The organism is Streptomyces halobius (assembly GCF_023277745.1).
GTDB classification, from domain to species: domain Bacteria; phylum Actinomycetota; class Actinomycetes; order Streptomycetales; family Streptomycetaceae; genus Streptomyces; species Streptomyces halobius.
Map to the genome: position 1 here is coordinate 9,136,804 of NZ_CP086322.1, position 54,378 is coordinate 9,191,181.

At 69.3% G+C, this 54,378-nt stretch carries 64 protein-coding genes (2 of these 64 cut by a window edge); 31 read left to right on the forward strand and 33 right to left on the reverse strand.

Going from position 1 to position 54,378, the window contains the following annotated elements:
• The 3 genes from K9S39_RS41280 to K9S39_RS41290 form a co-directional block, all read left to right on the forward strand.
• On the forward strand, positions 1–1,527 hold the 3' portion of the coding sequence (locus K9S39_RS41280; protein WP_248868422.1) for a DUF2637 domain-containing protein. 105 nt of this gene lie to the left of the window's left edge; 1,527 of the gene's 1,632 nt are visible here — the last part of the coding sequence; its start codon lies beyond the left edge, outside the window; it ends in the stop codon at positions 1,525–1,527.
• A 55-nt stretch (positions 1,528–1,582) separates the two neighbouring features.
• Positions 1,583–1,807: a hypothetical protein gene (locus K9S39_RS41285; protein WP_248868423.1), complete on the forward strand. Its 225-nt coding sequence runs from the start codon at positions 1,583–1,585 to the stop codon at positions 1,805–1,807.
• A 78-nt stretch (positions 1,808–1,885) separates the two neighbouring features.
• Complete coding sequence (locus K9S39_RS41290; RefSeq protein ID WP_248868424.1) at positions 1,886–2,590, forward strand: hypothetical protein; 705 nt, start codon at positions 1,886–1,888, stop codon at positions 2,588–2,590.
• Positions 2,591–2,846: 256 nt separating this feature from the next.
• On the opposite strand, the gene K9S39_RS42250 is transcribed toward K9S39_RS41290, so the two are convergent.
• Positions 2,847–2,981 (reverse strand): hypothetical protein, encoded by a 135-nt coding sequence (locus K9S39_RS42250; protein ID WP_283113372.1) that lies wholly within the window; start codon positions 2,979–2,981, stop codon positions 2,847–2,849.
• 95 nt (positions 2,982–3,076) lie between these two features.
• On the opposite strand from K9S39_RS42250, the gene K9S39_RS41295 reads away from it, so the two are divergent.
• The gene (locus tag K9S39_RS41295) at positions 3,077–3,424 is read left to right on the forward strand and encodes a phage holin family protein (RefSeq protein ID WP_248868425.1); all 348 of its coding nucleotides are present in this window, start codon (positions 3,077–3,079) and stop codon (positions 3,422–3,424) included.
• A 318-nt stretch (positions 3,425–3,742) separates the two neighbouring features.
• Here K9S39_RS41295 and K9S39_RS41300 read toward each other — a convergent pair whose 3' ends face one another.
• Positions 3,743–4,306, reverse strand: a complete 564-nt coding sequence (locus K9S39_RS41300) for a GNAT family N-acetyltransferase (RefSeq protein WP_248868426.1) — start codon at positions 4,304–4,306, stop codon at positions 3,743–3,745.
• Positions 4,307–4,456: 150 nt separating this feature from the next.
• On the opposite strand from K9S39_RS41300, the gene K9S39_RS41305 reads away from it, so the two are divergent.
• Entirely contained in the window at positions 4,457–5,623 is a 1,167-nt protein-coding gene (locus K9S39_RS41305) for an IS630 family transposase (protein ID WP_248868427.1), read from the forward strand.
• Positions 5,624–5,655: 32 nt separating this feature from the next.
• On the opposite strand, the gene K9S39_RS42255 is transcribed toward K9S39_RS41305, so the two are convergent.
• The 8 genes from K9S39_RS42255 to K9S39_RS42260 form a co-directional block, all read right to left on the reverse strand.
• The gene (locus K9S39_RS42255) at positions 5,656–5,784 is read right to left on the reverse strand and encodes a hypothetical protein (RefSeq protein ID WP_283113375.1); all 129 of its coding nucleotides are present in this window, start codon (positions 5,782–5,784) and stop codon (positions 5,656–5,658) included.
• A gap of 165 nt (positions 5,785–5,949) precedes the next feature.
• Positions 5,950–6,678: a prepilin peptidase gene (locus K9S39_RS41310; RefSeq protein WP_248868428.1), complete on the reverse strand. Its 729-nt coding sequence runs from the start codon at positions 6,676–6,678 to the stop codon at positions 5,950–5,952.
• A gap of 226 nt (positions 6,679–6,904) precedes the next feature.
• The gene (locus K9S39_RS41315; RefSeq protein ID WP_248868429.1) at positions 6,905–7,510 is read right to left on the reverse strand and encodes a hypothetical protein; all 606 of its coding nucleotides are present in this window, start codon (positions 7,508–7,510) and stop codon (positions 6,905–6,907) included.
• 558 nt (positions 7,511–8,068) lie between these two features.
• Positions 8,069–9,073, reverse strand: a complete 1,005-nt coding sequence (locus K9S39_RS41320) for an NAD(P)H-dependent glycerol-3-phosphate dehydrogenase (RefSeq protein ID WP_248868430.1) — start codon at positions 9,071–9,073, stop codon at positions 8,069–8,071.
• A 15-nt stretch (positions 9,074–9,088) separates the two neighbouring features.
• Positions 9,089–9,859 carry a class I SAM-dependent methyltransferase gene (locus K9S39_RS41325; RefSeq protein WP_248868431.1) on the reverse strand — a complete coding sequence of 257 codons (771 nt, stop codon included), beginning with the start codon at positions 9,857–9,859 and terminating at the stop codon, positions 9,089–9,091.
• Positions 9,852–11,000, reverse strand: coding sequence for a YcaO-like family protein (locus K9S39_RS41330; protein ID WP_248868432.1), 1,149 nt, complete (start codon positions 10,998–11,000; stop codon positions 9,852–9,854). The genes K9S39_RS41325 and K9S39_RS41330 overlap by 8 nt, the downstream gene beginning before the upstream one ends.
• Complete coding sequence (locus K9S39_RS41335) at positions 10,997–12,181, reverse strand: TfuA-like protein (protein ID WP_248868433.1); 1,185 nt, start codon at positions 12,179–12,181, stop codon at positions 10,997–10,999. The genes K9S39_RS41330 and K9S39_RS41335 overlap by 4 nt, the downstream gene beginning before the upstream one ends.
• Positions 12,182–12,221: 40 nt before the next feature.
• On the reverse strand, positions 12,222–12,356 hold the full coding sequence (locus K9S39_RS42260) for a hypothetical protein (protein WP_283113376.1): 135 nt from the start codon (positions 12,354–12,356) through the stop codon (positions 12,222–12,224).
• 393 nt (positions 12,357–12,749) lie between these two features.
• On the opposite strand from K9S39_RS42260, the gene K9S39_RS41340 reads away from it, so the two are divergent.
• A complete protein-coding gene (locus K9S39_RS41340; protein ID WP_248868434.1) occupies positions 12,750–12,926 on the forward strand; it encodes a hypothetical protein in 177 nt (58 codons plus the stop codon).
• A gap of 53 nt (positions 12,927–12,979) precedes the next feature.
• Here K9S39_RS41340 and K9S39_RS41345 read toward each other — a convergent pair whose 3' ends face one another.
• Positions 12,980–13,219, reverse strand: a complete 240-nt coding sequence (locus K9S39_RS41345; RefSeq protein WP_248868435.1) for a hypothetical protein — start codon at positions 13,217–13,219, stop codon at positions 12,980–12,982.
• 197 nt (positions 13,220–13,416) lie between these two features.
• Between K9S39_RS41345 and K9S39_RS41350 the strand changes: the two genes are divergently transcribed.
• Positions 13,417–14,691, forward strand: coding sequence for a tetratricopeptide repeat protein (locus tag K9S39_RS41350; RefSeq protein ID WP_248868436.1), 1,275 nt, complete (start codon positions 13,417–13,419; stop codon positions 14,689–14,691).
• On the forward strand, positions 14,688–15,224 hold the full coding sequence (locus K9S39_RS41355) for a GNAT family N-acetyltransferase (protein WP_248868437.1): 537 nt from the start codon (positions 14,688–14,690) through the stop codon (positions 15,222–15,224). The genes K9S39_RS41350 and K9S39_RS41355 overlap by 4 nt, the downstream gene beginning before the upstream one ends.
• Positions 15,225–15,331: 107 nt before the next feature.
• Here K9S39_RS41355 and K9S39_RS41360 read toward each other — a convergent pair whose 3' ends face one another.
• Complete coding sequence (locus K9S39_RS41360; protein ID WP_248868438.1) at positions 15,332–15,646, reverse strand: hypothetical protein; 315 nt, start codon at positions 15,644–15,646, stop codon at positions 15,332–15,334.
• Positions 15,647–16,446: 800 nt separating this feature from the next.
• Entirely contained in the window at positions 16,447–17,625 is a 1,179-nt protein-coding gene (locus tag K9S39_RS41365) for a helix-turn-helix domain-containing protein (protein ID WP_248868439.1), read from the reverse strand.
• Between the two features lie 159 nt (positions 17,626–17,784).
• Here K9S39_RS41365 and K9S39_RS41370 point away from each other — a divergent pair, with 159 nt between their 5' ends.
• From K9S39_RS41370 to K9S39_RS41395, 6 genes are all read left to right on the forward strand, one after another.
• Positions 17,785–17,946, forward strand: a complete 162-nt coding sequence (locus K9S39_RS41370) for a hypothetical protein (RefSeq protein ID WP_248868440.1) — start codon at positions 17,785–17,787, stop codon at positions 17,944–17,946.
• Positions 17,943–18,125, forward strand: coding sequence for a hypothetical protein (locus K9S39_RS41375; protein ID WP_248868441.1), 183 nt, complete (start codon positions 17,943–17,945; stop codon positions 18,123–18,125). The genes K9S39_RS41370 and K9S39_RS41375 overlap by 4 nt, the downstream gene beginning before the upstream one ends.
• A 135-nt stretch (positions 18,126–18,260) precedes the next feature.
• Positions 18,261–19,061, forward strand: coding sequence for a proline hydroxylase (locus tag K9S39_RS41380; protein WP_248868442.1), 801 nt, complete (start codon positions 18,261–18,263; stop codon positions 19,059–19,061).
• An 8-nt stretch (positions 19,062–19,069) separates the two neighbouring features.
• Positions 19,070–20,023 carry a threonine/serine dehydratase gene (locus K9S39_RS41385; protein ID WP_248868443.1) on the forward strand — a complete coding sequence of 318 codons (954 nt, stop codon included), beginning with the start codon at positions 19,070–19,072 and terminating at the stop codon, positions 20,021–20,023.
• Between the two features lie 108 nt (positions 20,024–20,131).
• Complete coding sequence (locus K9S39_RS41390; protein WP_248868444.1) at positions 20,132–20,635, forward strand: glycine-rich domain-containing protein; 504 nt, start codon at positions 20,132–20,134, stop codon at positions 20,633–20,635.
• A 548-nt stretch (positions 20,636–21,183) separates the two neighbouring features.
• On the forward strand, positions 21,184–22,266 hold the full coding sequence (locus K9S39_RS41395) for a hypothetical protein (RefSeq protein WP_248868445.1): 1,083 nt from the start codon (positions 21,184–21,186) through the stop codon (positions 22,264–22,266).
• Positions 22,267–22,317: 51 nt separating this feature from the next.
• On the opposite strand, the gene K9S39_RS41400 is transcribed toward K9S39_RS41395, so the two are convergent.
• Positions 22,318–23,379: a phosphotransferase gene (locus K9S39_RS41400; RefSeq protein WP_248868446.1), complete on the reverse strand. Its 1,062-nt coding sequence runs from the start codon at positions 23,377–23,379 to the stop codon at positions 22,318–22,320.
• A 101-nt stretch (positions 23,380–23,480) separates the two neighbouring features.
• Between K9S39_RS41400 and K9S39_RS41405 the strand changes: the two genes are divergently transcribed.
• Positions 23,481–23,921 (forward strand): GNAT family N-acetyltransferase, encoded by a 441-nt coding sequence (locus K9S39_RS41405; protein ID WP_248868447.1) that lies wholly within the window; start codon positions 23,481–23,483, stop codon positions 23,919–23,921.
• Positions 23,914–24,858 carry a phosphotransferase gene (locus K9S39_RS41410; RefSeq protein ID WP_248868448.1) on the forward strand — a complete coding sequence of 315 codons (945 nt, stop codon included), beginning with the start codon at positions 23,914–23,916 and terminating at the stop codon, positions 24,856–24,858. Before K9S39_RS41405 ends, K9S39_RS41410 begins: the two co-directional genes overlap by 8 nt.
• 559 nt (positions 24,859–25,417) lie before the next feature.
• On the opposite strand, the gene K9S39_RS41415 is transcribed toward K9S39_RS41410, so the two are convergent.
• Positions 25,418–25,879 (reverse strand): NUDIX hydrolase, encoded by a 462-nt coding sequence (locus K9S39_RS41415; RefSeq protein WP_248868449.1) that lies wholly within the window; start codon positions 25,877–25,879, stop codon positions 25,418–25,420.
• A 221-nt stretch (positions 25,880–26,100) separates the two neighbouring features.
• On the opposite strand from K9S39_RS41415, the gene K9S39_RS41420 reads away from it, so the two are divergent.
• The 3 genes from K9S39_RS41420 (at position 26,101) to K9S39_RS41430 (ending at position 27,180) form a co-directional block, all read left to right on the forward strand.
• Positions 26,101–26,430: a chaplin family protein gene (locus K9S39_RS41420; protein ID WP_248868450.1), complete on the forward strand. Its 330-nt coding sequence runs from the start codon at positions 26,101–26,103 to the stop codon at positions 26,428–26,430.
• A gap of 137 nt (positions 26,431–26,567) precedes the next feature.
• Positions 26,568–26,810, forward strand: a complete 243-nt coding sequence (locus K9S39_RS41425; protein WP_248868451.1) for a hypothetical protein — start codon at positions 26,568–26,570, stop codon at positions 26,808–26,810.
• A 19-nt stretch (positions 26,811–26,829) separates the two neighbouring features.
• Positions 26,830–27,180 (forward strand): hypothetical protein, encoded by a 351-nt coding sequence (locus K9S39_RS41430; RefSeq protein ID WP_248868452.1) that lies wholly within the window; start codon positions 26,830–26,832, stop codon positions 27,178–27,180.
• A 15-nt stretch (positions 27,181–27,195) separates the two neighbouring features.
• Here K9S39_RS41430 and K9S39_RS41435 read toward each other — a convergent pair.
• The 16 genes from K9S39_RS41435 to K9S39_RS41510 form a co-directional block, all read right to left on the reverse strand.
• Positions 27,196–28,076, reverse strand: a protein-coding gene (locus tag K9S39_RS41435; protein WP_248868454.1) for an IS5 family transposase whose coding sequence is annotated in 2 segments (ribosomal slippage) — positions 27,196–27,716 and positions 27,716–28,076 — 882 coding nt in all. Because the reading frame shifts where the segments join, the coding sequence is not laid out codon by codon here.
• A gap of 150 nt (positions 28,077–28,226) precedes the next feature.
• The gene (locus tag K9S39_RS41440; protein WP_248868456.1) at positions 28,227–29,507 is read right to left on the reverse strand and encodes an IS701 family transposase; all 1,281 of its coding nucleotides are present in this window, start codon (positions 29,505–29,507) and stop codon (positions 28,227–28,229) included.
• A 524-nt stretch (positions 29,508–30,031) separates the two neighbouring features.
• Entirely contained in the window at positions 30,032–30,196 is a 165-nt protein-coding gene (locus K9S39_RS41445; protein ID WP_248868459.1) for a hypothetical protein, read from the reverse strand.
• Between the two features lie 102 nt (positions 30,197–30,298).
• Positions 30,299–31,153: a slipin family protein gene (locus K9S39_RS41450; protein WP_248868460.1), complete on the reverse strand. Its 855-nt coding sequence runs from the start codon at positions 31,151–31,153 to the stop codon at positions 30,299–30,301.
• A gap of 74 nt (positions 31,154–31,227) precedes the next feature.
• Complete coding sequence (locus K9S39_RS41455) at positions 31,228–31,500, reverse strand: hypothetical protein (protein WP_248868462.1); 273 nt, start codon at positions 31,498–31,500, stop codon at positions 31,228–31,230.
• A gap of 5 nt (positions 31,501–31,505) precedes the next feature.
• Positions 31,506–32,084: a DUF5994 family protein gene (locus tag K9S39_RS41460; RefSeq protein WP_248868463.1), complete on the reverse strand. Its 579-nt coding sequence runs from the start codon at positions 32,082–32,084 to the stop codon at positions 31,506–31,508.
• A gap of 582 nt (positions 32,085–32,666) precedes the next feature.
• Positions 32,667–33,638 carry a C40 family peptidase gene (locus K9S39_RS41465; protein ID WP_248868465.1) on the reverse strand — a complete coding sequence of 324 codons (972 nt, stop codon included), beginning with the start codon at positions 33,636–33,638 and terminating at the stop codon, positions 32,667–32,669.
• Positions 33,635–35,449 carry a hypothetical protein gene (locus tag K9S39_RS41470; RefSeq protein WP_248868467.1) on the reverse strand — a complete coding sequence of 605 codons (1,815 nt, stop codon included), beginning with the start codon at positions 35,447–35,449 and terminating at the stop codon, positions 33,635–33,637. Before K9S39_RS41470 ends, K9S39_RS41465 begins: the two co-directional genes overlap by 4 nt.
• The gene (locus K9S39_RS41475) at positions 35,389–36,069 is read right to left on the reverse strand and encodes a hypothetical protein (protein ID WP_248868469.1); all 681 of its coding nucleotides are present in this window, start codon (positions 36,067–36,069) and stop codon (positions 35,389–35,391) included. The genes K9S39_RS41470 and K9S39_RS41475 overlap by 61 nt, the downstream gene beginning before the upstream one ends.
• A 28-nt stretch (positions 36,070–36,097) precedes the next feature.
• A complete protein-coding gene (locus K9S39_RS41480; protein ID WP_248868471.1) occupies positions 36,098–38,632 on the reverse strand; it encodes an ATP-binding protein in 2,535 nt (844 codons plus the stop codon).
• Complete coding sequence (locus K9S39_RS41485) at positions 38,632–39,243, reverse strand: hypothetical protein (RefSeq protein ID WP_248868472.1); 612 nt, start codon at positions 39,241–39,243, stop codon at positions 38,632–38,634. Before K9S39_RS41485 ends, K9S39_RS41480 begins: the two co-directional genes overlap by 1 nt.
• Positions 39,240–39,557 carry a hypothetical protein gene (locus K9S39_RS41490; RefSeq protein ID WP_248868473.1) on the reverse strand — a complete coding sequence of 106 codons (318 nt, stop codon included), beginning with the start codon at positions 39,555–39,557 and terminating at the stop codon, positions 39,240–39,242. Before K9S39_RS41490 ends, K9S39_RS41485 begins: the two co-directional genes overlap by 4 nt.
• Positions 39,558–39,572: 15 nt before the next feature.
• Complete coding sequence (locus K9S39_RS41495) at positions 39,573–40,622, reverse strand: conjugal transfer protein (protein WP_248868474.1); 1,050 nt, start codon at positions 40,620–40,622, stop codon at positions 39,573–39,575.
• Positions 40,622–40,900, reverse strand: coding sequence for a hypothetical protein (locus K9S39_RS41500; RefSeq protein ID WP_248868475.1), 279 nt, complete (start codon positions 40,898–40,900; stop codon positions 40,622–40,624). The genes K9S39_RS41495 and K9S39_RS41500 overlap by 1 nt, the downstream gene beginning before the upstream one ends.
• Before the next feature lie 24 nt (positions 40,901–40,924).
• A complete protein-coding gene (locus tag K9S39_RS41505) occupies positions 40,925–41,809 on the reverse strand; it encodes a hypothetical protein (RefSeq protein ID WP_248868476.1) in 885 nt (294 codons plus the stop codon).
• A gap of 673 nt (positions 41,810–42,482) precedes the next feature.
• Positions 42,483–43,757, reverse strand: coding sequence for an alpha/beta hydrolase (locus K9S39_RS41510; protein ID WP_248868478.1), 1,275 nt, complete (start codon positions 43,755–43,757; stop codon positions 42,483–42,485).
• Positions 43,758–43,811: 54 nt separating this feature from the next.
• On the opposite strand from K9S39_RS41510, the gene K9S39_RS41515 reads away from it, so the two are divergent.
• Positions 43,812–44,339: a helix-turn-helix domain-containing protein gene (locus K9S39_RS41515; RefSeq protein WP_248868479.1), complete on the forward strand. Its 528-nt coding sequence runs from the start codon at positions 43,812–43,814 to the stop codon at positions 44,337–44,339.
• 303 nt (positions 44,340–44,642) lie between these two features.
• Here the strand turns inward: K9S39_RS41515 and K9S39_RS41520 are convergent, their stop codons facing one another.
• Entirely contained in the window at positions 44,643–45,392 is a 750-nt protein-coding gene (locus K9S39_RS41520) for an ABC transporter permease (RefSeq protein ID WP_248868480.1), read from the reverse strand.
• An 11-nt stretch (positions 45,393–45,403) separates the two neighbouring features.
• Positions 45,404–46,336: an ABC transporter ATP-binding protein gene (locus tag K9S39_RS41525; RefSeq protein ID WP_248868481.1), complete on the reverse strand. Its 933-nt coding sequence runs from the start codon at positions 46,334–46,336 to the stop codon at positions 45,404–45,406.
• A 340-nt stretch (positions 46,337–46,676) separates the two neighbouring features.
• On the opposite strand from K9S39_RS41525, the gene K9S39_RS41530 reads away from it, so the two are divergent.
• The 11 genes from K9S39_RS41530 to K9S39_RS41580 form a co-directional block, all read left to right on the forward strand.
• On the forward strand, positions 46,677–46,856 hold the full coding sequence (locus K9S39_RS41530) for a hypothetical protein (protein WP_248868482.1): 180 nt from the start codon (positions 46,677–46,679) through the stop codon (positions 46,854–46,856).
• Between the two features lie 69 nt (positions 46,857–46,925).
• Positions 46,926–47,381, forward strand: a complete 456-nt coding sequence (locus K9S39_RS41535; RefSeq protein WP_248868483.1) for a hypothetical protein — start codon at positions 46,926–46,928, stop codon at positions 47,379–47,381.
• Between the two features lie 104 nt (positions 47,382–47,485).
• Entirely contained in the window at positions 47,486–47,665 is a 180-nt protein-coding gene (locus K9S39_RS41540; RefSeq protein ID WP_248868484.1) for a hypothetical protein, read from the forward strand.
• A gap of 115 nt (positions 47,666–47,780) precedes the next feature.
• Positions 47,781–48,617, forward strand: coding sequence for a hypothetical protein (locus tag K9S39_RS41545; protein ID WP_248868485.1), 837 nt, complete (start codon positions 47,781–47,783; stop codon positions 48,615–48,617).
• On the forward strand, positions 48,614–49,630 hold the full coding sequence (locus K9S39_RS41550) for an alpha/beta hydrolase (RefSeq protein ID WP_283113393.1): 1,017 nt from the start codon (positions 48,614–48,616) through the stop codon (positions 49,628–49,630). Before K9S39_RS41545 ends, K9S39_RS41550 begins: the two co-directional genes overlap by 4 nt.
• A complete protein-coding gene (locus K9S39_RS41555) occupies positions 49,627–50,172 on the forward strand; it encodes a hypothetical protein (protein ID WP_248868486.1) in 546 nt (181 codons plus the stop codon). Before K9S39_RS41550 ends, K9S39_RS41555 begins: the two co-directional genes overlap by 4 nt.
• A complete protein-coding gene (locus tag K9S39_RS41560) occupies positions 50,169–50,897 on the forward strand; it encodes a class I SAM-dependent methyltransferase (protein WP_248868487.1) in 729 nt (242 codons plus the stop codon). The genes K9S39_RS41555 and K9S39_RS41560 overlap by 4 nt, the downstream gene beginning before the upstream one ends.
• 24 nt (positions 50,898–50,921) lie before the next feature.
• A complete protein-coding gene (locus K9S39_RS41565; RefSeq protein WP_248868489.1) occupies positions 50,922–51,101 on the forward strand; it encodes a hypothetical protein in 180 nt (59 codons plus the stop codon).
• Positions 51,098–52,816 carry an ABC transporter ATP-binding protein gene (locus K9S39_RS41570; protein WP_248868490.1) on the forward strand — a complete coding sequence of 573 codons (1,719 nt, stop codon included), beginning with the start codon at positions 51,098–51,100 and terminating at the stop codon, positions 52,814–52,816. The genes K9S39_RS41565 and K9S39_RS41570 overlap by 4 nt, the downstream gene beginning before the upstream one ends.
• Positions 52,813–54,267 (forward strand): phytoene desaturase family protein, encoded by a 1,455-nt coding sequence (locus K9S39_RS41575; RefSeq protein ID WP_248868491.1) that lies wholly within the window; start codon positions 52,813–52,815, stop codon positions 54,265–54,267. The genes K9S39_RS41570 and K9S39_RS41575 overlap by 4 nt, the downstream gene beginning before the upstream one ends.
• Positions 54,267–54,378, forward strand: partial view of a hypothetical protein gene (locus K9S39_RS41580; RefSeq protein ID WP_248868492.1) — the 5' end (the start) only. It continues 314 nt past the right edge of the window; the window shows 112 of its 426 coding nt (coding positions 1–112); the start codon lies at positions 54,267–54,269; the stop codon falls past the right edge of the window. Before K9S39_RS41575 ends, K9S39_RS41580 begins: the two co-directional genes overlap by 1 nt.

Below are 54,378 nucleotides of genomic sequence, written 5' to 3' on the forward strand. Positions count from 1 at the left end.
GGCTCCTACGCAGCCGTGCGCGAGCTCGCGGAGAGGAAAGGCTTCGGCGCGTTCTCGGTCGTCTTCCCTATCGGTATCGACGCCGGGATCGTGGTGCTGCTGGCGTTGGATCTGCTGCTGACTTGGATTCGTATCCCGTTTCCGCTGCTGCGCCAGACCGCGTGGCTGCTGACGACTGCCACGGTCGCCTTCAACGGCGCCTCCGCCTGGCCCGACGCGCTGGGCGTCGGGATGCACGCAGTGATCCCCGTGCTGTTCGTCGTCGCAGTCGAGGCCGCCCGGCACGCGATCGGCCGGATCGCCGACATCACGGCGGACAAGCACATGGAGGGTGTGCGCATCACGCGCTGGCTGCTGTCGCCCGTCCCGACGTTCCTGTTGTGGCGGCGGATGAAGCTGTGGGAGCTGCGGTCGTACGACGCGGTGATCAAACTGGAGCAGGAACGGCTGGTGTACCAGGCACGGCTGCGTTCGCGATTCGGGCGGGGTTGGCGTCGTAAGGCTCCTGTGGAGTCCTTGATGCCGCTGCGGCTCGCCCGGTACGGCGTACCGCTGGTGGAGACTGCGCCGGCTGGCCTCGCTGCGGCGGGCAACGAGGCTCCGATCGAGGCCCTGGCGGCCCCGGCTTCCGCCGAGCTGGTGTCGGCCGATGGCCCCCAGTACTCGCCCGGCGCATCGGAAGACACCACTGAACTGTCCGGTCGCCGGGGCGAGGAGACCAGCACAGTGGCCGCAGGCGTCAGCGCGCGGGAGGTGCCCGAGCGGGCCGCTGATCTCGCCGACGCCTTCCGCGCCTACCTCGCGCAGTACGGCGCTTCCCCCAACTCTCGGCAATTCGCCCTGTATCTCGTCGACGTCGGCATCACCGACCCGGAGACAGGGGGCCCGCTCCCGGAAGCCATGCTCCGTCCCGCCCTGCAAGAGCTGCGCCGGCAACGCCCCGCCCTGGCGGGTGATGCCATGGACGTGGTCGATCCCAAGCCTGAGCAGTGGCAGGGGGCTGGTACCGGCCAGCCGTACAGCAGCGTTGCCGAGCACGAGTCGGCCAGCCCCGCGCCGACCGCTACGGCCCCGCTTCCGGAACCGGTGGCCACAGCATCGGCCACCGGCGGGCAGGGTGCGCATCATCCGGTTTCCTCGGCCACCGGACAGGGCGCGACCGGCCAGACGGACGTTGCGGCTTCAGCCCGACCGTCGACGATCCCGCCCGCGCGCGTGCCCGACGCCGTCGGCCAGCCTGAACTGTGGGAGACCGCCTCTCAGAACACCGGTGAGGCCACAGCGCGCAAGCCGCAACCACAGCAGCAAGAGCTCGACCCCGAGGAGCAGAGGATCGAGCAGGTGGTGCAGTGGCTGATCGAGGCGGAGGCCACCGGCAAGCGCCTGTCTGGTGCAGAGGTTGCTCGTCGGCTGCAAGTAGCCCCGCGAACGGGCCAGCGCGTGGTCGCCGCGGCCAAGGAGGTCAAGGAGGCTCGCGAGCGACAGCAGGGCCGGTCGCACCTGAGGTCGGTCACCCACCGCACATGACCGGTCGGCCGCGTCGACGCGCCACGGCATCCGTGCAGCTGTTCCCGTCAGGAGCGTGGTCGTCACCGGCGAGGACAGCCGCGCCACGTGGACGCTCCCGGCCCCGCTGGACGCACCGCCCGTCGTCACCGCGCTCGTCGAGGGGGACGGGCTGCTCCTGGCGGTACTTGAGGACGCGACCCCGCAGGCGGTGACGGTGCGGGTGTGGACGCTCGTGCCGCGCCGGGCCCCGGCCGGGCCGGGCATCGCCGTCCACCTGACTGCCGCACCGCGGCAGTAGATTGGTGGGGCCGCTGGTTGTGGGCCGGGCGCTGAACTGACATCCCACAAAGGGGCCTGGTATGGCGTCTGTCTGCGCATGCGGCGATTACTTCGAGGTCACGACGACGGGGAACTCTGCCTCAAGCCGGGCGTTCAAGGGCTGCGCGACGTCGTGTACGTCAAAGAGCCCGGGAACCACCAGTTCGTCAAAGACGACTACCCCTGGCTGGCGCGCATCAAGGTGCGCGTGCAGGCGGCCGGGGGTGGTGCGGCCGGTGCGTCAGCCGCTGCCGGTCAGCTGGTGACGCGGCCGGGCGGAGCGGGCGGTGGCTATAGCGAGGCCGTGATCGACGCGGCCACGCTCGGTGCGGTGGAGTCCGTCGTCGTTGGCGCGGGCGGTGAGGCCGGCGGGACGTCGTCCGACGGCGGCGCCGGCGGGAACAGCTCCTTCGGCGGGTTCGTCGTCGCGAACGGCGGCGCGGGTGGGACCGCGGTCATGACGTCCGGGACGTCTCTGCAGTGCTGCTCCGGTATCCCTGCCCCGCTCGCCGGAAGCGGCGACTGGGCGAGCGGCGGCGGCGGCGGAGGCGGATGCATCCGCCTTAGCGGGACTGACGGCCTGGCGGGCGAGGGCGGTGAATCCCACCTTGGGCACGGAGGCTTCCAGCGGGCGTCCAACGGCGGCGGTGGCGCCCCCCGAGGCTACGGCGGCGGCGCGGCCGAAGGCTACGCCCGGGACGACTCCAGTACCCCTGGAACCGAGGGCGCGAGCGGCATCGTCATCATCGAACTCTACGGCTGAGGACACCGTCCGGACAATTGGCGCTTTCCACGCACATCCTGGTGGCGCCCGGCGGCGACTGCCACAAGGTCCGCCGCGGCGTCCAGCAGCTGCTGAGCCGCCCCCGCGCCCGCCGTGGGTCAAGGCTGACGGTACTGTCGACAAGAGCAAGATGCCCGATATCCTGCCTGACCGGACGGGAAGCTGTCGCGGCCGTCCATCCAGACGGCGATGCCGCCTCCCTTCTCCAGAAGCTTCGCCTGACGGGTCCGGTCCTTCACGAGGAGCTGCCACGTGCCCAGGGGTTGTAGCGCAGGACCAGGTCCAGCTTGATCCAGGTGTCCAGCTCGCCGATCCGATGAATCAGGCCGTTGTCGTCGGGGCGGCCACGGACCTCGATTCGGTACCCCAATAGAACCCCCTAACCACCCATGGGTGGAACATGGCGATTTGTTCTGCTCGGTTACGGTTGTGCTGATCGATGTGTCTGATGAAATGTGAGTTGTCATGCCGAAGCGCCGCCGCTGGCTGTCGCATCTTGTGTGGACAGAGTTCCTGGCGCCCTGGATCTTCCCGATCAACCTTGATGGCACGAGGGAATGGAAGTGGTGGAACCCCAGGGGCTTCCTGCTGCTCGTTTGCAGCCCCGTAGCTGTGCTCTGGGCCCTTGGTCCGAATAACGACGCCACATGGTGGGCTCGAATTTTGACCGCTCTTGCGGGTGTGGTCGGCGCAGCTGTTCTCGTGCTCGCGTTCATCGGATACCGCAGGCTTGCCGCACCGCCCGCGGCCACAAATGACTCTGATCCGCACAGCCCTTCCGAGAGGGATCGACTTTTCAGCGGGCCGCAGTGACGCACGCCACCATGCGACCATTGCGTAGCCGCTTAGTGGTCAACGCTCGAACTCCTTCGGGGGTTGACCACAGAGCAGGACTTGTGGTGAGACCGGTCCGGGTGTCTTGGTTGCAGAGCGAGGCTGCTGCCAGGGTAGGACCGCCGTGTCAGCGCCGCCGCTACTGCTGCCGGTCCAGTCGCTGATCGCGCAGTAAGGGGTGTCGTTGACGGTAACCAACAGTCCGTGGCGGGCCTCGGGTTCAACCTGGTACGGCTCCTGCCGTCCACCTACCGGTTCCGGTGGGGCGTGGATGCAGAACGGCCGTTCACACCGTGGCTACTGCTGCTTCCACTGCTCTTTGGTGATCTCGTACCGTACGCCTCCGTGCTCGGAGCCCTCGATCATCTCCATGTCGGAGGGAGTGGGGATGGTGTCCGCGAGCGTCATTTCGAGCTTTTCCATGATGTTGCGCGAACCGTGGTTCACGGACATCGTCTCAGCCCAGACCATGCGCACACCGAGCTCCGTGAACGCCTTGCCCAGCAAGGCCCGCGAGCCCTCGGTGGCATAACCCTTGCCCCAAGCCGCCTGCCGCAGCCGGTAGCCGAGTTCGACTTCGTCCAGCGGGCCCTCCGGCGCGGGACGCAGGATGAACCAGCCGATGAACGCGCCGCCGTCCTTCTCGTGCGCGGCGAATAGTCCGAGGTCGCCGCCCCACTTCTCGTAGCCGTCGAGGATGTTCGGCAGGTAGCGCTCGCGGACGACCTCCGGCGCGGTCGGATTGCCGCCGGTCAGGTAGCGCATCACCGCCGGGTCGCTGTCCAGCTCGATCAGCAGGTCCGCGTCATCGGCAGTGAAGCGGCGCAGGGCCAGGCGCTCGGTCTCCAGGTAGGTGTCCACGAGTCGATCATGCCTGAAGCAAGTCGGGCAGCCCAACGGTTTTCCTCGGCAACTCGGGGGCTTTGCCATGACTTCGCAGGATATAGAGACGGGTGCGCCCTGGTGCCGGCCCGTTCCCCGTTGCCTCGAAGGATCGGTCGCTTTCCTCCCATGCCCCTCGCCTCCGCCGCGCCCGTCATGCTGACCGCCTCCGAGCGCCACCGGCTGAAGAAGATGGCTTACGGCCACAAGACCCCGCATCAGGCCCGGCAGCGGGCAACCATCGTGCTGTTGGCGGCCCGAGGGCGTCCCAACGCCCGAATAGCCGTGCAGACGCGGCTGCACGTGGACACGGTGCGCACCTGGCGGGGCCGCTTCGCCGCTGGAGGACTGCCTGCCCTGGCTGACCGCAAGCGGTCGGGCCGGCCGGTCTCGTTCACCGCGCTGCAGGTTGCCGAGGTCAAGGCGCTGGCCTGTCAGTTGCCCGCCAGGACCGGCGCGCCGCTGTCGCGCTGGTCGTGTCCGGAGCTGGCACGGGAGGTGGTCGCCCAGTCCATCGCCGGGTCGATCTCCAGTTCCACCGTGCGGCGCTGGCTCAAACAAGACGCGCTCAGGCCCTGGCAGTTCCAGTCCTGGATCTCCGTGCGCGACCCCGCCTTCCGGCCCAAGGCCGCACGCGTGCTGGATCTGTACGCCCGCACCTTCGATGACGTCCCGCTGGGCGAGGACGAGTACGTGATCTCTGCGGATGAGAAGACTTCCATCCAGGCGCGTTGCCGCTGCCACCCGACACTGGCACCCGGGCAGGCCCGGGCGATGCGCGTTAACCACGAGTACGACCGCGGCGGCGCGGTGGCCTACCTGGCCGCCTACGACGTCCATCGCGCCCGTGTCTTTGGTCGCTGCGAACCCAGAACGGGCATCAGGCCCTTTATGAACCTGGTCACCCAGGTCATGACCACCGAGCCCTACGCCAGTGCCAGATGCGTCTTCTGGATCGTCGACAACGGCTCCTCCCACCGAGGGAAGAAGGCCATAGATCGCCTGACCAGGGCGTTTCCGAACACTGTTATGGTCCACACCCCCGTGCACGCCTCCTGGACGAACCAGGTCGAGATCTTCTTCTCCATCGTCCAGCGCAAGGTCGTCTCGCCCAACGACTTCACGGACCTCAGCGAGGTCCGGGACCGGCTCCGAGCATTCGAAGACCGCTACAACGCCACGGCACAACCATTCCAGTGGAGGTTTACCACCTCCGACCTGGACGATCTGCTGACCAGGCTCGACCGACACACACTCGATCGGCAGGAAGAATCCTCCGCCCGTCTCACCGCATGATCAACCCCCGAAGGACTTCGAGCGCCGACCACTTAGTAGGTCTCGAAGCGGGGGCGGATGGCCATGCGGAGCCTGGCGTTGGCGCTGCCGGTGACCAGCTCGATGCCGATCTGCGACCGGCCGGCGGGCAGCGGCCACAGCGCCGGGGCCTTGTCCAGCAAGGCCGCCGACCCTCCCTGCCCAGCGGTCCCGAGTCCGGGGCTGGCTGAACCGCCTGCGCGGTCCCTGAACGGCCATAGGCCATGACCGATGGCCGATCGGCCGCCGTCCAGCCATCACCCTGGACGACCTTCTGCACCATCCCCTTGTGCTCGGCCGGTTGCGCGTCAGGTGCTGGTGATGAGGGCGGCGGCCAGCGTGCCGATGATGAGGAACGGGCCGAAGGCCAGCGTGCTTTTGCGGGTGCCGCATCGGGCAACGAGCAAGTAGGCCGCCACGGCGGCCGCGAGCAGGAAACTCACCACGAGCCCCAGGAACGCCGCCTGCCAGCTGTGCCATCCCAGGAGGGCGCTGAGCGAAACAGCTAGCTTTGTGTCACCCATGCCCATGCCGCCCAGGGCAAGCAGGGTGAACAGCACGCCAGCTGCGGCCGCGGCGGCCAGAGCGCGCACGAGACTGCCGTGCTCGTGGTGTGCTGCGGCGACGGTGAGCAGCGTGAGGGTGCCGATGGCGGCTGGCAGGGTCAGGGCATTCGGTAGGCGTTGGACGGCGCTGTCGATCAGGAGCAGGGCGGAGCCGAGGAGCGCCAGCCAGTACTGGGCGGCGGCGTACCAGCCGGCCGCCCCGCCGACGGCGACTGCGGCGAATGCTGCCGCGGTTGTCACCTCCGGAAGCCACGCGGCGCCCAGAGGCGTACGGCAGGCTGGGCACCGGCCGTCCGGCGGCAGCAACCGCAGGGCCTGCAGGCCCCCGGCCGGGGGTGGCAGTGGGGAGCAGGCGGGGCAGGTGACGGACGGCGGGTGCCCGGCGGGAACGGCGAGGGCGACGACGACCGGGCGCAGGGCGGAGCCGGCCACAAGACCCAGCAGCGGCGCCAGGAGCTGATGAAGCGCCATGTTGTGTGGCCTGCCTGTTCAGCTGGTTCCGCTTTGTGGCCTGCTTTGTCTTTAGGCGCGGCATGTGCTGGGCCAGAGTCCTGCGTCTTGGTGTCGGTAGCGCAGACCGTGATCAGGGAAGCTTTGCCCTTGCAGGACTTCCCACCGCCGATGACGGTGCCGTCATCGGCCGCTGCCGGGCTGGCACCCAGGAGGCTGACGACGGCCACGATGGGCACAGAGCGCTTCAACACTTGCGCGCCTGCGGATCGATCTTGAGGATCATCCACTGGTCCCCCCACTTTTCGGCTGAGACAACGGCTACGTCCCGGCGCAGGTTGGCCTTTCCGAGGGGCTCTTCCTTGCCGGTTTTCGCGTCGATCTGCTTCCACTGTGAGATGTCGACGCAGTCGGTGATCGTCGCGGCTGGGACCTTCTTGTCCACAGCGAGCGCGGTGACCTTGGGGTGGATCTGGGGTTTGCCCTTGACCACGACACCGGACTTCTTGAGGCTCGCGACGTCCCCTTCGGCGCGGGAGAGCGCGTCGGCGGTGGCGTACTTCTTGAGATCGGTGCCGGAGATGCTTGCCTGGCTGTACGCCTTGGTCTGCGCTGCCCAGAACTTGCTGTAGGTGGCGAGCACTTCCTTCTTCGCGGCGGCCTGCGGATCGGCGCTCGCCGTCGGAGAGGGTTTTTCACTCGCCGACTTGGTGGGCGTGGGCTTGGCGTCCGTACTGCTGGGCTCGTTGCTGCACGCGGTGACTGTCAGTGCCGCACATCCGGCGATAAACAGCGCACGCATGCTGTTCTTGAGCTGACCGCGGTAGCGGCCCCTGATTCGCGTTGTCGCCATCAGTGCTCCCTCCCCAAGGGTGCGATCTCCAGGACTTTTTGGAGACGCTGTAGCTTTGCGTCGTTGTTCTCGATCCCTCACCGCAGGGGCGGTATTACGCCATCGGAGTGGCTGGACCTGGCACACTACCGCCCGCTTAGCAAACTGTGCAGTCTGGTTTCGCAGAGAGGTATCGCATATGCCACATAGCGTTGCGAATTGATCTCCGACTCCCGTCGCACCCGACGCTGCGATGGCGGTGAAGCCCCTGCAAGCGTCTATGACGCCCGGTCTGCGATCTTCCCTTCGAAGGTTGCCAGTGCCGTACCCAGGTCAGTGACCTCTACTGTCACTGTCCCGGGCTTCGTCCCCTTCGGAAGGGCGAAACGGAAATGGTGGGTCGCTGCCCTTTGCGGTGCGATAAAGGCCGTTTCGCTAGCGCTGGGGAGAAGACCTTGAACGAGGTCGGCTTCCTGGAGCTGGTCGCCGTAGTAGACACGTACGGTCGTCGATGTGGTCGACGTCGGCCAGAGCGTGGCGGTAGGGGCGGAAGCGAGCTCGAAGGGGCTGACTCCCGGCTCAGCGAAGCTCGGGTTTCGCCGTGCGCGACATGAGTTCCTTGACGGCCTCTTGGGGTGCCTTCCTACCGTGGACGATGTCGACAACGGTCTGGGTGATTGGCATGTCGACGCAGTGGCGCCGTGCGAGATCGAGGACAGACTCACAGGACGTGACGCCTTCGGCTGTCTGTTTCGTGAGCGCAGCCGTTTCGGGCACCGTCAGGCCGCGGCCGAGGTTGACGCCGAAGGTGTGGTTGCGGGACAGCGGCGACGAGCAGGTGGCGACGAGGTCGCCCATGCCGGCAAGCCCGGCCAGGGTCAGTGCCTCGGCTCCCATGGCTTGGCCGAGGCGGGTGGTCTCGGCAAGGCCCCGGGTGATGAGCGCGGCTTTGGTGTTGTCGCCGAGTCCCTGGCCGTCGGCGATGCCCACAGCCAGGGCAATGACGTTCTTGACCGCGCCGCCGAGTTCGCAGCCGATGACGTCGGTGTTGGTGTACGGGCGGAAGTACGGTGTGCGGCAGGCCGCTTGAAGGCGTTCGGCGACGGCCAGGTTCTTGCAGGCCACTACACTCGCCGCCGGCTGACGACGGACAATCTCGCCCGCCAGGTTCGGGCCGGAGACGACCGCGATCCGTTCCGGCCCGGCGTCCGCCACGTCCGCGATCACCTCGCTCATCAGCTTGGCCGTGCCCAGCTCGACGCCCTTCATCAGGGAGACGAGAACACTCTCCGGGGGTAGCAGGGGCGCCCAGTCGGCAAGGTTGGCACGCAGGGTCTGCGCCGTCACGGCCAGGAAAGCCACCTCCGTGTCCTTGGCGGCCTCCGCAGGGTCAGCCGTCGCGGTGATGCCCGGCGGCAGGGCAAGGCCGGGGAAGTAGTCCGGGTTGGTGCTGCTTTCATTGATCGCCTTGGCCAGCTCGGGGCGCCGGGCCCACAGAGTCACTCTGCACCCGGCGTCGGCCAGGATCATCGCCGCGGCCGTCCCCCACGATCCCGCACCGAATACGCCGACTTGAGCCGTCATCGTCGCCCCAATCCCTCAGTCTGTGGTGCGTCGTAAGGTAACAACCGAGAAGTGACGACTGCTCATATCAGGGGTCCGGCGCTGTGCCTCGTCGAGCATGCCCTGCGCGTGGTCATCTCCGAAGTCCCTGCGTAGCTCGGCCTCATGTTCGGCCCGCAGCTCGTACAGCCGCAGCCACATCCGCCCTACGCCGGGCCGGTGCTCCTCCGCTTCCAGCTCCAGGCCCTGATAGGTCCACGGTCGGCTGCTGAGCGGAGCCTGGCCGCTGAAGGTGATGACGGCTCGGGCACCGGGGGTGAGGATGCGGTGGACCTCGTCGATCGCCGCCCGCGCGTCGGGAGCGAACCCGTATGCGTCCACGCAGATCACGCCGTCGGCGCTGCTGTTGGGTAGCCCGGTGGAAGCCAGCGTGCCGACGCGGAAGTCGGCACGCCCCTTTGGAACGAAGTGGTCGGCCCTGGTGGCAGCGAGACGCACGGCCACGGAGGAGACGTCGATTCCGGTCAACCGGGCGGCCAGAGCGCGGGCCAGCCACAGGCCCTCGCCGCCGGTGCCACACCCCAGGTCAACCAGATGCTGCCCCGGGTGCAGCCGCAGCTGCCGGACGGCGGTGGCGAGCAGCTGCCAGTCGCACGAGCTGGAGGCGTTGACCTCGGGCGGATAGTCCTCACCCATGGCGAGGGCGTAGAGGCGGGCGGATAGGGGACTGGAGGCCCGAGCAGTGTGGAAGGCGTCGTAGACCTCTGCGAGCCGCTGCTCCTCCGGCGACAGGGTGGGCTCATCCATGGCGCTTCCCGGGCCTGGGGATCGAGCGGGTGATGCGCATCTCCAGGCCGGGGGCGGCCACCTTCACGGCCGCGTAAGCATCGGACTGGCACAGGTCTATGGCGACGGGTTCGTAGCCAGTGACGGAGGCGACCCGGGCAGCCACGGCTGCGGTTTCCGCCTGGAAGTCGCGCTCTGTGGGCCCGTAGCGGGTGGTCACGGTGGCCCATTCGCCGGTGTTCGGCCCGGCGTGCTCGGGGCGCGGTGGGCGGGCGGAGAAGGCGTGCTCGTGGGATTCCAGGTCGTCTCGCGTGCCGACGATGCAGGTCAGCCTCGACTGAGCGGCTTCCGTGAGCGCCCGGGAGAGGGCGATGTGCGGGTCGCGGTGGCACCCGGAGCCGGCGAAAAGGATCGGGTAGTCCTCCGACCAGATGTAGACGGCGCACACCGGGATCTCGTACGCGCTGTCCACCAGCGCGATCTCCAGGAACATGCGGGCGTCCAGGAACCGGTCGATGAGGTCTCGGCAGTAGCGGTCCTCGACGCTGCCGGGGTTGATCAGGGTGCGGTGCGCGCCTCCGCTGGCGTAGTCGCGGTGGAGGACATCGCGCTCGATGACCTCGCACAGGGCGTGCACAGTGGCCTCGCTGGCGGTGTTTCCGCAGGCCAGTCCGTTGCTGGTGACGTGGAAAACATTGGGCGCCACCACGTCGCGCCGCAGGTGGCGCCGTACGAGGTCTGCCGGGACCAAAACGCTCCGGCCGCTCGTGAGCCCCGTTCCCAGCGCCCAGTCCAAGGGGATGTCCGGCAGGCTGTCGTGATCCAGCTTCACCGGCAGGGCGCTCATCGGGTACGGGATGCCGAGGTCGCGATGTGTGCCCCGCGCGGCCACGGGGAGAGGCTGCTCGGCGTGCCACAGCTCCGCGCTCTCCAGGACAGCCGAGATTTTCGCTAGGAGGTCGGTGGCCCCCTTGCCCTGCGAGGTGACGAGGGTGTGGGCGCTCGGGCGGATGGCCGTCCAAACCGGGATGTCGAGGTAGTCGAGGCCGGTAATCCGGGCCACCCGTGTGATCCCCAGCCGCGCCATCTGCCCGATCAGGATCAGCCACGTCTCCTCCGGCGTCCTGGCGCGCACCGTGCCGTCGAGCGCAATCGGGGTCACTGCACTGTCTCCGTTTCCTTCAAGAAGCCCAGAACGAACCACTTGGCTGTGTCGACGGCATCTCTGGCGCCCTGGAAGCCCCGGGCCCACGCCTCGTTCTCCAAGGCGTCGTCGGGCAGTTGCCAAGCTCGGGTGAGGAGCCGTCGGGCCACGGAGTCTTTGATCGCCTCGACGAAGAAGCCCGGTTGGGCCTGGACGGTCATGTCGTTCAGCGCGGCGTACTGGGCCACTGCGGCACGGTCGTGCGGGGTTTCGTGGGCCAGCAGGCGGTCTGCCGTGCGGGGGTCGGTCAGGTCGATCTCGGACCGGTAGGCCGCGCAGGCGAGCAGGTGCGGCAGTTCGTCGCCCGCTCCCGACTCCTTGAGGTGCGTCGACCACACGGCCTTGAAGTGCGGGTCGAAGATCTGCTGGTAGGCGACGCGGTGGCGGGTGGAGAGTGTCCGGCCGTCGATGGTCTGGGTGGCGAAGGCGTTGGCCCACTGTCGGGAGCAGCGGGTGCGCCAGTCCACGTCCGTCACCGGCGTGACGGGGGTGCCGTCGAGCGACAGCGCGGTCTGAAGCGCCTTGAGGGCGTCTGCGCGCTTGAGGTCGCCGAAGTGGGGGTTTGCTGCGAGGCGTTCTTTGAGCCAGGCGACAAAGCTGGTGGCGCCGCACCGGCGGCTGTAGATCCTCAGAGCGGTCAGGGAGCGGTGCGCGTAGTAGACGTCTCGTAAGCCTGTAAGCATCCTGTCGGCTGTCGGGGTGTCGATGACCTGTGCCCTCACGCCTTTGTGCAGCACATGGCGGACGTTGACGAGCGGCCAGGTGTAGGACCGCGCATCGGTGTCGGCTGATTGGGCGACGGCTACCTCGTCGTCGCCCTCGATGGCGCCTGTGGCATAGGCGTGGAAGATCGCGCCGACGCCGACCATGCCGCACGGGGTGAGGTCGGCTGCGCGCAGGGCTCCGATGCTGGCGGCGCCGATGACGCGGATGCCTCGGCTCATGGCCCGGATGATCTCTTTGTGCCGGAGGGCGGGGGTGTGGTGGTACAGGCCGTCGATGATGACGACGGTGTCACCCTCCCGGATCTGGGGATCGAACAGGTCTCCGTGCTTGATCGGCGGCCTTACGGTGAACCGCTCGTGTGACAGGGCGGGATCGTCCGGGCTCAGCGTCGGCCCGGTGAAAGCGTGAATCACGCCAGCCTCCTTGGGAAGGGCGGAACCGCAGGGGTGCCGGTCAGAAGGTGAAGCACTCCTCCTGCTCGACGTCCTCGCTCTTGACGACCTTCGACGGGTCAATCAGGTCCACGACGTCGGTCTCCTCAATCGACAGACCGATTGCCTGCGCGAGAACCTGAGACTTCGCTCCCATTTCTCTTCCTTTCAGACGTAGTGACGGTGCCTAACCCCCCGCGGCCGAGCCGCACAACGGCGGGCGCGGTCGCGGAAGTCCTTAGCCTGCGGACAGCTGGCTGACGCTGTTCTCGACCGGCGGCCGGTACGGGCGGGAGATGGCGTACAGGGCCCCGGCGGAAGACCAACGCCGGGGCTCCAGGCCCGCGCGGGCCGAATGTCGTGAGTACAACCGCGCGGGCCTCCCGCCTCCCTCGGGGGTGGGAGGCAGGAGCTGGCGCCGTCCCGGGTCGGTGACCGGGCGTGGGAGGGGGCACGACCCGGGCGGAGTGGAGACCGGTGGCGGTGCGGCCTTCACGGGGGCACCGCACCGCACCGCCACCGGGGTCTACGTGGGCACCCGGTCTACCGGGTGCGTACGGACGCCGTACCGGTCTGTGTGCGGCTCACGGCCAGCCACGGAGCTGGCGAACTCTTCAGACTCGGCGTCCAGCCGCTGGACGGCGTGCACTTCCATCAGGCGCGGGCCGACGACGACCGCGGGCGGGGCAGCGCCGACGAGACCAAGCACGGTCAGCGCGCCAGCTAGGCCGTCTCGTGCCCGCTCAGCCGGTCGCGGCGATGGTGCGGCGTGCGTGCCGCTCATCGCGCCGCCTCGATCTCCGCGGCGGTGGCCAGCCGCAGCGCACCCGGCTCCGCCTGCCACGCCTCGCCGTCCGTGCCGATCGGCACCACCAGCGTGGCGGCCCGGCCGAGGAGTTCTGCCGGGTACGCCTCCGGGTCCGCGACCCTGCCGACGGCATCCGCCACCACGTCGTACACGTATGTGCCGGGCGGATAGGTGGTGGTGTCCTTCTGCTCCTGTGGTGCGCGCGTGGTCATAGCTGCCACCTCGGTAGTTGCCTACGACGCCCCGCCGTGTCCCTCGGGGGATGAAAACGGCGGGGCCGTACGACCACCTAACGCCGCGTCACCGTGCCGGGCGTAGGGGATCGGTGCCGCCATCGCGATGTATCCCCCCGGGGAAATTGACCAGCCGTTTACCTGACGGTCGGGGATCGCGGCGCTACGGTGCGTGGATGGACACCACGCAAAACTTGGCGCTGGTGGAGTGGATGGACCGGAACGGCCACAGCGCTAACAGCCTTGCTAAAGCGCTGAATTCGGCCCGTGAACGCCTCACGGGGGCCCCCGGACGGTTCGATGACAAGAGCGTCCGGGACTGGCGATCAGGACGCGTCCGCTGGCCCAACGCGCTCACCCGTCGGGCCTTCGAGGACGTGACGGGTCTTCCTGCTACCGCCTTAGGGTTCGTGCCACGGAGCCGGACACCGTCCACCCCGGCCCCACCGCAGGAGGATGCCGACATGCACCGCCGCGCCGCGCTGGGCGGCATCGCCGCAGCAGCCACAACCATCATTCCCGGCACCCCCCGCCGCATCGGCATGAGTGACGTCGACCGCCTACAGAAGCGGTTCGCCGAGCTCATCGTCAGCGACCACCGCCACGGCGGACAACGCGGCATCGAGCAGCGCGCCGCCGCCCTCGCCGACGAGGCCCTGAACCTCCAGAACTCCGGCAGTGCCACGCAGCGTGTACGCGCCCACCTGTACGGGGCCGCCGCCGCCTTCCGGTCCTCCGCGATGTGGGCTGCGATTGACGGCCGCCGGTACGAGGACGCGAAGGCGCACATGCGCGAGGCGCAGGCCCTCGCCGAGCTCTCCCGAGACCAGACGATCAAGTTCCGCATTTGGTCGCACGCGGGCACCCTTTACCGGCACATGGGCCGACCGGCTGACGCGCTCGCCGCGAACGACGTTGCGCGCCACTTGCACATCACGCGACGTGATCCCCTGTTCGCCTCCCTCGGTCTGGCCCGGCAGGGAGCCATCCATGGAGCGGCCCAGGACCGCACCGGCGCCCGCCGTGCTTTCGAGCAGGCGCAGGACGCCATGGGGCGCGCCGCCCCCACCGACTACCGGCCGGTGTGGATGCTCGCCTTCTACGACCAGGCCGAGTTGGACTCCTTGGCCCTCTCGGCATACCTGGCACTCGGCGATCACTCCACCGCCGAGTACCACGCCCGCCGCTGCCTGTCCGCCTTCCGACCCCACATGGTCCGATCCCGCGCCATCGCCACGACCCGGCTCGCGCACGCCCAGCTCGCCCAGCGCGACGCCGACGCCGCCACGCACACCGCGATGTCGGTTCCGGCTGACGCCGCCACCCAACACGCCCGCGTGTCCCGCATGCTGCAAGAGTTCGGGGCAGCGCTCCGCGCCACCGCGCCGACCAGCCCGATCGTGCACACCTGGACCGAGCACACCCGCGACGCCTGGAGGACCACGGCATGACCACGGCACCCGCCATCGAACTCCGCGCCTTCACCGCCCTCGCCGCCGTCCGCAGCGACCTCATCGACGTGTACGCCGAGGTGCGCGCCCCGCTGCTGCACCTGCCGAACTACGCGGTCACGGCGTTCGGTGAGCGTCTGGACAGGCACGCGACCGAGCCGGGGTTCGTGGCGGTCCTTGCCTACGCGGACGGGCGCCCTGTCGGATACGCCTACGGCAACACGATCGAGCATGGTGACCGGTACTGGCAGCGCACTACCCCGGCGCCGGCAAGCGAGTACACCGAGCGTCCGGCCGTCGCCCTCAAGGAGATCGGCGTACGGGCCGCATGGCGGGGCACCGGCACCGCACGGCGCATCCACGACGCACTCCTCGCCGAGCGCGAAGAGCCGTACGTCACGCTCATGGTTAACGCGGCGGCTGGTAATGGGAAGGTACATCGGCTCTACGAGTCGTGGGGGTACGAGGACATCGGGCACAGCCAGCCATCACCCGCATCGCCATTCCTCACGGTGATGATTCGCGCCAGCTGAACCGCACCACCAGGCGGCCCGCTCGTACTACTTGCTCCAGCGCGACTGCGAACGGCAGCTCTCCGCCCGCTGACGAGAGGAGTCAGCAGGCGAGGGCGGCTCGCAGTTCATCCTCGATCTCGTCCAGGTCGGTGAGCATTCGGGTGGCGGCCTGCGCCCTCCTGGCACTCCTTCAGCACGCGGCCGTAGACCGCGTCGTCGACCCGGACGGGCGACAGCGAGCGCAGCAGCGAGGGACGGCCGGCGGCCTTCTCCCGTACGACCAGCAGCGTGCGGGTGCCGTCGGTGACCGCACGCGGCTCCAGGGCGGGGTGGTCCAGCGGGCGGATGCGGTCGCTGCCACGGCCCCATCCCTCTTCCTCTCCGCGCCATTCCCACGGCCCTGAACCGTTGGTCCGCAGCCCGATCGAGCACGTCAACATCCCTCTTCTCCCTTCTCAGTGGGTGACACGCGACGGGGCCCGCGCGGCAGCCCCTTGGCCTCGGCAGTCGGCGCCACCTGCGTCAACGCCGAGGGCTTCAGCTCCCAGTTCCCGTCCTCCGTGCGCACGCCCGCCCCCAGCTTGTGCATGCCCTCGGGCAACTCACGCTTCGGCGCATGCGAGACCTTGGGCTTGCTCTCGCTGCCGGGATGCAGCTTCGCGGGAGGAGCGCTGGCGCACCCTGTCACTAACCCCGCCACCGCAGTGCCGAGAACGATCCATCCGGCTTTCCTCACCGCTGCCCCCTCGCGTGCGACCAACACGGCGCTGCGCCCTGCTGGGGCGCTGACTCTGCCAGTTCACGGGCTCCATGATCAGGGGCGCAGGAGAAGGGGCCGGAATCCGACGGGTGGCCTTCCTGGGCAGGGGCGGTCCGGGTGTTGACAGCGGCGGCGAGCGGGAAGCGGCAGTGATTGCCGAGGCAGACGTGGATAAGCCGCCGCGGTTGTCGGAGGTGCCGGCCGCCTCGTACGCGGACCCCGTCCACTCCTCCAAGACCCGCGGTTCGTCGGGACGGAGGTGGCCATCACCGCCGTGCACTGGCAGGTGACGGCGGTACTGATCCATCGGCGGGCGGCGCCGCTTGTTGTACGCGGCGAGCGGGTCGTGGGCGTCCACGAGTGGGACGGCACGCGACGGCTGGTTCGGGGGCCTGGGGCGGCGGTGCCGCGCCGAGACTGCGTGCCGGATCGCATCGCGACGACACGGGAGGAACGCGCCACCGGCTGGTGGCGCCCTTGTCAGACTGCCGCGCCGGTGCGCTGTGCGAAGCGGCGGAGGCCGGGGATCTCACCGTTCATGGTCAGCAGCTCCGAGGTGACGGCCCGGACCTTCGGACGGCTGGCTTCTTCCGGCGCGTACTGCTCCATGGCTCGCAGAGCGTAGAACGCCCGTTCCGGCTCTCCGACATCCCGCCGCACTCGGGCGACGTCCATGCACATGCGGCCCCGGCGTTCCGCGTTCGGCAGACGGCGAGCGTCGATCTTGCTCGCGTAGTTCAGGGCCTGGTCAGCTTCGCCGAGGGCCTGGTGGACCGAGACGCGAAACACCCTGGTCTGATCGAGGCCGAAGACGCCGGGGATGTAAAGCTTCTGTGCCGTGGTCTCTCGGCGGGAGGCGGTCTCTTCGGCCTCGCCCATGAAGTCCATGGCTGGCGAACGCCATCCGGCCTGTGCCGCGCTGTAGCCGGCGGTCAGCAGGAGGGTGCCTTCCATGGCCAGCTGGTCGGGAGCTGCCCCTAGTCGTCCCGCTGCCTGCTGCAGGTGGTCAATGGCCGCTTCGTACTCGCCGCCGCGCCTCATGGTGATGGCCATGGCGTGGGCTGCCTCGCCCATGACGACGGGGTTTCCCGCTTTCTCGGCCTGCGCGCGGGCCCGGTCCGAGGCGATCCAGGAATAGCCCTGGTAGTTCTTGATTGCCAACTGCGCCAGCAGCACGTATGAACGGGCGGCGACGTCGTGCGCCATGGATGCCAGGGACCGCGAGATGAGAGCGGGAAGAGCCCGGCCCAGCTCGGCGTACTGGGCGTCGTGGAAGAGGCTGCGGGAGGCGGTGAGCGCGGCAGCGAGGGATTCACGAGACACCGGGCGGGCTTCTGGGAGCCGGAACAAGGACCGCTCCACCACGTCCTTTGAATCGGCTGCGGCGGAGGACGGCAGGACGGCAGCAGCCCCCGCCCCCAGGGTCAGGGTCAGCAACTTCCGACGGCGCACATCGTCCCCTTCGAGCCCAACGTCTTCTCTGGACAGCGCCAGCAGATCACACAATGCGGCGAGCGTCGCGTCGTCCGGCCTGACCTTGCCGTTTTCGACCCGCGAGACCCACGACGCGGAGTAGCCGACCCTTTCGCCGACCTCGGCCTGCGATAGCCGTTTGATGAGTCGTGCACGTCTCAGCATCTCGCCCAGGGTCTCGGTCATGCACACAGTGTGCCGATGCGCGCACAACTTTTGCAGACCGGCGGCAGGCCATGTCCCGTTCGTTTTCAGGGGAGTTGAGTGAGCCTCACGGCCGCGCCAGCACGGCACGACTACAGGCGCGGCAGCCCCTCGACCACGCCCCCTGTCCAAGGCGCCGACATGACGACGAGCAACACGCAGGAGATTCCCACGCTGATCCGCTGGACGGCGGCAGCCAGCCCCCTCTACGAGTACGTGTCGGCTGCCGCGAAGGACCTCGCTGAGCTGGGCATGCACATCGCCTACACCTGGGACGCCGGCCCGGCCCCGGAGATGAAGTGAGCGGCCGGCCCGCCCGCGAGCCGCGGGAATGGCCGCCGTACGTCGCCCTCCTGATCGCTGCCCTCGCATACCCGGCCACGGTCATCAGCGACGCCACGACGGACCGTGCCGCCCCGGCGCCGGTCAGCGTCCCGGACACGGAGGCCGCCGTGGCGGCTCCGGAGCCCCACCCGGAGTGAATCAGGCCCCGGCTGCCAGCCGCGTGGAACCGGGGCGGCGCCTCACGAGAGGAGACGCCCCTCCCGGCCGCCCGCCCGGCCTGTGTGCACCGGGAGGGAGGCCATCGCCCGGCACCAACCATCAGGAGGAGACCCTTGACCACCACAACCACCGATCCCCTGTTCGTCCTCGAAGACGCCCCCGCCGTCACCGATCGTCACATCGCAGCTCTGGCAGCCGGGACGCTGGCGGCCGTGCGCATACCGGACCTCCTGACCGCTGAGGAGTGCGCCGACGTCCTCACCTCTGCCGAAGGGCTCCCGGTCAGCTCCTATGACCCGCACCGCGTGCCAGTGCGGATCGCCAGGTTTGGACCCGCACTGAACGACTACCGCACCGCTGACGGCAGCCTGGACACGAAGCGGTACTGGGAGGCCGCGGACGAGGCCCGCGCCGCCTGGACGGCCGCCGCGCTCCGGCCGGACCCGATCGCCATCTCCCTGGCCCGGCTCGGAACCGCCTGGGGCGCAGCCATCGCTCCGGCCACCATCGGCGGCCGTCCGGTGTTCGGCGGCACGCTGAGGGAGATCAATGGCGGCGCGCTGATCCATTACGACGAAGTGGTACGCGAATATCCGGCCGGTGTCTTCGACCAGAAGATCACTGCCCAGCTGGCTTTCAACCTGTGGGTTGCGGTACCGGAGTTGGGCGGTGTGACGTCGATCTGGCGGCGTCGTTGGCAGCCCGGGGACGAACAGCACCGCGACTCCTACGGCTACACCCCCGCCGCGACCCGCGATGCGCACGAGGTCCGCCACGCGCCGCAGCTCGGTGACGGGCTGCTGTTCAACCCGGCCAACATGCACGCGGTCTCACCCAACCCGGCAAGCCGGCGCGTGGCGTTCGCGTACTTCCTCGCCCTGACCCACACCGGCAACCTCATCTACTGGAGCTGACACCCCAGATGACCGACCGCATCGACTACAAGGACGTTACTGCTGCCGCCGAGCGGATCAGCGGCCACGTCCGCCCCCTGGCCCTCGCCCCCGTCGACCCCGACGCCTTCGGCGGCGCGTCGGGGTGGATGGGGATGGAGTTCATGCAGCACACCGGGTCGTTCAAGGCCCGCGGCGCGCTGAACTTCACCGCCGCCCACATCGAGGACAGCACCATGCCGGACGCCGGTGTCGTGATTGCCTCCGGCGGTAACGCCGGGCTCGCCTGCGCCTGGGCCGCCGACCGTCACCAGGTGCCGGCGACTGTGTTCCTGCCGCAGACAGCCCCGGCGGTGAAGGTCGACCGGCTCCGCGCCTTCGGAGCCGAGGTGCGGCTGACTGGCAGCGAGTATCACCACGCCGCTGAGGCCGCCGCCCTGCATGCGGCCCAGACCGGGGCGCTGGCCTCCCACGCCTACGACCATCCGCTGATCGCCGCAGGCGCCGGCACGCTCCTGGAGGACATCTACACCCATCAGGGCGGCCCGCTGGTGGACACCATCGTCGTCGCGGTCGGCGGCGGTGGCCTGTTCACCGGCGTCGCCGCTGCTGCCGCGCACCACGGTGTGCGGGTCGTGGCGGTCGAGCCGCAGAACTGCCGCGCGCTGAACGCCGCGATCCACTCCGGGGACCTGGTGGACGTCGATGTCGACTCGATCGCCGCCGATTCGCTGGGGGCGCGCCGTACCTCCCGCATGGCCCTGACCGCCGCCACGTCCGGCGATGTCCGCTCGGTGCTGGTGCCGGATGAGGCGATCGTGGCCGCCCGGCGCGCACTGTGGGAGCACCGGCGCCTGGCCGTGGAGCACGGCGCCGCAACCGCCCTCGCGGCCCTGACCACCGGCGCCTACCGGCCGCAGCCCGACGAGAAGGTGTGCGTGGTGCTGTGCGGAGCGAACACCGACCCCAGCACGCTCGCCTGAGTCTCAATCCCGGCCCAAGGGCCCCATGCTCCGCCCCCCGGCTGCTGTCCAGGAAGACCGGCCGGGGAGCGGATCGCCACCACATCACCCAGCGAAAGGGAGTACACGGTGACCATCACAGAAGAGCACACGACCGGGCGGGAGGTGAACAGTGCGCGGGATCTCATCACCCCGGACGAGTTCGCCGGCGTCGTCGCGACGGTGCAGGCCAACAACCCCGACATGGAGCACGACGTCGCGGAGCGCATCACCGAGGAGGCGCTGAAGTTCGTGGCCACGGCGGCGGGATTTCCCGGTGAGCCCCTGCGGCTGTCCCGCGTGGTCGATGAGGGCTGGCACGCCCTCATACTGCACACGGGCGTATACGCGCGGCTGTGCCGGTCGCTGCACAGGTTCATACACCACATCCCCGAGCGCCCGGACGCCACCCGCCACGACCCGTCAGCGCTGCATCGAACGATGCACCGCATCACCGATGCCGGGTTCGCCGTCGACGTCACGCTGTGGCTTCCACCGACCGACGAGACGATCCCCGTGGCGGCCACCTGTGAGCACTCGGAGCCGCCGCCCGCCGGGTGCGGTGCCGACTGCTCCAACACCGGCCCGAACTGAGCCGCTTCACGTCTGAGTGGGCCCCCGTCGTTGCTCTCGCGGCGGCGGGGGTTCGCCGCTACGGTGGCGCCTAGGAGGTGGGCAATGGAGCGATCCGCCGACGGAGCCCGCTGGTTCTTGCCGTTCATGTACGAGCTGCCGAAGTCCCGTTGGCCGCGGCGGGTACCGGCTTGCCGTGTGCACCCGGGCATAGCGCCGGTGCGGGTGCTGGGCGGCGTCTGGTACTGCCCCGGATGCGCCCGCAGTCCTCGCACATCATCCTGACCAGCACTTGGTCGAGCTGCTGGCCGAGTTGACGTTGCAGGGCGCCTTTGAGCTTGTCGCGCTCGGTCCGTAGCTATGAGATCTCCTAGCGGGCCAATTCCAGGTTGGTCTTCAGACCGTCCGCGCTGGCTACCTGGCCGAGGCGCTCTCCCGGCGCCTGGGCCACCGGATCACCCGCGAAGAACTTGGACTTGGTTCACCGACCGGCGGCGAAGATGACAGCATCGGTCTGACGCTGGACTTCGGTCCCATCGAGACGCTCATTGCCATTCGGGGAGGCCGATGTGAACCGCCGCCGATTCCTCGCCGCCTCCGCCTACTCCATGGCCGCTTCGGCCCTCCCGCTGGAGAGCGTCCAGGAAGCCGCCGCCCGCACCCGCACCGTCAAAGGCGGCGCCGTCGCCGGTCACGCCGACGTCGCAGCCGTGCGCGACATGGTCCGCCTCTTCATGGACATGGACGGGCGCCACGGCGGCCAGCACGGCCGCGCCGCATTCGTGCAGTACCTGATCACTGATGTCCGCGACCTGTGCCGCGCCCGCTTCAGCAGCGAACAGGCCCGCGCCGAGGCGCTTTCCGTCGCCTCGGCCGCAGCCCATCTATGCGGCTGGAAAGCCTACGATTCGGGCGAACAAGGGCTCGCACAGCGGTACTACATGCAGACCCTGGGGCTCGCCCGGGAGTCCGGAACCCCAGGCCAGGACGGGTTCGTGATCCGGACCATGTCGCAGCAGGGCATGAAGCTGCACCGGCCCGAACACTGTCTGGCCCTCGCCGAGACCGGCTGGGATCGCGCCAAGGGCCGGGTCGACTCGCAGGTCGAGGCGCTGTTCGCCGTCACCCACGCGCACGCGCTCTCCAAGACCGGCCAGCGCCAGGCCGCGCTGGCCGATGTCGACCGTGCCCACGCCGCGCTCGCGGCCGGCGCCGACGACGAGGCGCCGTTCTGGGCGCTGGTGTGGGGACCGCCCGCGGCCACCGTGCACTCCCGTACGGCGAAGGTCTTTGAGACGCTTGGCGACCGCCGCAACGCCGCGAGGCAGTACGCGATCGCGGCGGCCAGCCGACCTGGGACGACCTACGCGCGGATCATCGCCCTCGACCTGGTCGCCCAGGCCGAGCAGCAGGCCAAGCAGGACAGCATCGAGCAGGCGTGCGCCACCTGGCGCCGGGCGATTGACACCATGGCTGGGGTGAAGTCCACCCGCACGCTCAAGGCCGTCCGCTCTCTGCGCTCCGACCTCCGCCCGTACCGGGCCCGCGGGGTGCGGGTCGCGTCCGACCTCGACGAGCGAGCCCGCGTCTTCCTCGCCCACCATGTTGACACGAGTTGTGTGAGAGACCTGAAGGAGCCCCGCTCGTTCTAACTGCTCCAGCGCGACCGCGAACGGCAGCTCTCCGCCCGCTGACGAGAGGAGTCAGCAGGCGAGGGCGGCCCGCAGTTCATCCTCGATCGCGTCCAGGTCGGTGAGCATCCGGGTGGCGGCCTGCGCCCGCAGGTCCCAGAACCGGGCGTAGATGGACCGGCCGGGCAGCTGCTTGTCCCCGTACAGCGCGTCCACCCCGAACCAGGAGGTCAGGTTGTGCAGCAGCGCCATCCGCGCGCAGTACACCAGCTCCCCGCGGGCCTCGGCGGGCACCTCCTGGGCGTACGCCAGCACTCCCGCCACCGCGGTGGCCCACCAGTCCGGCGACTCCACGACCGTGAACGGCTCGAACATGACCCGGCCCAGCTCCCATGTCGGGAACGCGACCCGCGCCTGGAGGTCGATGATGGCCGCCAGGTCCTCCTTGGCATCCCACAGCAGGTTGGCGCCGGTCGCATCAAAGTGGACCACTTGCTCGCGCGGGGCGGCCGGCAGCCCCGCCTGCACCGCGGCCAGGTCCCGCAACTGGGCGATGCGCTCAGCGACCTGCTCGCGCCGCCGCAGGTCATCCTCGGACAGCTCCGGAACCGCGTCGATCAGCTCCAGCAACCGCTCGCCCCGCGCGGTCAAGTCCTCAGCCGATGTCTCCCACCAGTGGTTCTTGTTCGGCTTGTAGGAGCTCACGGGGCATGTCTCCAAAGCGGTGTGGAGCCGGCCGAGCGCCGTGCCGATCTGGCGGCTGTGCGTCGCGGTGTACGGCGTCTCCAGCGAGGCGGCATCCACCCAGTCCCACACCGACAGAGCCACCCCGCCGTGGCGAGCGATGAGGGCGCCGTCGCGGTCGGGGTGCACGGCCGGGAACGGGCTACCCGCGCCCCGGCCGAGCTCCATCAGCGCGATGCGCCCCTCCATCACACCCAAGTCGGCGCGGGCCGGATACGCCTTGACGAACACCCGGCCCCGCCCCGTGTCCGCCACCGCGTTATCCGTCTCGGTGCCCAGCGGGACGATCTCCACCCGCGCGTCCATCAGCCCGTACCGCTCCGCTAGGACGGCAGCGATCTGCTCGGCGGAAACCTCGCCCGGCGAGGGCGACGAAGACAGGTCAGGCACAGGCGCCCCCGGCACCGAAGCAACGTCACACAAGGCCCGCCAGCCTATCCGCCCCACCGCCCCAGGCGGCCCCATTTCCCACCCAACGCAAGGATCCGCCTATGGACGTTGGCCCGGCCAACCCCGACGATGCCGTCGCCCTCGCCCTCGCCGAACTGACCAACCAGGATCTCGCCGGACCGTGGTTTGCCGAGTTGCACGCCCACATCGCCGACGGACTGACCACCGGCACCACTCTCGCCGCGTACGTCGTTGACAACCCCGCCGGCGGGCTGGCCGCCTGCGCTCTCGGCTCCATCCACCAGGGGCTGCCCGGCCCCGGCTACAACGGCCGCACCGGCCACATCCACCTGGTCGTCACCGCCCCCGCCTTCCGCCACCGCGGCTACGCCACCGCTGTCACGACCGCAAGCTGCAATGCAGCGTCGCGGCCGGCGACCGGCAGTGGGTTATGGACGCCCGAGCGGTGGCCCATGCCCTCGCCTACCGCGCGACCACGGGTTCCGGGACGGAACCCCCGAAGGGAGAAGTTTGATGGATAACCCGCACTGGCAGTTCGTGAAGAAGCGTACCGCCGACCCCGGCGGCGCGGTGTACGTCAACACCGACGGCACCCGCTACCGGCGCACCGGAGGGCCGGCACTCGCCGCGGAGGCCGCCTTCCAGCGACAGCTCGCCGAACACGGCTACCCGGTCCCGCGCATCCTGGACGACGGCGTCACCGACGACGGCCACGTCTACGTCGTGGAAGAGTCGCTGGGCGAGCGTTCGCTACACGACGTGGCCCTGGAGAGCCTGGATGGCACACGTGCACTGCCCGACACGGTGGTTGATCTGGCAGCCGAGGTCGGGGGCCGGCTGCTGCGGGCCCAGGCCACGCACGCGGTAGCCGCCGACCCCCAGGCGCTGCGCAGGTGGGTGCGAACCGCGGGGTGGACGGACAACGTCTTCGCCGAGAACCCCGACTTCAACAGCGATCGGGTGCAGGCGGCCCTGGACCAGGCGGTCACCCAGCTCACCGGCGTCCCACTGGTCCGCGGACATCTCGACTACGGCCTGCCCAACGTGCTTCCAGCCGGCGTCATCGACTGGCAGCACCACGGCCTGGTGCCACACGGCTACGACGTCGTCCTGGCCCTGGAGATCGTTCCGTTCAAAGGCGGCACGAAAGGCTACGCGGCCACTGACCAACAGCGACACCGCTACCTGGAGGCGCTGAACGAGGTGGCCCGCGCCACCACCGGACACCCCCTCAGCCAGCTCCTGGGCCCCTACCTCCTGGTCAAAGCGCTCTTCTTCCTCGCACTGATGAAGCCCACCGACCACGCACGCACCGACAAGCACCTGAAGTGGCACTACCGCCGGCACCTATTCATGGAGGTCCTGGAGCAGTATGAGCGCACCGGAGCAGTCGACCCCGCCCGCTTCCCCACCCTGGACGACTTCACCGCTCGGCACGACGCTGCCGGCCATCCGTGACCGCGACTACCTATGCCCCGCCGCCACCCCAGCGCTTCCAGCAGCGGGCAGTCTGTGAGACTGGGTGGGCCCGGCGGCTGGGTTCTGCGTCCGGCCGATGCTGCCGCCGCCGGGCCCTCGTCGGCGTGTCGGGCCCCGGGCACGAGTAGCCTTCTGAAGAGGCGCTGAGGCTCGGCGACGAATTCCCGGGAAGCCGGAGACATGAACTTCCGCCGGCAGGACGAAGTCGAACGCGTGTAGGTTCCGGTCAGTGTTGTCGGCCGGTGATGGCCTGACCTCCGGCTTTGGCTGGTTGTCTCGACGTTTTGTCGGTGGTTTTGTCCAACCGATCTGTCGAATTCCTCGGGGTGGGGAAGTTATCTCGGGTCCCAGAACGTCGTCAGGCGTGTAGACCAAACTAGTTTGAGTGTCTGTGCAGGTCAGAGGGCCTTTCTGCTAACTTCCATCCATGCCAGACGAACGGGATCCCGTACGGAGAGCTGATCGCCCTCTGTTCCGTCTCCGTTAGTTCGGAGAAGTGAGCCGGATGGCGGTCAAGCGGGCCAGGTTGATGGTGGCGTCAGTGCTGGATGAGGCCGCCGACCGAGACGGGAGGGACGTGGCCGGTTGCCGGAAGGGTCCGCGCCAGAGCGAGGCCGATGTCGACCAGCGACGACCGGCGCAGGCCAGCCACGTCGGGGATCGGAGTCCAGACGGACTCGGGGGTTTCGCCGCTCGGCTCAGGCCGGAGTTGGCCGCCGGTGATGCGGACCCGGTAGAAGATGCCGACATTCTGGTGCTCTGGTCCCCCGGGGACGGTGCGTTCGGCGGCGGGGATCACCCTTGAGTCCACGCCCAGCAGGCGTTCGACCATCGCGTCGCAACCGGTCTCCTCGGCAACCTCCCGGATCACCGCGTGGAACGGATCCTCCCCGTGCTCGACCCTGCCGCCCGGGAAAGTCCAGTTGTTTGAGACGTGATGGGCGAGCAGGACCCGCCCGTCCTCGATGCACACGGCGTACGCCGCCAGCCGAAAACTCATGCCCGTACCTCCCACCGGACGCTATCCCAACGTGCAAGATCCGCGTATCGCTAGGGCGTGTCCGACGGATTGGGCGATCGCGCCATTGGGCAAGGAGCTAGCCACCGGAGGCCACCGCTCGCTGCGCCGTGTCGTCGTCGGTGATTCAGTCGTTGCAGTGGACAAATGGGACAGTTTGCCATTCGTGGCTGTCGCCGGGCGGATGGATTGGAGGGTGGCGTATGGGTGCGGCGACGCGGGCCAGGTCGGTGCGGCGGCAGGCGGTGCTGGTCGGTGCGGGATTGGGCGCGGTGGCGTTGTCGGCGGTACCGGCGCACGCGGTCATCGGTGTCGGCAACCCCGCGTTCAGCAACACCTGCGCCAAGGCGGGAGGCCCGCGGGCAGCCGGTGCGACGGCATCCAGCAAGGGGACCTTGACGGGCAACGCCGGGCATCTGCCGGTCGGGCTGCCCCGCAACCACTGCGGCAACAGCGGCCTCACCTGCATGATCAGCAGCGACGAAACCATTACCGCGGACAGCAGCGACGTGGGCGTATTGTCTCTCGGGTGATGCTCGTGCTGTGGCGCGCTATGTCCACCGGCGGGCGTGAGTAGTGATGACACCGGTGCTTGCGGACCTGGCGGCGGACGGCCTGCCAGTGGAGGAGTGACTGGCGGCGACTGGTCGCTCCGCCGCGCTCCAGGACCTTGTCGACGGCGCCCCGGGGCGAGCCCGCCGATTCGTCCGCGGATCCCGCCCTCGCCGCGCTCCTCCGCGTCGTCGACGACCTCGCCGCCAGCACGCACCAGGTCGGGGAGCTGATGCTCGAAGTCGCCCCCGCGTACCTGTTCGACACAGCGGCGGCCGACGTCCTCGCCCCGCTGTGCGACGCGATCGGCGAGGAACTCCAGCACGGCCTAGGGCCTGTCCGACGGATCATGTTCGGGTAGGGCTCGGTAGGTTGGCCGCATGTCTTCTGCACTTATTGTTGGTTACGACCCGCAAGCGATACCTGGCGTCGACGGAGAGGCTCTTCGCGCGGCGCTCGATGCGGAGCTGGCCCGGTTCGGTGAGCACGGCATCGACGCGGCCATGACGCTGATCGTGTTCGACGAATCGGCCGAGTCTACCCTCGTCGCATCGTTGACCAAGCAGTCGTGGGATGTCGTGGTCGTCGGCGGCGGGATCCGCAAGACCGAGCCGCTGCTTCCGCTCTTCGAACAGATCGTGAACTTGATCCGGCGCCATGCGCCCCAGGCCGCCATTGCGTTCAACACCAGTGTCGGGGACAGCGTCGAGTCGGCACAGCGGTGGCTCTGAATCCCGGCCGCCTGATCACGTCCTGAGCCACAGTCGGATCGCGGCAACGGTGACGGTGCCGTGGAAGACGTAGGCGCGCTTGTCGAACCTCGTGGCCACGGCCCGGGAGTTCTTGAGGGCATTGATCGTCCGCTCCACTTCGTTCCTGCGCTTGTAGATCGTCTTGTCGAAGCCGGCGGGCCGTCCGCCCTTGCTGCCGCGGCGTTGGCGGTTCGCCCGCTGGTTCTTCGGCTCGGGGATGGTGTGCTTGATCTGCCGTCGCCGCAGGTAGCGGCGGTTACGCCGGGAGGAATAGGCCTTGTCGCCGCCGAGGCGGTCCGGTCGGGTGCGGGGGCGTCCGCCGCTGAGCCGACCGACACGGATACGTTCCATTACGGGGATGAGTTGCGGGGCGTCGCCCCACTGGCCCGGAGTGATCAGCAAGGCCAGAGGGCGGCGTCCGCCTTCCCCTGCGAGGTGAATCTTGCAGGTGAGACCGCCCCGGGAGCGTCCGAGTCCCTCATCGGGGCGGTGCTGCCGGGGCGTGCGTCTTTTCCCGGCACCCGCGGGGATCTCTTGCGTGCTCCCGCGGCGTGCTGGTGGGCCCGGCAGGTGGTGGAGTCCACGCTCACCATCGACCAGTCGATGCGGCCCTCGGCATCCGCGTCGGCCAGGACGGCCGCGTAGATCTTGTCCCACGTGCTGTCCGCCGACCAACGTCTGTGCCGCTCATATACCGTCTTCCACTTCCCGAAACGGGCAGGCAGGTCCCGCCACGGCACCCCAGTCCGGTTCCGGTACAGAATCCCGTTGATGACCCTTCGGTGACTGACCCAACGGCCACCGCGCTGCCCGGACTTCGGCAGATGCGGCTTCAACCGGGCCCACTCTCCGTTCGTAAGATCTCCCCGCCCCATGAACATGCCAACGGACCGGAGCGTGAGAAGTCACATGATCCGTCGGACAGGCCCTAGTAGGACTCCGTTAGGTCTGTCTCGATCTTGGTGTCATGTGTGTCCTGGTGGGCAGGCGTTGTTGGCAGGTGGTGCAGATGCCGGTCCAGCACCTCAAGACGTCCTGGAGGGCGTCGAGTACTTGGTAGAGGGTGAGACCGGCGTGGGCCCTTTTGGGGCCAGGCGCTGTTCGGTGAGGAAGGCGTGGGCGGCGGTGACGAGGGTGACGTGGTGGTGCCAGCCGGGCCAGGAACGGCCTTCGAAGTGGTCCAGGCCCAGGCCGTGCTTGAGTTCGCGGTAGTCGTGCTCGATGCGCCAGCGGACCTTGGCCAGGCGGACCAGGTCAGCGATGGGTGTGTGCGCCGGTAGGCTGGACAGCCAGTAATTTGTGGGTTCCTCGCTGTCTTCGGGCCATTCGATCAGCAGCCAGCAGTCGGGCAGGATTCCGTCCCACCAGCCCTGTTCGGCTGAGGCGGCGGCTCGGATGGGGCGTTCGACTGCCTTGCCGGCCGGGCGTACACGCACGGCGGCGAAGCGGGAACGTAACTCCCCTCGCGAGCCTTGCCGCCACGTCACGGGGGTGAAGGCATCCGGCCCAAGGCCTGAGGCGAGAGCTGCCACGGACGGTGCGGGTTCCCGGTATCGGGGCTGGGGCCGGCAGCCGACGGTCCCGTTGCGGCGTGGGGTCACGGGTTTCGCGTCGAAGGGGTGGGCGGTCACATCAGCGCGGACGGCCAGCACGTAGGCGAGTTGGCGGTCGGACAGAGCCGCCCGCAGGTGCGCGTTGGTGCCGTAGGCGGCGTCGGCCACCACGACTGGTGGTGTCATGCCCCAGGTGGCGAGCGTGTCGAGCATGTCCAGAGCCAGGCGCCATTTCTCGCGGTGTGTGACCTCGGGCGGGATGCGGGTCCTGGCCCGCCGATCGGTGTCCCAAGCCCACTCCTTGGGCAGGAACAGGCGCCATTGCAGCGGGCAGGAGGCGGTGTCGGTTGCGGCATGGACGCTGACCGCGACCTGGCAGTTCGCCCGTTTCCCCAACGCTCCGCAGTACTGCGGAGCCACCCCGACCGACATCCGGCCGTCCTTGGGCACCGACACGTCGTCGATCACCCAGGCGGTCGGGCCGATCAGTGGCAGCATCCGCTCGGCGATCCGCCGCTGCACCGGCACGGGATCCCACGTGGACTGGTTCACGAACTGCTGCAGGTTCTGCTCGTTGCCGTCCGGCAGCCGCAAAGCCATGGCCTGGACGGACTTGCGGCGACCCTCCAGCATCAGACCCCGCAGATAGCAGTCGCCCTTGGCCCGCTGGTCCTTGCGCGGTACTGAGGCGAACACATCCTCCACGAACAACGCCAACTTCGCCCGAACCCGGTTCACTTCAAGTGCATCCACACACCCAACATGCTCCTGATCTAGCACAACAGGAAGACCTAACGGAGTCCTACTAGGCATCGGCAGGAAGCCCTAGTTCGGAGAAGGTGTGTGAGGCACGTCCGCACTCCGGTACGTGCCTCATGACTCTCCGAGGGTTCGTCAGGCACGTTGGTCACCTGCGAGACGGCCCGCGTGCGGGCAACCTCGTCACGGCCGTAACGACGAGGTCGCGTCCCCTGACGGAATCGACGGACTCGGGTCAGCCAGGGACGTGCAGTACCGCCCACTCAGCTCCCAGTAGCTGCCTCTTCTCGACCAGCCCCGAGCCGAGCGGCACGTACGGGACGAGCGAAATGGTTCGGTCGAACCGTTTCGTGGACATGCTGGTGCGCGTCGAACAGCAGCCCAGGAAACGTCTCAACCGAAACAGTTCCTGCTGGGCGCCCGGCCGGGTGTTTCGATCGAAACACCTACGGGCCAGCGTGTGTCACGTGCCTGCACCGCTGATCGGCGGTCTGACCTGTGCGTACAGCCTGCGAACCCTAGACAAGCAGGCCGTACGGGGCGAGGCCTGCATCGACGACGTAGTCGAACTCCCGGCGCTGGGATACCCGGATGGGCCGCCGCCCCATCCGGGCCGAGCATCCGCGCGCCCGCACGTCACCGTCCGGGTTCTCGTTGCCCGCCAGACGCTCGACGTCTTCCAACTCCCACCGTCCGAAACTGGCCTGCCTTCTGCTCGCGCGCCGCCTGTTCGAACTCGTCCACCGTCCAGCCGCACCGGCTGGCCGGTGGCGACGGGGATCGGCTCAGGCCGGGTGCGGGACCGCGCCGGGCCTGTTGTTCGGTGCCGGCTTGCGGCCGGGCTTGGCGAAGTCGACCGGGGTCGGTTCCGCTGCGGCGGCCGCGGATTCCCTGCTGAGGAAGGAGCCCAGTTCGCCGATGGTGCTCATCAGCGGGGCCGGGAAGACGACCGTGGTGTTCTTGTCGACGCCGATCTCCACCAGGCTCTGCAGGTTGCGGAGTTGCAGGGCCAGGGGGTGGGCCATCATGGTGTCCGAGGCGTCCCCGAGCGCCGCCGCGGCGAGCGATTCCCCTTCCGCGTTGATGATCTTTGCGCGCTTGTCCCGCTCGGCCTCGGCCTGGCCGGCCATCGCGCGCTTCATACTGTCGGGCAGCTGGATGTCCTTGAGCTCGACCAGGGTGACTTCCACGCCCCACTCGGCGGTGGCGACGTCGAGGATCTCGCGGATGTCGAGGTTGATGCGGTCGGTCCCCGACAGCGTCTCGTCCAGGGTGTGCTGGCCGACGACCTTGCGCAGGGTGGTCTGGGCGATCTGGTTGGTCGCGGCGTGGACGTTCTCGATGGCGACGACCGATTTCACGGCGTCCACGACGCGGAAGTACGCGACGGCCGATACATCGACGCTGACGTTGTCGCGGGTGATGATGCCCTGCGACTGGATCGGCATCGTGACGATGCGCAGCGACACCCGGTGCAGGACGTCGACGACCGGAATGATGGTCCGCAGACCGGGAGCTCGGGTGCCGGCCAGGCGCCCGAGCCGGAAGAGGACTCCTTTCTCGTACTGCTTGACGATCTTGAGGGCCATGGCCAGTGCCAGCAGGGCGAGAAGGCCGATGAGAGTGATCAGAAGCTGCATGTGCCGTTCCTCTCGATGAGGACCCTGCGGATACCAGCGGGTCCTGAGCGGGGTTCCTGGAGGTGTGCGTCGGTTCAGTGTCCGTGTGCCCGACGGATCCGGCGCCGCGGGCGCAGACGTCCGCGGCCCCCGTCCCGGTGGTCGCGGCGGGCGGGCACGGCGGGCGGTTCGGACCGGCCCGGGATCGGTTGTTTGGTACTGCTGCGAGCGCCTCGGTCGCCGGGCAGGAACCGGCTGTAGCGGTGGAGCGCGATCCGCTCGGCGTGCTGTGCGTTGAGCCGCTGGATCACGTGTGCTGCTCCGATGATCAGGATCAGCAGGACGCCGATGGTCAGGGCCGTGGCCATGATGGTCACATCCCCACGACGAGGCGGCAGGGCTGGGCCGGAACGGCCGTGTGGGTCGAGGACGCGCCGCCCTCGTACTCCCATGTCTCCTCGGGGTCTTGTGCCCGGTCGGCTGCCGAGTCGCCGTGGCGGGCTTCCTCCGCCGCCATGAGTGCGCTCGCGGTCAGCTGCGGGCCGGTGCCGTCGGTGGCGGCGGCCATGAGCCGTGCTACCGCAGCGGTGCCGGTGTCCGGGGGGATCACCAGCAGATCCCAGCGGCCGACGCTGTACGACAGCAGCAAGATCTTGTGGGGATCCTGCGCGGCCTTGAACCAACCCACCTTCACTACATGTCCGTTGACAGGCACCTTGCGTGGGAGGACCGGCCAGTGCTGGGGGTTGACGGCGATGCGGGTGATCCGTCCCCACAGGGGGGCCCGCATGTCGAACAGGGCGGGTAGTTCGCGCAGCAGGTCGCGGGAGCGGGGCCACCAGGCACCGTCCAGGAGCCCACGGGTCGTGCCCGTGGCTTTCAGCGTGAGGCGAGTGGTCGGAGCTGCGAGAAGCTCGTGCTGCGGCAGGGGATGGTCAATGGTCGCGGACATGGCGCGGACCCGTCTTCAGATCGCGGTCCGCGGACAGCGGCCTGGTGTCTTTGCTCACCGAGAACGACATCAGCGCGGCAGCCGGTGTGCGAAATGCTCTCGATACCTCCAGGTTACTCCTCGGTGGGCCCCAACGGACCGCGCGGAGAGACCAGTTCCAATACGCCCCTGCTCCTTCGTACTCACGCTCCCATCACTGGCCTGGAGATTCACGGAACAGCGAGCAGAGCCATTTTCAAGGAGCCACAACGTCCACGGGGATCCGGTCGAGACCGGCCTCGACCAACCGCCCGTCGGCCCGCCGGTACGTCGCCCGCACCGTCCGACTATCTGTCGCGTGCTTTCGTCTGAACCGGTCCCCATGGTCGCCCCTTCGTGTCCGAAGTCTTCGGCACCAGGACACTGGCCACCACCAGCGGTAGCCTGAGCAGGAAACCGGGCAAACCAAACGACAAGACTGGACCGCGGAGCGTCAGCATGACGCTTGCCCCGTACCGAGTAGAGACTCAGCCGAGCCGGTGGACGACAAGTTGATGACAAATCACTTGGACAACGACATCTCTATTCGGAACCTACAAGAATCTATGCAACGCGGCGGATGTCCCAGGCGTACTGTTCCCAGTACCCCGACAGGCTGATGATCTCGACGCGTTTCCCGGGCCGTGGGGCGTCGATCATGCGGTTTCCGCCGGCGTAGATCCCGACGTGTCCCCAGCCATCCTTGTTGAAGATGATGAGGTCGCCGGGCTGCATCTGGTCGCGCGGGACGGACTTCCCGACGTGGCGCTGTTCCTGTGAGGTGCGCGGCAAGACGACCTTGTGGCCGGTTCCTTGGTAGACCGCGTACGACGTCAGCCCGCTGCAGTCGAACCCTCCGCCGGACGGCCCGTTGATGGTGCCGCCGCCCCATACGTAGGGGACGCCGAGCTGGGTGTACGCGGCCTTGACGATCGCGTTGGAGGTAACGTCAGCGTTCGAGTCGATCCCGTTGGGCTGCGCGGCCGCGTACGTCTTGGCCTGGGCGAGCACCTTCTTCACGTACCAGTCCGCGTGGTTGTAGGAGTAGATCGCCTTGTATATCCCCTTGCTGGTGCCGGACTTGGCGCCGTTGGCGCACAACATCCGCGCCGCCGCATACACCGCGTCGGTCGGATCCCACGGGCTGGGCGGGTTGGCGCCGCCGGGCGGGACCGGGTACGCGTAGCCCTTGAATGTGGTCGGTAGGAACTGCATCGGCCCGACCGCGCCCGCGTACGAGCGCATGGTAGGGTGGCGGGCGTGGTCGGTCTCGACCTTGCCGATCGCGGCGAGCACCGTCCAGTCCAGCCCACGGCACGCAGCTGGCGCCGCCTTTCGATAGAGCGCCAGCATGTCCGGCGGTATGTCGCCCACCGCACCGCCCTGCGCCGAGATCTGGGACCCGGCCGCTTCCTCCTCTTCCTGGTGGCCGGCCGCGCCGTTCGCCACAGCAGCAATGAATAGAACCAGGACCCCGATCAGCGCGACCGCCCCTGCACCGAATCCGACACCGACCGCGATAACAGGCTTCTTCACGAGCGCCTCCTTGGCTGCCTGGGGCGGGGCGGCACGGGACGGCGAGGCGGCGCGGGCGGCGGGACCGGTTGGTTGGCCGCGGCACCACGGGCACGGATGCGGTGCAACCGCTGTTGCAGACTCGCCTGCTGGCTGGACGCCGGCGGTGTCAGCGGCCGCTGCGGCACCATCTGCGGCCGACGGCTGCGGCGCGGCGCAGCGGTGGGCGCCGGGTTGGGCGGCCGGCCCGGCGTACGACGCGCCGCCGCGGAGAGGGGGCCGGTGGTTCGGCGGGCCGATCGGCCCGCGGGGCGGAAGGGCTGCGGTGGCAGGCCGCGGCGGGCACGGACGCGGTTGCTGATCCAGCGTCCGCCGATGCCGCGCCAGTACTCGTCGGCGAAGTCACGCACCTGCGGCTCGTACAGGTTCCTGGCGTCGTCGAGGCGGGTTTTGAGCTGGGTGGCCGCGTTGGTGACCTGACCGGGCACGGCCTGCGCCGCGGCGGCCGTGCGACGTGCGGCACGTGGCCCGTAAACGGGCAGTCCCACCGTGCCCTTCAGGCCGACGCGGCCTGCCCGCATGCCGGTTCGGGCTCCGGCACGTACCGCTCGTTCGGTGCCGCGCGCGAGGCTCCCTGCGCCCTTGGCCAGGCGTCCAGTGAGCGCGCGGGCGCTGCCCGCGCGGCCCAGACCGCCACTGACCGCCCCGGCGGTGCCGCCGGTGGCAGCCATCATGCCGAGCATCAGCGCGGCGCCGCCGATTTTGCCCAGTGTGCCGCGCCGACTGCGGGTCCCGGCGCCGAGGTCGGAGGGAGCGGAGGCGCCGCCGAGTTTGGATGCGCCGACGTGGGCCTTGAGCCGGGCGGCCATCTGCTGCGAGCGGCGGATCAGCCGCTTGCGGAAGATGATCGCGCCGACGCACAGGATGTCGACGGTGACGAACCGGACGACGATGCCGCCGGGGATGTCCTGCGGTGCGGCGGAGACCACGGCGGTCACGGCCACCGTGAACGCGGCCAGGCCCAGCACGAGCAGGATCAGCAGGGCCAGGCTGCGGGCGATGGCGGCGCCGCGCGACCACAGCCACGCCCGGCCCGGTCCCGGCAGGGTGCCGGCGATCAGCGCGCAGCGCAGCAGCATCGCCTCGAAGGCGAGCCACACCTGGGCGGCCAGGTAGCCGCCGGCGATGCCGACGATCAGCGCCCAGACCAGCAGGGCTGCGAGCAGCATGAAGAAGGCTCCCGCGAGCTTGTCCGCGGATGCCTTCTTGGCTTCCTGGGCGTTGCCGGTGACGCAGAGTTTCTCGAACTCCTCGTCGGGCTTGCTGCCGAAGGTGTCCTGGGCCCACTGCAGCGCCTTGTCCCTGACGATGTCTTCGATCTTGCCGCCGATCCCGGGCAGGATTATGTCTCCGCCTCCGGGGATGTCCCTGATGGTCTTGGTCTGTTCGGCGACCGCCTTGTTGTAGAAGGCTTGCTGAATTCCCAAGGACGTGAAGCGCGACGCGCACTTGTCCTTGGTGTCGTCGGTGAACGTCTGGCCGTAGGTGAGCACCATGCTCGGCTGCACGACAAAGGCTTTGACGAGTTCGTCGGTGATGGGCGTGGTGATGTCCGCGGCGGTGTCCTCTGTCGCGCGCCCGGTGGGGTCCTCGTGGCCCATGACGATGGCGGCGACCGCGACGCCCAGATCGCGCGCCTTGCCGACAGCGCCGTCCGGACCGAGCAACGTCTGGGGCGGCGAGGCGAGGCTGGTGACCGCGAGCGCCGAGATCAGCAGGGACGCGGTGAGCTCGCCCCAACCACGGGAGCGGTCACCGAAGAAGAAATCCACGCCGCGACGGTGCCACTGAAGGCGAGGAACAGGCCCGGCAAGCCCAGCTGGAGCAGGACGCTGTTATAGAGGGAGTCCGACACCGCCAACGCCGGCTTGAGGAGCAGCGAAGCCAGCTTGAAGCCGAGGGCCCAGGCGATCAGCCAGCAGGCAAACGCCACCAGCCACTTGACGCACATGAACAGCAGGCTCGTCAGCCACGCCTGGACCTTGAGGTCCCAGTCGGACCACTCACCGCTCTCGGCGTAGATTTTGAACGCGCTGACGGGGATGCCGTGTTCGTCCGTGACGTGGAAGCTGTCGAGAAGGTCGTCCTTGCCGATCCCCAGTCGCTTCAGCTTTTTGCGCAGGCTCTCCTTCTTCTCCCGCAGCGCCTTCCTGGCGGCCGCCTTGCCCTGCGCGGTGTCCTCATAGGCGACTCCCGTGCGCCCGTCCGGCGTCGGCCTCTGGTCTTTCGCTCCGGGCTTGGCGGAGTCGGAGGGGGCAGGCTGCGCGCTGGTCGATACGGAGGGCTTGGGCTCAGGGGCCGCGGCCGCATGGGCGGCCATAGCCGTGGTGAGGATGACCGCGGTGCACAGCACCAGCACCAGCCGCCAGGCCCCCCCCGCCGCCCTATCCATGCCGTCTGCCCGGCCAGGCGCAGCCACCTCATGCCGCCATCGCCGGGTCGGAGTGGATCGCGGTGGCGGCCTGCAGGTCGGCGGGGATGACGACCTGCATCCCGCCGATCCGCCCGTACAGATCCCGGTGCAGGCACTCACCGGCCCGCTGCGCCCGGACCTCGTCGGCGACGTCCATGGGGGACAGGCGGGTGGTGACCAGCTCGACCAGGTCCTCGTCGGTCGGATCGAGGTCGAGGAACGCAAGGCCGCGCTTGGCGAGGGCGACGTCGGTCTGCCGGAACAAGAACTTCCGGGGAAAGAGCCCACGGATTACCTGCCCGGTAGCCGTCGCCTCCGGGCCGATGTCCTCGCCGTCGTGCGACCCGACAAGGCAGCCGGCGTTGTGCTTGCGGCCGTCGCGGACGAGTTCCAGGAGCAGGGCCATGCCCTCGGGGGAGGAGGTCAGCCACCAGCACTCGTCCCACACCGCCACACAGAACTCATGGGGATTGGCGAAGCAAATTTCCCTGCACAGCGCCGCGATGAGATACAGCGCCGCCCGGCCGAAAGTCTTCTCGAACTCCAGCGTCGACAGCCGGTCGGCTGCCAGCTCCTGTTCCTTGGGCAGCACCAGGTTGGCGGTGGCGAAGACGATCGAATCGGCCTTCGACGTGTCCACCACCGGCAACGCCGGGTCGAAGATGGTGCGGGCCAGGTCCTTGCGGGCAACCGCGGCCAGCTTGCGCGCTACCGCGTTCGAGGTCGCATCGCGCTTGCCCCGTGCCTGCAGTTCGCCGACCAGCGCTGCCATGGACGGCGCCGGCCCGGCCAGTGTCGCCTCGATCGCCTCCGACAGCACGATGCCCTGGTCGCTCATGGGGCCGATGCCCAGCAGCAGCGTCAGGAACGACTCCGTACGGCGCTGCGCCTGGCCGGCGTCGCGGATCGTGCGCAGCGGATCGAGGGAGACCTGGGCCTGGTCGTCGATGGTGATGACCTGGTTGGTGCCAGGGCACGTCTTGGCGTAGCGGACATGTTCCTGCTGCGGGGTGCGGTCGACGATGACGGCCCGCCCTCGGCTGCCGGGCCGATCGGCTTTGCGGCCGGCGGCGAGGATGGTGTAGACGGCGGTCTTCATGGCGACGCTCTTGCCGCCGCCGAGTTCACCGATGAACGCCGCGGAGGCGGATGCGGACTTCTGCGGGCCCAGTGACCAGTCGGTCAGCACGGGCCGGGTGCCGCCGCCGGACAGCTGTAGGCCGTACAGCGGCCCCTTGGCATCGCCCAGCGCCGATCCACCGAAGGCACCGGCCATCGCGAAGTCCCGCGCGAGGAGCACCTGCGCGTAGGACAGCATCACCTTCGGAGTGCGGGCACCAGGCAGCATCCCGTAGAACAGCCGCTCCTGCTCGCCCACGGGGCGGATGAAGGTGTAGTCGTCCTCCCCGAAGTGGGTCTTCAGGTCGGCGGCGCGGGCTTCGGCTTCGGCCGGGGTGGTGCCCCAGACGCACAGCGTGCCCATGGCCTGGACCTCGACCTCGGACTTCGACCGGGTTACCGCGCTGCGGAAGTCCGCCATGTCGTCGGTGGCCTCGTGCACGTGCGACGGCACCCCGGAGGCCTCTCCCTCGTACTCGCCGGGCTGGTTCGCCAGCTCATTGGCCTGTCGGCCGGCCTTTTTGTTGGCGACGGCGCCCGGGGTGACTTTGAGGCGCATCACCCAGTCCACCGGGAAGCTGTACTCATCCAGGGCGGCGAGGTATTCGCTGCCGGGGAAGATGAACCGCTCGGGCATCTCGGCCAGCGACAGGAACGTCTGGTAGGACTCGCCCCATTCGGTGCTCACCTGCAGCCAGCGACGCCCGAACCGGCCCTTGTCTTGGGTGTCCTCTTCCTGACCGGCATCGGCGGGAGCGGCGCTCTCCGCGAGAATGACCTGGCCCAGCGCCGCAGCTCCGCGGCCGCGGCCCCGGCCTGTGCCCTGATCCGGTTCGGGCAGCAGGGGCTCCAGGACTCCGCGCCGGGCGCTGTGTCCGTAGATCCACAGGATTTCCGCCTCGGTCGTGGGCCGCAGCGTGATCGTGGAGGGCCAGGTCCCGGCGAGGGCGCGCGCCTGCTTGAGCCGGCGCTCCTCTTCGCGGGCGCTGACCGGTGCGGGCAGCAGGCCCAGCTGCAGGGCGATTTCCGCGCGGGCCGCCTCGAACGCCATGCCGGCGGCCTGCTTCTTGCCGCCGGCGGGCAGCGGGACAGCCAGCCAGTCCACGCGGCTGGTCAGCTCCATGCACTCCAACTGGTCCCACACCCGCGTCGCCAGCTGCGCGTAGCGCTCGCTCGCAGCCAGGTCGACGCCGTCGGTCATCTTGCGCAGCACCGCGGCCGGGTCGACCTGCGGGCACAGGCTGAGCAACATCGACTCGCCGTGCAGCTGCTTGACCAACGACTCCAGGGCACGCAGCCGCCGTTCCTTGACGGTGCGGGAGGACTGGGCGTGCCCGCTGCCCTCCACCCGCCACAGCGCCCAACAGGTGCCGTGACGGGTCCAAATGACATTTCCGGCGATGTGCCGGACGGGAATCCGCATTACTGCCCCCGCTCGTTCGTGTTCGTGGTGGTCTGACCGGCAGTGCGGGCGGCGAGCAGAGCGCCCACGCCCGACGTCACCCGCACTACAGGCGCGTCGGCCACCGGCCGGTCGGTTACTACGGCGATCTCCGGGGCAACGTCGCGCACCGGCTTGGCGGAAGGGGCGCCGGCCTCCGCCTGCGTCGCCGCGTTGCCGTTCGCCGGCTGCCAGGTCAGCGTGCAAACACCCACCGCCGCGCCACGGCGGGGCCGGCGCACAGGGCGGCCGTCCATCCGGCCGGACGATCCGCTGACCGCCAGGCCAAGGGCGCTGGCCGCCACGGCGAAGGGGTTGCGGCCATCGACGTGCACACGCCCCACAACCAGCGCCAGGGCGTAGGGCACACCGAGCAACGGCAGGGCATCGAGCAGGCCGTGATGCGCCCACAGTCCGGCGGTGAGCAGCAGCACCGCCAGGGTGGCTGCCGCCACGATGATCTGCGGCCACGTGTAGGGGCCGCCCCAGATCCGGCCGCCGCCGGGCCAGGTGCCGACGACGTTCTGGTGTCTGCGGGCCTTCGTGTAGCAGCGGCCGATCAGCGGCTCCGGAGACGAAGCGGTGGTGCTCATCGCCGGTCACCGCCGGCCGGGCCGATGTGGTCGACGACGCGGACCGCAGCGGCGTTCGTCTTGCCGGCGGGGTTCTTGATGTCCTCGCCGATCTTGTCCCGCACCGAGGCCATGTTGACGACGATGGCCAGCACCACCGCACCACCGATGGCCGCGACTGCGGCCTTCATCACGGACTTGGTCTGCCCCCACACAAAGGCGATGGAGACGACATACATCAGCCCCAGCACGCCCACCAGGAAGAAGTTCTTGAGCTGGGAGACGAGGGTGTTCGCGTCGGAGATGGCCCCTGCCATCTGCATGAGCCCGTTCATGAGCCCTGCCCTTCCTTAAGAATCTGAAGAGTTGTCGGATGTGGCCAGGGCGGGCGCGGCTTCGAGCGAAGCGACTTCCCACCGGCCGTCCCGGGCGCGCAGCTCGATCGCGTAGGTCATCGGCCGGCCGCTTGTGTGCTTGCTCTCGCCTTCGACGTCGACTAGGAGCCGGCGCTGGACCCCGTCGGGCGGTGTCTGGGCTTCGGCGCCCTCGGCCGGCCCCTGGCCGTGGTCGGCGATCTGCGTCACCGTCACCGCTGTGTACGGAGCGGGCCGCACCGCGTGCAGCGTCGTGCCGGGGGAGAGGTAGCGGTCCAGCTCACCGCGGCCCGTCAGGTACGCGGCCAGGAAGCCGTTGATCGTCTGCATTGCCGGGTCGGACGCCAGCGGAGCGTGCGTCGAGCCGTACGACAGCTCGGGGGCCGCGCCCTTGGAGCCGGTCGGGGCTGCGACCTCGGCAGGCAGCGCCGCCGCAGTCCATCCCGAGGCCGCGCCGTTGGAGCCGGCCGTGGCCCGCACCGGCACCTGGAAGTAGCGGACGCGGCCGCTGTCGGAGTCCTTCGCCGAGCCGGTGATCCGCGCGGCCACCGTCACCGACCAGTAGCCGGACGAGATCTGCCGCACCTGCACCGCCGACGCCGACTCCGCGCGCTCCGCCCCGCCCTCGGCCGACCACGCCATGGATCGGGCCGCCGGGTAGAACGCCGCGAGCTCTTCCGCGGCCGCATCGCTCTGACCCGCCTTCACGTAGGCGGCGACGTACATCTCGGCAAAGCCCGCCGGAGCCACCGCGTCCGACGACGCGGGCTGCGCCCGCGGTGCCTCCGCCCGTGGGGGAACGGTCACCGGCTTCGTGGTGGAGGCCAGTGCCAAGCCGCCGAGAAGCGGGCCGGCCAGCAGCAGGCCCCAGGCGCTCCAGCGCGCCAACGCTGTCCAGTTGGCCATGGCTCCCGTGGACGTCGATGTGGTGGCCCATCCGGTGTCCACCGCCTCGCTGGAGGCAAGGCCGGTACGGGAGTCGTCGGGGAAGTGCTCGGGGGCCGGCCTGGCCCTGCGCAGCCGCATCACAGGTGCCGCCCGGCAGTCACGTGCGCGGACAGGGGGGTCAGCTCGGCGATGCGGGCCCGCAGCTGCGCTTCGGGCCGCTGCTGCAGTGTGCGCAGGGACGCCAGCACCGCGCCGATGTCCTGGTTCAGGAAGCGCAGCAACCGCTGGTGGATGGAGGTGTCGAAAGGACGATCGACCAGAGCAGCGCCCAGAGCGATCAGCCGGCGCTGCGCGGTGGTGACGCGTACCTCATCCTCGTCCGCTTTCGAGAGGGCGGACGGCCGGGTGGTGGACATAGCGGGCTCCTTCGGCCGGGGTGGTCAGGCAGCGGGTTGAGCGGTGGATCGGGTGGCGGTCTTGAGGCGCGCGACGGCGCGGCTGCGGCGGCGCTGCCAGGTGCTGACGCTGGTGCCGGCGGCGCGGGCAGCGTCGTGATCGGGCAGGGGAGCCGGGTTGCTGCGGTAGTGCCCTGCGATGGCGCGGGCGTCGGCCTCGCTGAGGGCACCGTCGTCCATCGCGTCCAGGACCAGCTCCAGCAGTTGCAAGCGCGCAGTGGTGAGGTCTTCCTCGGCCGGGGTCTCATCGAGACCGGCGGTGGCTGCGGCGCAACGCACCATGCAAGCGCAGGCGGGGTCGAGGGGATCGGCGAGATCCTCAGCGACGTTCAGGGCCGATCCACGGGGTTCGCGGTCCGCGGCCAGGTCGTCCAGGATCCGTCGCAGTGCATCGAGTGCGAGGTTCGCGGCCGGGCGGCCGGGGCGGCGGTGCACCTTGCCGCTGCGCGCGATCTCGAAGAGCGCGGCGATGACCATGTGGCCGACGTCGTCGAGGGTGCGGCCACCGAAGGGACGGATCTGTCCGCGCGTGATGCGCACCGCGGCCGGGACCATCGCCTGCACCACGATGCGCGCGGCCAGGATGGCCGATCGGCCATGGCCGGCCGCCCGGTCGAGGAGGGCGCGCAGCACCGCATCGGTCAGCGCATCGCCCGTGGCCGATTCGGTCGGACGCAGCGCGGCGAGGAGCTGTTCGGGACCGAGGGCGCGCACCCAGGAATCGGTCACGGCCGCGACCTCGACGGCCAGGCAGTCGGCCATCAGCCATCCGTAGACGGCGCCTCGCACGCCAGGGTCTGCGCACAGCTCAGCCCACTCCGCGTCCAGACGACGGAAGATCCCGGGGGTCGTGTTCGGGGTCGTGTTCACGGCACCGCTCCTTTCAGCTCGTGCCGTGAACTCTCCTCATCGGGGCGTGCCCAAAGGCATGCCCGCAGCCCTAAAACAGCAGGTGGGAGGCATGCCCATTGAATGGGCATGCCTTTTGACGCCCTAGGGCAGTCCTGAGCGGGACCTGGCCGCCGGCCCTGGGCATGCCCTTCGGGCAGCGAGGGCGTGCCAGGGCAGCCCTGTCCTGTGGCGGCGCTGTTCCTGGGCATGCCTGCTCCCGCCCCCTGCTGTGGCCCTGGGCATGCCCCGGAGGATGGCCGCGTGCCCGCGGCGGGCGGCGGGCAAGGGGGTGGCCGATCCGGACGGAGCAGCGGCCACAAGGTCCGTGGCCGGTTCGCGCGGCCCGGTCATGGCCGATGGCGCCCGACCGGTCATGGCCGATGGCCGGTCGGCAGGTCGTGGCCGATCGGCCATCCGAGACATCTGATCGGCCACCACGTCCCGGCAGGCGGCCGCGCAAGCCGTGGCCAGCGAGACGCGACGGGGAGACGGGAGCCGGCCGCCGCGATGGATGAGCGCAGGGTCCTTGTCCGGTCTTAAATGATCTGGCTCCGAGTCGGGCTCCTGACCTGCGGCGACCAGTTCAGCTGAGACGTGGAGATGCTGGGAATCTCATGTGATGTGGTCCCGGGCGTGAATGCCTAATGCTGTCTCAGCCGATCTGGTCCGGCTCTGCTGTTCCGTCCAGCCATGCGGCGACGTCCGTGATGACCGCCGCGTCGACGTGCTGGGGTGCCATGTACCCGGCGGGCGTCGACGGTCCTGTCCCTGGGAAGAAGAGGTGGTCGTCGGCTTCGTGGATCTGGATGGTGACGTCCGGACGCCCGGCCAGTCCCTCTCGCCAGAGGGGCAAGTCGTGCTCGACGGTGACCTGGTAGTCGCGGCCGCCCTGGAGGATCAGCAGCGGCTTGTCCAGGTCGGCGGCGGTGGCAACCGGGTCATAGGAGCGCAGGTCCAGCCAGTACGAGGCAGGAAGGCCGAAGGGCAGGTCCTCTCGGGGCGTACGGGGTGACAGGGCGGTCTCGACGGTAGCGGCCTGACGGGTGATCTCCGCGAGGGCCGCCTCGGAGTGCGGGCCAGGGTCGAGGGCGGCGAGGTGGCCTACGACCCGGACGGCTGCCCGGTGCATGGGCTCGGCGTCACCCGCCAGGATCACGACGCCCGCCACGGACGGCTCGGTCTCGGCGACCCGTGGGGCGACCTTGCCGCCCATGCTGTGCCCGGCGACGAACACCCGGCTGGGATCGACGCACGGCTCCTCCTGGAGCAGACGGACAGCGGCGACGGCGTAGGGGACGTACTCACGTGTCATCGTGAAGTCGTCCGCGGCGGCCACCTCCGCCGGGTGCGTGAAGGTCACCTTGTCGTGGCGCAGCACCGCCACGCCGCGGCTGGCCAGACCCCAGGCGAGGTCCTTGAGGGGCTTGTTGGGTCCGCTGGTCGCGTCCCGGTCGAAGGGACCTCCGCCGCTCAGTAGCACGCCCCCGGGCCACGGGCCGTCGCCACGCGGAACGGTGACGGTGCCGGCCACGGCGAGAGCACCGGCTCCGACCGTGACGTCGTGTTCCTCGAAGGAGTCCGGATCCGCGTAGGAGGGCGCCGTCCATGGCTCGCAGGCAGGGGGCGCGAGCCGTAGCCCGTTCAGCAGGCCGGCGGAGTCGACCGACATGACGGCGGTGAACTGTCCCCGTTCGCAGACCACGGGAACGCTGACACGGGTCAGGTCTGGCCGCAGGGGCTCGCTGGATGGTTCGCCGAAGTCCGTGATCGGACCGGTTCCCGCGGTCTCGGCGAGCCAGGCCGTCTGGAGTATCTCGGCGGTCAGTGCAGCGCGCAACGGCGGGGTGAACAGCGCAGCGATCTCCCTGAAACGGCCATCGCGTGCCCACTCGACCACCAACACGGCGGTCTCCTTCGCAGTCTGCATCGCATCACCTTTCTTAGATTTTGAGAAAGGTAGCATGCATGAGAAAGTTGGGTCATGGACACCTTGGAACTCCTGGCGCATCCTGTCCGCCTCCGCGTGGTCCACGCACTGCGCGGCGGGCGGGTCCTGACCACCGGGCAGCTGTGCGCCCTGATCCCGGACGTGTCCAAGGCGACCGTCTACCGGCACGTCGACCTTCTCGCCGCGGGCGGCATCCTCGACGTCGCCGACGAACGGCGGGTGCGGGGCGCCGTCGAACGCTGCTACCGGCTGCGGCAGGAACAGGCGGGCATCGACGCGGAAACCGCGCGTGCGCTCACCCCGCAGCACCACAAGCGGGCATTCGCTGCCGCCATGGCCGCCCTGGTCGCGGAGTTCGGCGCTTACCTGGAGCGCGAAGACAGCGATCCCGCGGACGACCTCGTCGGCTATCGGCAGCACGCGATCTGGGTCAGCAGGGACGAACTCGTAGCATTGATCGGCGCGATGCAAGCCGCCATCGCGCCCCTCCTCGCCAACGAACCCTCGCAGGAACGCACCCGCTACCTCCTCAGCCCCATCCTGTTCCCCGCCGAACAGTAAGTAGCTGTTGTCGTTCCGATCTTGAGGGGTGTGCGTCGAACGGGAGTCTCGATCGGGTGATCGCAGCTGGCCGCGGGCATGAGAACAGGGCCTCTTGGTAGTCATCCCGGGCCCTGTCGGTCCCGCCCCGTGGCCGGGAAAATCCGGTGTGGTGCCCGTCCGGAGGACGTCGATTGAGCTCTCGCGTCAGCGGTTCCGCGACTTTCAGAACCGCTGACGCTCCTGACGCTGGAAGTCAACTGCAGGCGCGGCCCTGCAAGGCAGCCCGGTCCGGTTACACCGCCGCTTCGTTCCAACCGAGTGTCAGGTGCGGGGTTCCCAGCGGAATCTGCGGGCCGCGATCCAGGCGAACAGAGCCGTCCACGCGATCGCCAGCGCGCTTCGGATCAGCGCACCGCCCGCTGTCAGCTCACCGGTCCACCCAGAGCGGATCAGGTCGACCGTCGGTGACAGCGGCGCGAGCAGCAGCGCGTCGCCGAGTGCCTCGGGCAGCACCTCGCGGGGGATGTAGATCCCGGAGATCATCGGCAGGATGAAGATGGCCGGGAGCGTGGCGACCAGCACGGACTCGACAGTCCGGCACATTGCCGCCGTCGCGGCCGCCATCGCCGTCATCAGCACGACACCGGTGAACAACCCGACGGCCGCTGCGAGCGGTTGCCGGGGCGCCACACCGAACATCACGGACAGCACGGCCGCGATCGCCACGATCTGCACCACGGCGATCGTGATGTACATGGACGCGCCGCCGGCGAGGATCACCGGGTCGGATACCTCTCCCGTACGCAGCCGCTTGAGCACCAGCTCCTCCCTGCGCGCCACGTACAGTCCGGTGACGGACGAGTACAGCGAGAAGATCATCAGAATCCCCGCGGCGGTCGACACCATCAGCGGGCCCGGGTTCAGGCCGTGCTTGTCGAGCTCCATCTGGTCCTGCACGAACCGCATCGACACGAGGAGCATCAACGGCACGAACAGCACGAAGATGTAGTTCGCCTTGATCCGGTTGAACAGCTTCCACTCGATACGGAACAGGGCCTTCATGTGCCGCATGGCCAGACCGTTCACTCCGCCTCCCCTTCCTGGCTCGCGATGCTGATGAAGGCCTCTTCGAGGGAGGCCGGCCGCGCGGTGAACCGGTCCAGTGTCACGTCATGACCCTCGGCCCAGGCGAGCAGCCGCGTGGCGTCCTGCTGCAACTGCCCGGTCCTGATGGTCACCCGTCTGCCCCGCTCCTCCGCCGTGCCGCTGACGGGCAGGTCGTGAACGGTCCACTTGTCCGGCAGACCGAACGACAGCGTCGACGAGTGGTCGGCGACGATCTCCGAGACGGTGCCGGAGGCGGCGATCCGCCCCCGGTGCATGATCGCCAACTGGTCGGCGAGGGCCTCGGCTTCTTCCAGGTAATGCGTGGTCAACAGGATCGTCGTGCCCCGCTCCTGCATGCTCCGGATGAGTCGCCAAGTGGCGTGGCGGCCCTCGGCGTCCATGCCGGCGGTCGGTTCGTCGAGGAACAGCACGTCGGGATGCGACAGCGTGGCGACGGCCAGATCGAGTCGGCGCCTCTCGCCTCCGGAAAGGTTCTGCACCATCACGTCGGCGCGGTGGGACAGCCCGACGAGTTCTATGGCCTCGGCGACCGGGCGCGACCGGGAGGTGAGCCGGACCCACATCTCCACGCTTTCCGCCACCGTCAGATGGGATATGAAGCCGCCCTCCTGCAGCATCGCCCCCGTACGGGGCCGGATTCGGTCCCGGTCGGCGACCGGGTCGAGGCCGCCGAACAGACGGATGCGGCCGCGGTGCGGGACGGCGAGGCCCTCGAGGAGCTCGACTGTGGAGGTCTTGCCGGCGCCGTTGGTGCCAAGGAGGGCGAACAGCTGCCCGGGCCGGACGGTGAAGCTGACTCCGCGTACGGCGTCGAACGCGTTCTTTCCGCGCCCGTATCGGCGCCAGACGTCATCGGCGTGGATATGACTGGATTCCTCTTGGGTCATGCGTCCTTCCTCAAAGGAATGGGCAGGGGATGAGCGGATCCTTTCACACGCATCCAAGGGGAAGCGAGGCGCGAAATTGCAGATTCCGTGAAAGTGACGCGAGACATCCGGAACCTCAAATCCCGCCAAAATAATTACAGTGTGACGCCTATCACATGGGTAAATACTTGATCAAGTCGAGCTGGTCGTACATATACTGACGGCACGTTCACCGGCGGCAGGAACTGACCGTCCTCCGCCCGGTGCCGCGGACACCCCGATGCTTCGTCGCCCGCCCTCCAGGTGTGGCCGTGCCGGGCCGTCCACGCAGTCCACGTGTTCTCAATCAAGGGGGAAGTTCATGGTCCTGGACAAGGCGAATCAGGGCGCCTCGCTCGAGGGTTTCGTTGCCGAGTGCGGCCCCGAGGCGCGCGTCGCGCCCATCATGGCCACTCCGGCCATCTTCACGCAGGCCACCGGCAAGGCGGCCGCGATCGTCGGTGCCGCCGCCGTCGGGTACGTGACCACCAAGGTCAAGTAGTACCTCGCGGCGCCCATCACGGCCGCTGCTGTCACGCCCGCGGAAGCCCGCTGACGCTCCGCCGCCCGCATGGCCGATGGTAAAGCCCAAGTAAGCCTGGGCATTTACCGGAAGTCCGGCCGGGCCCGCGTACGGGAATCATCTCTCACTGTGACGACTGCCCCGTATTTCAGCGACCCAGTTTCCGTTATTTCGATCGTCGATATCGCGATTTCAGCGATCGCCGTGACATTTCTCTTTCCACCAGACTTCCCGCCGCCGGGTATTCCGCGCGGTGGCGGGATGTTCCCTGCCCCGACAACTCATGGAGAGGAGGAAAAACACATGCTGACGCAGAAGGTGAACGCCAACGCGTCCCTCAAGGGGGCGCTCGAGGCGGGCGCGCCCGCTCGCGGCACGGCTCCCGTCATGGCCACCCCGGCCCTCATCGCGACCCCCGTGATCGCCAAGGCCGCTGGTGCAGTGGTCGGTGCCGGTGCGGTGACCGGCGCTGCCTACGCGGCGTACAAGGTGGCCACGGGCTGAGCCCTGTGAGCCCCGGTTCTTGGGACTTCGGTTCTGGCAGACAGCGCAAGTGTCTGCCAGAACCGGAGCACTGTCCCATCTATCAGATTATTGGAGGATGCACCATGTCCGTGCTCGTTGAGAAGGTCAACGCAGGCGCCGGCCAGGCGGCCGACGGCTCGGTCGCTCCCGTGATGGCGACCCCCGCTGCGTTCGTGGCAGGCGTTGTGGCCGGCGGCAAGGTGTCCGCCGTCCTGACCGCCGCCGCCGGCGTCGGCGCCGCGGTCAAGTCCGCCCAGAAGTAACCGGGCGTTGGCGGGAAGCCTCCGGCGGTTCGGGGTTTCCCGCCTCTCCCTTTCACCGCCCCACGCCACCTCACGGCCCACGCCACCTCAACTGACATGCGACCAGGAACAGATCATGCTGTCACGTCTCCGCAGAGCCGCTGAGTCGGCGTGCGCGAAGCCGCTCACCACCGCCGAGCGGCTGTCCGCCGCCACGCACCTGCTGTCCAGCCTCGAGTACATCGTGCGCAGGACCGACCGGGAACCAGGCGGCCTGAACGACTGGGCCCACACCAGGGCCCAGGTCCCCGCCAAGACGAAGGCGATGCAGGCCGTCAAGGACTTCATCGCCCGCGAACCGGTCACCCAGGCGCTCCACGGCTCCCGTGCCCTGGCGGCGGCGGTGCTCATCTCACCGGTGAAGAACAACAAGGTGCGGATGGCCGCCAACGCCTACCTGGCGGGCAGTCAGCTCCTCATCTACCCAAGGCATTTGTTCGGCACTGATGGCTCCGACCAGGTGTCGTTCCTGGTACAGACCGCCGCCGCCCTCGGCCGGGCCGGCGGCACCGACGCCACCCGAACCGCCGCCGTGCAGTTCATCGGCGCCCAGACCGTCCTCTCCTACGGGGCGTCGGGGTGGGCCAAACTCCCCGGCGACGCCTGGCGGTCAGGCGACGCCCTCGCGAAGATCATGCGTACCCAGACGTACGGCGACGAGTGGTTCTACAACCAGCTGGAGAAGTACCCGGCCGTATCCCGCGCGGTCTGCCACACCGTGCTCGCCCTGGAATGCGGATTTCCGCTGCTGCTCCTCAAGAAGGGCAAGTACATCGACGCCGGACTGCTGGTCATGGGTGCCTTCCACGTAGCCAACGCCCGCTTCATGGGCCTGTCCCGCTTCGCCTGGGCGTTCGCGTCCACCTATCCGTCCGTCAGAGCACTCGCCAAGGGCACGGGGGAGGCGGCATGAGCCGGCTTACGTTCGGGAAGCTGACCACGGCCGGTCTGGCCGCGTGCCTGGCCGCCGGGCTCGCCCACCAGGGCTACGCCACCCTCGCCTCCCAGTCCGGCCACGCGGGCTTCGAACGGCGCCGCCTGCGCTGCGACAGCGGCAACCTCATCACGTACCACGTACGGCGTGGTGAGGCGGGCGGTCCGACGCTGGTGTGCGACGCCGGCTTGATGAACTCGTCCGCGGCCTGGCTGCTCGTCGCCGACCACCTCGACCCGGCGATCTCGGTGGTGCTGTACGACCGGGCCGGATACCGGTCGTCGCTGCGGCGCTGCCCGGAGGACTTCGCGCTCAGCGAGTCCGTGAACGACCTGACCGAAGTCATCGCCGACGCCGTCTCCAGCGACGGGCCGTGCGTGCTGGCCGGGCACTCCCTCGGCGGCTACCTCGCCCACCGCGCGGCCGCCGCCACCCCCGACCGGGTCCACGGACTGGTACTGGTCGACCCCACGCACCCGAATGAGCTGCTGCACTCCCGCAGGCAGCGCGAAGGCTCCCGCGGCGTGAACCTGACGATGAAGCTCGGCCCGTGGTCGTCGGTGTTCGGCGCCGGTCTGCTCATCGACAAGAAGGGCCTGTTCTCCTTCGCAGAGGGAAGCCCGCACCTGCGGGCGCTGCGTCTGGAAGGCTCCGCCTCCTCCACATGGCGCGCCGGGCAGCGCGAGTGGGATTACTCGTACGCCTTCATGCTCGACGGCGGCCGGCTCCTCGACCGGCTGCGGATCCCCGTCTCGGTGGTGGCGGCCGATTCGACCATGCGGGACACCCCCGAACACCAGGACCTGTACGACGAGTACATCGCGTCGGGCAGCGGGGGCCGGATCGTGACCATTCCCGGCTCCAGCCATCTGTCCATCACGGGCGGGGTCGAGCACGCCCCGCTCACCACCAGGGCGATCGAGGACGCGGTGGCGGCGGCCGCGGCGCAGTACGCCGGAGAAGACCGGCAGGAGCAGGGGGAGGCGGCGTGAGCAGAACGTCCACGGTGATGGAACGGGCGGTACCGGCGATCCTCGCCGGCTGGTTCGTGGCGTCGGTGCTGGGCCAGCACCCCGACCGCAGCTACGACAAGGTCCGCAGCGGTGACAAGACGGGCACGGGGATCCTCATCCCCAACTGGCGGTTCTTCGCGCCCAACCCGGCCGTGGAGGACCAGCACTTCCTCTACCGGCTCGCCAACGAGGACAAGACGGAGCACACCGAGTGGCGGGAGGTGTACTCCATCGCACCCCGCAAGCTGATCCACGCCTTCTGGTTCCCCGGCCGCCGCGCCGAGAAGGCCATCTTCGACGTGGCCTCCACCCTGCTGAACAACCCGGGTGCGATGACCCCGCTGCACAAGGAGGCCAAGGAGTCCGCGTACCGGCTCGTCAACGAGTTCGTCCGTCGGCGCCTCACTCCGGAGCCGGGCCTTCCGCTGTTCCAGGTGCTGCTGGTGCGCTACTCCGGCTACGACCACAGCGAAGACCCCAAGTACGACATGGTCTTCGACTACGAACAGGTGAACCCGTGACTCAGGACACGCAGGACGTGCAGTACGGGACCGCGGTCGCGTCCGTGTACGACTCGCTGATCGCTCCCGCCATGCCCGCCGAGGCCGCTGTCGACCGGCTCCGCCCGCACGTTACCGGTGCCCACGTCCTGGAGATCGGCGTCGGGACCGGCCGCGTCGCCATCCCTGTCTCCGCCATTGCCGCCCAGGTGGTCGGCCTGGACAACTCCCGGCCGATGCTGGACGAGTTCCGCGCCAAGACCGTCCCCAGGAACGTATCGCTGGTGCGGGCCGACTTCCGAGAGCCGCTGCCGGTCACCGGCCCGTTCGACGCGGCGTACTCCACCATGGGCTCGCTGGCGTGCGTGGACAACCGCGAACAGCTGACGGCCGCCCTCTCCCACGTACGCGAGGTGCTGGCGCCGGGCGCGACCCTGTCGCTGGAGTACTACGCCACCAACGCCTACCGGCCGCTCGTGAAGCAGCACACGGTGACGATGCCCACCCCGCACCACGGCGGCACCACCACCTTCACCGTCACCCTCGACGACGCAGACGTCCTCACCATGGGCACCCGCATCGACGAAGACGGCAAACCGCCCGTGGAGTTCAGCGAACACGTCCTCCTCCTCGAACGCAACGAGGTCGAAGTCTGCCTGAACCTGGCCGGATTCACCGTCGAGCACGTGTACGCGGCCGAGGGCATGCAGCCCTACGACTGGTACACCGCGCGCGCCACTAAGTAGGCAGGGAAGGGAGGGGGTCCGGCAGTGCTGACAGCAAGCCGTCTGACGTGGTTCGCCATCGCGTTCGCCTTCGCCGTACCGAGCACCCTGGTGATGTTCCGCGAGAACGGCGTGGTCACCCGGGACGCGTGGATCAAGAGCTTCGTTTTCGCCGCGACCATCGCCGCGGTCATCGCGGTCGTCCTCGATAAGGGCAGCCAGTGAACATTTCCGTGATCATCCGCCGCCACCGGCTGCTGCTCGGCGCCGGCACCCTCCTCGGCCTGGCCGGCACCGCCGCCACCCTCGTGCAGCCCCTCCTCATCGGAGGCCTGATCGAAGCCGTCGCGACAGACCGGCCGGTGCTGTGGCCGATCGTGTCCATCGCCGCCCTGTTCGCTGCCGACGCACTGCTGGCCGCGACCCACTTCTATCTGATCGGCCGCGCCGGGGAGAACATCGTCCTCGACATGCGCACCACCCTCACCGGCCGTCTCCTGCACTCGCAGATCCGGGCGTTCAACAAGCTCGAGCACGGTGATGTGTTCACCCGTACCGTCGCCGACACCTCCCTCGCCCGCATCGCCCTGTCTTCCTCCGTCGCCCAGATAATCACCTCCGGGTTCACCACCATCGGCTGTATAGCCGTCATGGCATGGATCGACTGGCAAATGCTGCTGGTCACGGCCGGCTGCCTCGGTGCCGCCTCGACGATCGCCCTCGGGCTGGCCCGCGCGGTCCGCAAGGCGGCAGTGGCGAACCGGGAGGACACCAGCGCCTACGGCTCCGGACTCCTGCGGGTGCTGGGAGCGTTGACCACCGTGAAGGCGTCCCGGGCCGAGCAGCGCGAGGAGGAGCGCCTCCACACTCTCGCCGACGCCGCACGCGGCAGCGGTATCCGCGTCACCCGACTGTCAGCGATGCTGATGCCCGCCATGAACGTCGGTACGCAAGTATCCCTGGCTGTGGTGATCGCCTGGGGCATGGCGCGCACCGCCACCGGGGCCCTCCCGGTGGCGGACCTGACGGCGTTCATCATGTACCTGTTCTATCTGGTGTCTCCCCTGGTGATGCTGTTCATGTCGCTCGGGGAGTTCCAACAGGGCCGGGCCGCCATCGACCGGGTCCAGGACCTGGCCGCCATCGACCAGGAGGAGACCGGCGACGCGACCGGCTCCGGCACCGTCGCAGGGGCACCGGCGGTCGAGTTCGAGACCGTCACCTTCAGCTACAGCGACACCGCGGCCCCCGCCGTGAACGACGTGTCGTTCTCCCTGCCCGCCACCGGAGTGACCGCGATCGTCGGCCCGTCCGGCGCCGGCAAGACCACCCTGTTCCAGCTCGTCGAGCGCTTCTTCACCCCCGACCGGGGCACGATCCGCCTGGCCGGAACCGACACCGCGAGCATGCCGCTCGGCGAACTGCGCGCCCGGATCGGTCTCGTCGAGCAGGACTCCCCGCTGATGCGCGGCACAGTGCGGGAGAACCTCACGTACGCCCGCCCGGACGCCACCCTCGAGGACATCGCCGAGGCGGTGGAGGCGGCCCACCTGACCGAGGTCGTCGACGCCCTGCCGGACGGCCTGGACACCGAGCTCGGCGAAGGCGGCACCGGCCTGTCCGGCGGGCAGCGGCAGCGCCTCGCCATCGCCCGCGCCCTGCTGACCCGGCCCGATGTGCTGCTCCTCGACGAAGCCACCTCGAACCTCGACTCCGACTCCGAGACGGCCCTGCGCGACGCCATCACCACCATCGGCGCCCGCTGTCAGGTCCTCACCATCGCGCACCGCCTCTCCACCACCATCGGCGCCGACCGCATCCTCGTCATCGAGGACGGGCGACTGCGCGCCAGCGGTACGCACGCCGAGCTGATGGACGGCGACACCACCTACCGGCGGCTCGCCGGCCGACAGCTCGCCCCCGCCGGAGCCGCCTCATGACGGACGCCGCGATCGTAGGCACCGGGCCCAACGGGCTCGCCGCCGCCGTAACCCTCGCCCGAGCCGGACTGAGCGTGTCCCTGTTCGAGGCGGCCGACACCATCGGCGGCGGCCTGCGCACCGAACCGCTCTTCGACCAGGACGTGGTGCACGACATCTGCTCGGCCGTCCACCCGATGGCCGCCGCCTCCGCATTCTTCCGCCGGTTCGACCTGCCGGCGCGCGGAGTGCGGCTGCTGCAGCCCGACATGCCGTACGCACACCCCCTGCCCGGCGGGCGGGCGACGGCCACGTGGCGCAGCATCACCCGCACCGCCGACCACCTGGGCGCGGACGGCCCGCGCTGGGCACGGCTCATGGGCCCCCTGGCCACCCGGTCCCGGGCCGTCGTCGACCTGGTCCTGTCCAGCCAGCGCACCCTGCCGCCGGATCTTCTGACACCTCTGCTGCTCGCCCCCCGCGTTCTGGCCCACGCCACCACCCGTACACCGTTCACCACGGAGCCGGCGCGGGCGCTGCTGGCGGGCGTGGCCGCGCACGCCGTCGGCAAGCTCCCGTCGGTCGCGTCGGCGGCGGTCGCGATGCTCCTGGCGCACACCGCCCACAGCAGCGGTTGGCCCCTTCCCGAGGGTGGCAGCGCCCGCATCGCCGATGCCATGGCGGCCGACATCACCGCACACGGCGGCGTCTTCCACACCGGACACCGCGTCAGGGACCTGTCCGAACTCGGCGACTTCCCGCTCGTCCTGCTGGACGTCAGCCCCAAGGAACTCCTGGCCATCGCCGGTGAGCGGCTGCCCTCCGGCTACCGTCGCGCCCTGCGCCGCTTCCGCTACGGCCCCGGCGCGGCGAAGGCCGACTTCCTCGTCTCCGGCCCCATCCCGTGGGCCAACCCGCTCGTGCGGCAGGCCGGCACGGTCCACCTCGGCGGCACCCGGGCCGACATCTTCCGCCAGGAAACCGCCACCGCCACGGGCAACCCGGTCCCCGACCCGTTCGTCCTGGTCGTCGACCCCGCCGCCACCGATCCGTCCCGGGTCGCGGGGGACAGACGGCCCGTATGGGCCTACGCCCACGTCCCCAACGGCGACACCCGCGACCTGGTCGACCTGATCCGTCGGCGCATCGAGGAGTACGCACCGGGCTTCACCGACACGGTCATCGCCTCCCGTGGCCTCTCGGCCGCCCAGTACGCGGCGTACAACCCCAACTACGTGGGTGGGGACATCGCCGCGGGAGCCATGACCCTGCGCCAGTCACTGGCGCGCCCGACGGCGCGCTGGGACCCGTACACGACGCCGCTGCGCGGGGTGTACCTGTGCTCGGCCTCCACCCCTCCCGGGCCTTCCGTGCACGGCATGTGCGGCCATCTCGCGGCCCTGTCCGCACTCCGCCGCCACGGCATACGGACCTCGCCCGACCTATCCCCCCAGAAGACGGAGTTGATCTGATGCATGCTCGCATCCCGGTCGCCGCATCAGCCGCCGTCGGCGCCCTACTCACCGTCGCCACCCCGGCCACCGCCGCGGACGACAGCAAGCCGGCGCGGACCGTCGCGTGGT

What these genes read in the sequence shown, in the direction of transcription:
- K9S39_RS41290 (WP_248868424.1), top strand. Translation starts at nt 1,886, where the DNA reads ATGCGGCGATTACTTCGAGGTCACGACGACGGGGAACTCTGCCTCAAG.
- K9S39_RS41295 (WP_248868425.1), top strand. Translation starts at nt 3,077, where the DNA reads ATGCCGAAGCGCCGCCGCTGGCTGTCGCATCTTGTGTGGACAGAGTTC.
- K9S39_RS41305 (WP_248868427.1), top strand. Translation starts at nt 4,457, where the DNA reads ATGCCCCTCGCCTCCGCCGCGCCCGTCATGCTGACCGCCTCCGAGCGC.
- K9S39_RS41310 (WP_248868428.1), bottom strand. Translation starts at nt 6,678, where the DNA reads ATGGCGCTTCATCAGCTCCTGGCGCCGCTGCTGGGTCTTGTGGCCGGC.
- K9S39_RS41315 (WP_248868429.1), bottom strand. Translation starts at nt 7,510, where the DNA reads ATGGCGACAACGCGAATCAGGGGCCGCTACCGCGGTCAGCTCAAGAAC.
- K9S39_RS41320 (WP_248868430.1), bottom strand. Translation starts at nt 9,073, where the DNA reads ATGACGGCTCAAGTCGGCGTATTCGGTGCGGGATCGTGGGGGACGGCC.
- K9S39_RS41325 (WP_248868431.1), bottom strand. Translation starts at nt 9,859, where the DNA reads ATGGATGAGCCCACCCTGTCGCCGGAGGAGCAGCGGCTCGCAGAGGTC.
- K9S39_RS42260 (WP_283113376.1), bottom strand. Translation starts at nt 12,356, where the DNA reads ATGGGAGCGAAGTCTCAGGTTCTCGCGCAGGCAATCGGTCTGTCGATT.
- K9S39_RS41345 (WP_248868435.1), bottom strand. Translation starts at nt 13,219, where the DNA reads ATGACCACGCGCGCACCACAGGAGCAGAAGGACACCACCACCTATCCG.
- K9S39_RS41350 (WP_248868436.1), top strand. Translation starts at nt 13,417, where the DNA reads ATGGACACCACGCAAAACTTGGCGCTGGTGGAGTGGATGGACCGGAAC.
- K9S39_RS41355 (WP_248868437.1), top strand. Translation starts at nt 14,688, where the DNA reads ATGACCACGGCACCCGCCATCGAACTCCGCGCCTTCACCGCCCTCGCC.
- K9S39_RS41360 (WP_248868438.1), bottom strand. Translation starts at nt 15,646, where the DNA reads ATGTTGACGTGCTCGATCGGGCTGCGGACCAACGGTTCAGGGCCGTGG.
- K9S39_RS41365 (WP_248868439.1), bottom strand. Translation starts at nt 17,625, where the DNA reads ATGACCGAGACCCTGGGCGAGATGCTGAGACGTGCACGACTCATCAAA.
- K9S39_RS41370 (WP_248868440.1), top strand. Translation starts at nt 17,785, where the DNA reads ATGACGACGAGCAACACGCAGGAGATTCCCACGCTGATCCGCTGGACG.
- K9S39_RS41385 (WP_248868443.1), top strand. Translation starts at nt 19,070, where the DNA reads ATGACCGACCGCATCGACTACAAGGACGTTACTGCTGCCGCCGAGCGG.
- K9S39_RS41405 (WP_248868447.1), top strand. Translation starts at nt 23,481, where the DNA reads ATGGACGTTGGCCCGGCCAACCCCGACGATGCCGTCGCCCTCGCCCTC.
- K9S39_RS41410 (WP_248868448.1), top strand. Translation starts at nt 23,914, where the DNA reads ATGGATAACCCGCACTGGCAGTTCGTGAAGAAGCGTACCGCCGACCCC.
- K9S39_RS41415 (WP_248868449.1), bottom strand. Translation starts at nt 25,879, where the DNA reads ATGAGTTTTCGGCTGGCGGCGTACGCCGTGTGCATCGAGGACGGGCGG.
- K9S39_RS41420 (WP_248868450.1), top strand. Translation starts at nt 26,101, where the DNA reads ATGGGTGCGGCGACGCGGGCCAGGTCGGTGCGGCGGCAGGCGGTGCTG.
- K9S39_RS41430 (WP_248868452.1), top strand. Translation starts at nt 26,830, where the DNA reads ATGTCTTCTGCACTTATTGTTGGTTACGACCCGCAAGCGATACCTGGC.
- K9S39_RS41450 (WP_248868460.1), bottom strand. Translation starts at nt 31,153, where the DNA reads ATGCAGCTTCTGATCACTCTCATCGGCCTTCTCGCCCTGCTGGCACTG.
- K9S39_RS41455 (WP_248868462.1), bottom strand. Translation starts at nt 31,500, where the DNA reads ATGGCCACGGCCCTGACCATCGGCGTCCTGCTGATCCTGATCATCGGA.
- K9S39_RS41460 (WP_248868463.1), bottom strand. Translation starts at nt 32,084, where the DNA reads ATGTCCGCGACCATTGACCATCCCCTGCCGCAGCACGAGCTTCTCGCA.
- K9S39_RS41475 (WP_248868469.1), bottom strand. Translation starts at nt 36,069, where the DNA reads ATGGATAGGGCGGCGGGGGGGGCCTGGCGGCTGGTGCTGGTGCTGTGC.
- K9S39_RS41480 (WP_248868471.1), bottom strand. Translation starts at nt 38,632, where the DNA reads ATGCGGATTCCCGTCCGGCACATCGCCGGAAATGTCATTTGGACCCGT.
- K9S39_RS41485 (WP_248868472.1), bottom strand. Translation starts at nt 39,243, where the DNA reads ATGAGCACCACCGCTTCGTCTCCGGAGCCGCTGATCGGCCGCTGCTAC.
- K9S39_RS41490 (WP_248868473.1), bottom strand. Translation starts at nt 39,557, where the DNA reads ATGAACGGGCTCATGCAGATGGCAGGGGCCATCTCCGACGCGAACACC.
- K9S39_RS41495 (WP_248868474.1), bottom strand. Translation starts at nt 40,622, where the DNA reads ATGCGGCTGCGCAGGGCCAGGCCGGCCCCCGAGCACTTCCCCGACGAC.
- K9S39_RS41500 (WP_248868475.1), bottom strand. Translation starts at nt 40,900, where the DNA reads ATGTCCACCACCCGGCCGTCCGCCCTCTCGAAAGCGGACGAGGATGAG.
- K9S39_RS41510 (WP_248868478.1), bottom strand. Translation starts at nt 43,757, where the DNA reads ATGCAGACTGCGAAGGAGACCGCCGTGTTGGTGGTCGAGTGGGCACGC.
- K9S39_RS41515 (WP_248868479.1), top strand. Translation starts at nt 43,812, where the DNA reads ATGGACACCTTGGAACTCCTGGCGCATCCTGTCCGCCTCCGCGTGGTC.
- K9S39_RS41520 (WP_248868480.1), bottom strand. Translation starts at nt 45,392, where the DNA reads ATGCGGCACATGAAGGCCCTGTTCCGTATCGAGTGGAAGCTGTTCAAC.
- K9S39_RS41525 (WP_248868481.1), bottom strand. Translation starts at nt 46,336, where the DNA reads ATGACCCAAGAGGAATCCAGTCATATCCACGCCGATGACGTCTGGCGC.
- K9S39_RS41530 (WP_248868482.1), top strand. Translation starts at nt 46,677, where the DNA reads ATGGTCCTGGACAAGGCGAATCAGGGCGCCTCGCTCGAGGGTTTCGTT.
- K9S39_RS41535 (WP_248868483.1), top strand. Translation starts at nt 46,926, where the DNA reads ATGGCCGATGGTAAAGCCCAAGTAAGCCTGGGCATTTACCGGAAGTCC.
- K9S39_RS41540 (WP_248868484.1), top strand. Translation starts at nt 47,486, where the DNA reads ATGTCCGTGCTCGTTGAGAAGGTCAACGCAGGCGCCGGCCAGGCGGCC.
- K9S39_RS41545 (WP_248868485.1), top strand. Translation starts at nt 47,781, where the DNA reads ATGCTGTCACGTCTCCGCAGAGCCGCTGAGTCGGCGTGCGCGAAGCCG.
- K9S39_RS41550 (WP_283113393.1), top strand. Translation starts at nt 48,614, where the DNA reads ATGAGCCGGCTTACGTTCGGGAAGCTGACCACGGCCGGTCTGGCCGCG.
- K9S39_RS41575 (WP_248868491.1), top strand. Translation starts at nt 52,813, where the DNA reads ATGACGGACGCCGCGATCGTAGGCACCGGGCCCAACGGGCTCGCCGCC.